Raw genomic sequence first — 55421 nt, forward strand, 5'->3', positions numbered from 1 at the left:
CATCCTGAAGGACGAGTTCCGTCGAGGCGGTTCGATGCAGCGGCTCTTGCTGCGCTACACGCAGGCGCTCATCACGCAGATGGCGCAGACTGCCGTCTGCAACCGGCATCACTCGATCGATCAGCAACTGTGCCGCTGGCTGCTGCTCAGTCTCGACCGGCTGCCATCGAGCGAACTGAAAATGACGCAGGAGTTGATCGCCAACATGCTCGGTGTCCGACGATCGGGCGTGACGGAAGCTGCACTGAAACTTCAGGATGCCGGACTGATCCGGTACAACTACGGGCACATCGAGGTACTGGATCGCTCCGGGCTCGAAAAGCGCGTGTGCGAATGCTACGGCGTGGTCAGGCGAGAATTCGACCGCTTGCTCCCTGATTTGAAGCGCCTTTAGAACCGCCACCGAGGTCGCGCACCGGTCCGTGCCATCGGTCCGTACGACAGCGTACCGACTGCCGAAGTCCGCACGCGCATAGTTCGATATGACGCACAGACTGCAGATCGGCCGCAGACCTCATGGAAGGCGTACGCCGTGATGGAAGTGGGCCGTTGCGATCCGTATCGCTTGGGCCGTTTTATCTCGACTCGGACGGTGCGAGCCAATCCATGACTAAACGCGGTTTCTTGACGGAGCCTGTTGATGAACGATTACGCTAAACGAGAAAAGAATTCGCAGGACGGGCAACAGGAACAGGCGGACGCACGCGCGACCGACGATGGAATGCCCGTCGTTCGTCCTGACTGGAAAAGACGCCATACCCTTTCGTGGAAAGCCGTCACACCCAAGCAACGCATTTCCGATGCAAGGAAACGTCTGGGCATGGGTTTTCTGTCGAACCATTGACATAGGCGTAGCACATCTCCTCGATCTCAAACAGAACGGGGAGCCGTCCCAGCAAGGCGGAAATCGAAGCCGGCCAAACGCCGGCTTTTTACATTGGCGCGTCAGCGGCATGGCGACGCAGACAGCGCACGGCGCCGAGCTGTACCGGGCCGAAGCGTGGAACGCGGAAACGCTACGCAAATATGAATTCGGCACGCCGGGCGGCTGGCTCGAACGTCACGCTCATGCCGGCGGCATCGAGATTGGCGACCATTCGACGAGCAGCAATGAAACTGCGCCTGCCCTCGAGCACGGCAGCGGTCGACGATGGCGCTGCAAGCGCTCACCCGCATCGCGCGAGTCATTTCCGGCCCGGTCGCCCGAGCGGTGTCGTTGTGCGGAGCAGTGCCGGCTCAAGGCCAGCGCCGAATTCTCGACCCGTCTGCGCCAATGTGCGTGATGCTGGAACGTCTGCGGTGCAGCCTGCGCGACGCGCGCACGACGACGCGAGGCGCGAACGTCAACCGCCGCTTGCGCCGGGAGCAGTGTCGCGTCATTTACTTCACCCGATGGTCGGGACGGAAGTAGCGCCACTTGCTCGCATTGGAGTCGATGCGGGCGTCGTTTTGCGTACGCCTGTCGGCCCGTTCGATGTCGGCGCGGGCGAGGTCGTCGCGCTGCTGTTGCCGGGTTGCCTGATCGCGTCGATCGATTGCCGTGCTTTCCTGGTATTTCATGGTTCCCTCGGAGCGAGGTGAGCGGGTTGCCGGCCGGTCGCGGCGGATTCGTACCGGTGAGGACGCATGGCCGCTCGTGCGAGTGCGGCCGCGATCAGACCTGCTCCCTGAGGTAGCGGATGCACTTCATCCGTAGACTCGATCGGCCCGCGAGCGCGTCTCGTGGCGGGAGCGCCGAGTCTTTCGTTACATCAGGAAGCGGTCCTGAAAATGCGGCGTTGTCGACCGGGCGGACCGACTTCGCTATCTGAAGCGATGCATGGCCGATCCACACACGATCGCGCCACTCGCATTTCGCGCGATGGACGATAAGCCATCCTTGCAGCGATTCGACGAGTTGAAACGGCGACAGCCACTCGCGACTCTGCCGTTGAGTGACGAGTTGCAGGACAACGAGGAAATAGAGCAAATCTACGTACTTGGTCCGGACGCGCATAGTCCATCTTCTGGTTGTCGATGCTCGCGAGCGTGCGAGTGTCGGCTCATCCTTGGATGCTGAGCGCTTTCTCGATCGCGGCAATCAGTTTGAACGCATCGTCCCGCCCGATCAGAAAACCGCGGCTGGTGTACTCGCATCCGAAGGCATAGAAGCTCGGCAGCAGCGTCACCATGTCTTTCTGCTGATCGAAATCGACTTCGCATTTCGTCAGCGGGAAAAACGGCGGCTCGTCGCCCGGCATCTTGTACACGATGTGCTCCCTAGTACATTTTGCGGGGCGGCAACATGCGCTTCGCCCGCAGGCGCTGCCTGGAAACGGCGCTGGCCTTTTTCCGCTTGCGTTCCGTCGTGGGTTTTTCGTAGCTGGTGCGACTGCGCAACTCGCGAATCAGCCCGGTTTTCTCGATAGTGCGTCGGAATCGCCGCAGCGCGACGTCGATCGGTTCGTTGACCTTGAGTGTGACTGTTGTCATGTAGATCCTGTTTGGGAGCGTTGGAATGGAAAAAACTAGCCGAGTCGTGTCATGACGGCGCTCGCTATCTCGTCGGACTCGAACTCCGAATATCCGGCTCCGATCGATAGTGCGCGTACCGCCACGAACATTTGCAGTTCTTGCTGGTGGCTTTGTGCCGAGTCGGCGATTCCGGCGGGCAGGACGGCGTCGGTCCGGGTGACCTCATGCCGTCCGATCAAGCCGAGTAGTTCATCGATGATCATTTTGTCCTCCAAATCGCCGACAGATTGCGTCGCGTTGACGAGTCGCGTCAGAGCGCGCCGGAAAAGAAGCCCTGCTTCTCGCGGTTGTCGTCGATCATGGTCTCGGCGTAGCGCAGCGAAGCGCGACGTGCGTCACCGGCGCTGTCAAACGGGGATTTGTCGTGCAATCTGAACGTCTGGCTTTGCGTCAGCGTGTCGGTGGTGCCGCGAAGGCAAATCTTGACTGCCGCGTCGAAACCGGCATCGTAGTTATGCGGGCAACCATTCGGCGCCGGTACGTGGGGGTAAATCAGCGGATAAATCTCGAATCCACGGTAGACATGCATGCTCATGGCAAACTCCTGGCGTTCGGCCACCACGAATTGCATGGGCGAACACAACCGGCCAGTATCGCCGTTGCAGGGCGTGCCGGTGGGGTGAAAGGGACAACGTTGCAGCGCGGGGGAGGGGCGATGCAGCAAGAGGGTAGATGGAGGGGTGAGCAGTCAGACGGCAAATGATCGCCCGAATGAACCCATCATACGCGCATCGTTTGTTGGGCGTTCAACTTATTCCGGATTGCGCGTTTCGACCCATCGCGCCGGGGTCGCGCTGCACGGCAGCGGTGGCCGCCTCTTTGCCGCTTTGTCACGCAGCGGCTGGCTCGATCCGCTATTACGGCGCAGGCGGGCGCTTCTTCGGGCGCGACTTCGTGACAGCGGGAGCCTTGGGCGGCACCCAGTTCAATGCCGTGCCGAGCTTGGGCAGGGTCATGGCAGGCTTGGCACGCGGAGGCGCCTTGTTACTGCGAGGTTGACTTCTGGTCATGCGGGTTCTCCTGCTGCGCGGCTTGAGTGATCCGCTGAGCGGGACTCGTCCGATCACGCACACGCGGCTGGACATGCGTGCTGCGAGGGGCGGCTGAGCATCTGCATACGCGCATGCTCGACGTTCGGATGCGAAACCGATGACCCGGTCGAGCATGCATCGAGACGCGTGGCGTCTGCGATGGAGGTGCGTATGCGCCGGAAGCGGCAGTTGCGTGCCGCTCCGTGAACGGGCTGACAGCTTGTGGGGACTACAGGGCGGTAATGTTCGACGCCTGCAGGCCTTTGGGGCCGCTCTTCGTTTCGTAGCTGACTTTCTGGCCTTCGGCGAGCGTCTTGAAGCCGTCGCCGCGAATTTCCGAGAAGTGCGCGAACAAATCGTCGCCGCCTGCGTCAGGCGTAATGAAGCCGAAGCCCTTGCTGTCGTTGAACCACTTGACGGTACCGGTATCCATATTAGATCTCCTGAAAATGGACGTGCGTATGCGCCCTGAATGGGTGCGGGAAAAAATAATCAAGGAGGGAGAGGACAACGAATACCGCAGGTCGCGGTTAATGATGGGCAGCAATCACGCTTCTTGAATACTTCAGCGACCGACAGTACGCCTCGGCAACGAAGGTGTCAAGCGCTTTCGGCCGAGGGGCAGAACAAGTGGCTGCCCGGAAAAATCAGCATTCCGTAAAAATGCACGGAAAATCCCCGCGCGCGGCCCTTGTTCGACGATGGCCGTATGCTGCGCTGCCTCTGTAGCAATGTCAGAGGGTTGCCAGCAAATGCAGCTGATGCTCGGTCTCGGTTCCGGTGATCAACGTGAAAAACCCTGTTTCCCGACGCTCGATTACTGAGAGGCCCTCTGCATCGGAGAAGATGTTCCACGCGACGTCATCGACATGTGCAAAGCTTCCGCGAGTTCGCGCGAACGCTCGCAACAGCGGGCTCGCTTCGCGGCGGAGCACCAGGCGGTCCGCATTCAACACATAGGGTGGCCAGCCGGCGCGAAGGACGAGGTAGTGGGGAATGGAACTGCGATCGATTTTCATCAGATGCTCCGAGAAACCCCGTCCTTCAGGGCGGGGAGGAAAGGAGCGCTCTTGACAGGCAGCTTCTTCCACGGATTAGGATGGCCGGCATGATCCTTGTCTATCGCTACCGAGTGAAATCGTTGAGCGGCCTGCTGAACAAGCAAAGCCGAGCAGTGAACTACGTGTGGAACTTCTGCAACGACACGCAGAAGCACGCGCTCAAGTGGAGCAAGAAGTGGCCGACGGGGTTCGACCTGAACGTGCTGACGACCGGCAGCAGCAAGGAACTCGGCGTCCACTCCGGCACGGTCAATGCAACGCGCGAGCAATACGCGAAGTCGCGCAGCCAGCACCGTCGCCCCTACCTGCGCTATCGCGGCAGGCAATCGCTTGGCTGGGTGTCGCTGAAGGGCCGCGATCTGAAGCGCGAGGGCGACGCATTCCGCTTCGCCGGCCACACCTTCCGCGTGTTCAGCAGTCGCCCGCTGCCCGACGGCAAGATCAAGGACGGCACCAACTTTGCGCAGGATGCGCGGGGCAACTGGTCCCTGAATATCGTGATCGAGATACCCGATGTTAAGGCGCGCCCGATCCGTTCCGGCGTCGGCCTCGATCTCGGTCTGAAAGACTTCGCCACACTTTCGACCGGCGAGAAGCTGCCTAACGACCGGTTCGGCCAGCGCGCGGCCGAAAAGCTGGCGAAAGCGCAGCGTGCGCGAAAGCACAAGCGGCACATCGCGAAGCTGCACGCCAAGGTGGCAAACGCTCGCGCGGACTTCCAGCACAAGCTCGCGCTCGATCTGGTGCGGCGCTTCGACTACATCGCGGTCGGCAACGTGTCGGCCGCCAAGCTCGCCAGAACCAGGATGGCGAAAAGCGTCTATGACGCGTCCTGGTCGTCCTTCCGAAATAGGCTCCGTTACAAAGCGATCGCGCACGGGGCCACGTTCGAGGAAGTCGACGAAAGCGGTTCTACCCAGTCCTGTTCGGCGTGCGGGTCGAAAGCCAGCACAACGCGGCCGAAAGGTATCGCGGGACTGAGAATAAGGGAGTGGAAGTGCAGCAACTGTGGTGTCGAGCATGATCGCGATATCAACGCTGCATTGAACATTCTCCGATGCGGACGTGCATCGCCAGGTGTGGGAATCACCTCCCTTTAGGGCGGTGTTCATATAAGGACGTCAAGGGTGGCGCTGTTTGTTCCAGGGGCTTACGTTAGCCGGTCCAGCTCGTGTCAACGCTCTCCTTCGAGCATGGCGTTCGATGTGGACGCAAAAGACCGTTGGTGACGTGCTTCTCGCCTATGCGTCGACGCTGCTCGATGCGCAGGACATCGTCGAATGCAGCTCCAGTATCGATATCCGCGGCTCGTGCAAGCCAGGCACGGCGTGCTTCGAATTCATCGATGCTTGATGATGCGAGTCATGAGCATCGGCTCCCATGCGTGAGCTGCGTCGTCAGTGCCGAAACTGTTATCCGGAGCCGGTGGCGCAGCTAGCCCCACTATACGCGCTGCCGCCGTGACTCACACCTCGCAACAGTACGAAGGCACGCTCCGGCGACAGGAATTCACCCGAAATTTCGCTATACAAAATTGTGGAACGGCGTAGCATCGAACCATCGGATGACCCATGACCGATTCTTGCGCATCGCGCTGCGTGCCTCTCTGAATGCGATCGGGCTGCTCACCGTGGCCGATCGTCCGGGCACCATTGACTAGCGATAACGCTCTCCTCTCGTCCCGTCGCTTGAGAGTGGCTTCGGAGGTATTCCGAAGCAACGAGCTTCCATCTCTGCCTGCGGGCGGCACTTCATTCGCCGGTCTATCCGCGACCATCGCTGCGAGGTCGATGCGGATGCGTTCCCGATGTTCGAATCGGGTTGTGCGCCACGCCGCAAAAGCGGGATGGCGAATCGTTAATCCTGCCGGGAGGCGGCCGGGCGATGGCACTTGTCGACGTCCGACGCTTTCTCGCGCTGCTCCCGCGACAGCCTGGCTCGCGGTAACCCAACAGGGAGGAGCCCATGCTCTTCAATTCGACACGGTTCCGAATCGACCCGACACCCCGCAGGGCGGACGGAGAGTACATCGCGCATGTGAGGATCACCACGACTCTTTTGGACGGCGGTGAGCGGGAAGTACACGCCAGCGGCGATCTGGCCGGCTTCGATGCGCGGGACGACGCGGTTGCATACGCGACGAAATGGGCCGAAGGATGGCTGACCGCCCAATTCGGTTGAACGCTGCGGGCACTTCGCCCGAAGCGTGCGCCGCCGGGATCGAACCGCAATGAGTCAGAAGCCGGTTTCGACAGAGGACGAAGCCGTAGCGCTCGCGCTGCGAGCGCTTCGTGCCCGGCGTGCTGGCGAGAACGGGTTCGGCCCGGCGGTCGACGGGCAGGTGCGGCAGGCCGGCTCGTCGATCCGAAAGCGCGAATCGCGCGTTCGAATCAATGATGGAGCAACGGGTAGGCCACCAGCCCGAAGAGCGCCGCAGCGGTGACGATCACCGGCTCCTGGAGCTTCTTGAAGCGCCACAACAGCAGACCGGTCGCGACGGCCAGGACGGCGGTCGGGATGTCGACGATCGAGCGTTTCGCGATGACAAGGACGGAGCCCGTGATTGCACCGACGGCCGCCGCCGTGATGCCGTCGACGAACGCCTTGACGTCGGCCCGGTGACCGTATTTCTTGACGTAGGGCGCCGGGATGATGGTGAACAGATAGCAGGGCAGGAACGTGCCGAGCGCGGCGACGAATGCGCCCGGGAAGCCTGCCACCAGGTAACCGATAAAGCCGACCGTGATCACGACCGGCCCCGGCGTGATCATGGGACCGCGACGGCGTCGACGAACTGCTTGTCGTTGAGCCAGTGATGCTCGGTCACGACACCGCCGTACAGAAACGGCACGATCGCGAGCCCCGACCCGAACACGAATGCGCCGGCTTTCGCGAAGAACACGCCGATCTGCGCGAGTTGCGGCAGATCGATGCCGCTCAGCAGGCCGCTGGCCGCCGGCAGGTTGGCGCCGGCAAGCGCGCTCAGCCCGCCCTTGTGCAGCCACTTGGGCGGGGCGCGCCAAAGCCAGCCGATCAGGCCGGCGACGATGAAGAGCCACGCGATTTCCGATTCCGTGATGAAGGTCACGGCAGCCAGAGTCATGAAGATCGCCCACAGCAGCTTGTCGTTGCAGACGGTCTTCATCGTGAGCTTGTACGCGCTCATCGCGATGATGCCGACCACGGCGGCCCCGACGCCGTAGAAAACCGCCTGGATCCATGACAGCCCGCCGAAGTGCGCATAGGCGAACCCGAGCGCGAGCACCATCAGGAACGACGGCAGCACGAACGCGAAACCGACGAGCGTCGCGCCGAGGATCCGGTAGTGGACGAAACCGAGATAGATCGCGAGCTGGGCGGCCATCGGACCCGGTGCGAGCTGGGCCAGCGTGAGCCCTTCCTTGTAGTCGGCCTCCATGATCCAGCCGCGCTTCTCGACGAGATCGCGACGCATATAGCCGGCGAGCGCCACCGGGCCTCCGAACCCCAACGCGCCGAGTCGCAACATGTATCCGACTAGTTGGCCCAGCGAGTAGCCGGGCGCGTTTGTCGCTACCGTCCTGGTCATGGCCCACCTCCGGTTTCGCTCTTTCCGTTGGACGCAAAGTGCGCATGGAGCGAGTCAAGCACCGCACTCATCTGTTCCAGCAACTGATCGTCGTTTTCCGTGCGTCGACGCGTGCCGGCCATCACGGCCTCGAAGCCGACCGCTTCGGGTGCGGCGGTGCCGCCGACGTCGAGCGCATGCACGAACTCGCCGAGCCGCATCGGCGCCGCAGTTCGAGCTCTACCGTTCGTCTCGCTGAATATACCCCTACCCCCTATATTGAAAGTCCTTTCCGGATATACTCCCCCCCGGTATATGAAAGGATCGCCATGAGCCACACCGTCAAGGAAAAGCAGAAGCTGCTGAATCGTGTCCGCCGGATCAAGGGACAGGTCGAAGCAATCGAACGCGCGCTGGAGGAAGAGCGCGGTTGCAACGAGATCCTCCAGCTCATCACGAGCGGCCGCGGTGCGATGAACGGCCTGCTCGCGGTCGTGCTCGAGGATCACATCCGCAGCCATCTCGTCGACGCCGAGGGGCACGAGGACGAGGGCAGCGCGACCGAACAGCTGATCGAAGTCGTTCACAGCTACTTCAAATAATCGAGGCAGGAATGAGCGACTTCAGGAACGACGCCTTCGGCGCAGGGCATGACCACATCTTTCTCGGCGCCGCGCACGAACAGAACGAACGCAGGACCTGGATGGTCATCGGGCTGTGCGCGGCAATGATGGTGGTCGAGATCGTCGGCGGGTCGATTTTCGGCTCGCTGGCGCTTATCGCGGACGGGTTGCACATGTCGACGCACGCGGGCGCGATGCTGATCGCCGCGCTCGCGTACACGTACGCGCGCCGGCATGCGAGCGATCCGCGATTCGTGTTCGGCACGGGCAAGCTCGGCGACCTGGCAGGCTTCACGAGCGCCATCGTGCTCGCGATGATCGCGCTGCTGATCGGCTATGAAGCGGTCGCGCGTTTGCTCGCGCCGGTTCCGATCCATTTCGGCGAGGCCATTCCGATCGCGGTTGTCGGCCTGCTCGTCAACATCGCGAGCGTCTGGCTGCTGAGCGGCGATCACCACGGGCACGGGCATGGGCATCACCACGGCCATCACCACGGGCATGGACATGACGATCACGGTCATGGCCACGGCCACGGCCACGGCCACGATGAGGCGACGCACACGGTCTTCGATCAAGGCGGCGCGTTTTCCGTGTCGATCTTCGAAGAGGGCGTGCCGCCGGTGTTCCGGATCGCGCCGGCGATTGCCGGCGCGACGCTCGGCGACATCACGGCAGCATCGATCACGACGATCCGTCCGGACGGTGCGCGGCAGGCGTTCGCGATGAGCGTGCGCGGCGCATGCCTGGAGTCGGTCGAGAACATTCCCGAGCCGCATGCATTCACGGCCATTGTCCGGTTGAACGGGCGCGAGCACGAACTGGCATTCGAGGAGCACGACCATGGCGCGTCCGCGGCGGCGGCGCGCGATCACAACATCCGGTCGGCCTACATCCACGTGATTGCCGACGCGGCGGTCTCCGTGCTGACGATCGTCGGGCTGCTGCTCGCGCGCGCGTTCGGCTGGCTGTGGATGGACCCGCTGGCCGGCATCATCGGTGCGGTGGTGATCGCGAACTGGTCATACGGATTGATGCGCGACACCGGCGCGATCCTGCTCGACATGAGCTCGGATCGTCGGTTGACGGATAACGTGCGCAGCGCAATCGAAAGCGGTGGCGACACGATCAACGACCTGCACGTCTGGCGTCTCGGGCCGGGCCACATGAGCGCGGTCGTGTCGGTGGCGACGGACGACCCGAAGCGGGATTCGCGCTTCTATCACGGCGTGCTGCAGCGGTTCAAGGATCTGTCGCATGTCACCGTCGAAGTCGTGCCGGCGACGCGAGGGCAATAAGCATGGCAGTCAAATCGCCTTGCATCGACGTGTGCTCGTTCGACGGCAGGACGGGCTACTGCGTGGCGTGCCTGCGAACGCGGGACGAAGCGCGCGCGTGGAAGAAGATGACGGACCATCGGCGCCACCAGATCGTGAACGACCGGGCCCGGCGGCAGGCAAAACTCGCGCGGGAAACCTCGGACTGATCGCGCACGCGCGGCGATCGCGGCGGCGACGGCCGCGATCCGGAAGACCTTGCCTCGGTAAAGGTATCGATCCGTGCACAGGCGTCGGGCCGATCGAATTCGGTGCCGACGCTTCACCATTTCGCCATGACACAAGCGCCGTTCCCGGCGCTACCCGCGCTTGCGCACACGCCAGCGCGCACACTTGAACAGCAACCGAAGCGCACCGACACCGCCCGCGACCGGAATCCGCGGCAGCAGAAACGGATCGTCGGACGCGTCGGCGCAACCGCGCCGGGTCGTCGTCGCATTGCCGTATCCGGCGGCGGCGACCTGGTCGCGGACGCGCGCGTCCAGATCGCCGTACGGATAGCAGAACGATTCGACGCGCCGGCCGCTCAGCGCTTCGAGCCGCCGCTTCGATTCGATTACCTGAAGGTCCGACACGTGCGCCGGCACGTGCGACAGCGCGACGTGATCGAGCGTATGCGAGCCGATTTCATGGCCGTGATCGCGCCACGCGAGCATGTCCTCGCACGTCATCAGCGGCGAGCGTGCGGTATCGGCATCCGCATCCCAGTCGTTCATGCCGCCGAACCGGCCGGCGACGAAATAGCAGGTCGCGGTGAACCCGAGCTCGTCCAGCACCGGCATCGCATGCGTGAGCACGTTGAGAAAGCCGTCGTCGAACGAAATGCCGAAAACCTTCCCGCTGCGCTCCCCGCGCAGATACGGCTGCAGTTCGCGCACGCTCAGGCCGCGGTAGCCGAGCCGCCCGAACAGCGTCATCTGGCGGCGGAACGCGTCGGGCGCAACGCTCAGGCTGCGCAGCCGGTCGGGCGGCGGCAGCGGGCGTATCTGGTGATACATCAGGATCGGATAACGCGTGGCGGACAGAAGCATCGGCGGATCGTGACAACGCAGGGTTACGCGGCCTTGCGGAAAATCCGCAGGGTCTTGAAGCTTCCGACCTCGGTGAAATCGGCGTTCGCCGCCCATTGCTCGATGATCGGTTCGGCCTTCCGGTAGGCCGACGAGCCCTTGTAGAACAGCAGGTGACCTTCGCGTGCGGTATGGCGGGCGAACAGGTCGAGCACGTCCGCGTCGGTCATCGCACCGTAGCGGCTGTTCGTCTCGTCGCGGAATTCGCACAGGTGGAACAGCGTGACGACGTCGAACGCCGGCAGCAGGTCCGAGTTGCTGGTATAGATGTCGCCGAAATATGCGAGGTAGGTCTTGCTCACCTCCGGTTGCCGCGTGACGAGATCGACATACGACTTGTATTCCTTCGGCGACGCCGTCACGCCGAAGACGGCGTTGTTCAGGTGCGGCCGCGCGCATTCGATGCCGACGTGGTGGTGGCCGCCGGTGCCGAAGTGATAGATGCGGATGCCGTTGAGGCGAACGGCTTCCAGCCACTCGACGAAGTGCACGTCGCCCGGGCACTCCTGCGTCCGCAGGTCCCAGTACTTCTTCCAGATGTTCATGGCCATTACATGGACCTCAAGGATGTCGCCCAGCGATGCGGGTTGTGTCGAATCGATTTTCGATAGACGGACAAGGTCGCGTCGACGAATCTGTCGAACGAGAACTCGCGCTTGCCTTTCAGCCGCGCGCTGCGTCCCATCGCGCGGACGCAGCCGGGCTCGCGCACGATCGCGCGCAGGATCTCCCCGATCGCTTCGGGCTCGCGCGGCGGGACGACCCATCCGTCCACGCCCGGCTCGACGTTCTCGGGCAACCCGCCCACGCGCGTCACGATCGCGGGGCAGCCCAGCGACATCGCTTCGCGGCACGCGTACGACAGGCTCTCGTGGTACGACAGCACGAACGACACGTCGATGATCGAGAACGGCGCGCATACGTCGTCGAGCCGTCCGGTGAACACGGTGCGCGACGTCATGCCGTGCCGCGCGATCTGCTCGCGCTGCGCGCAGGACGGCTCCGCACCGACCAGCAGCACGCGAAACCGCTCGCGCTCGTGTTCGGGCAGGCGGCCGAGCGCCGCGATCAGATCCATCCAGCCCTTCTCCGGTGCGGTGCCGGCGCTGCTGCCCAGCACGATCGCGTCCGCGCCCGACGACCCGAACAGCGCGACCTTGCGGCGGCGGATCTCGTCGCCCGCCGGTCGTTCCTCGGCCTGCCTGCGCACGCCGTGCTTGACGACCGTGACGTTCCCGTACGGCGAACGGAGCGCGAGCATGCTCCCGACGTAGTCGCTGACCGCGATGGTGTGGTCGGTTGCAAGCCGCGCACGCAGCAGGTTGCCGAAGCTGTCCGCGCGATACGTGTTGTGCTTGGTGAGCACGACCGCCGGCCGGTGCCGGCACCCGAGCAGCGCCAGCATCACCTGCCGGTGATCGGCGGACCCGTTGACGTGAACGACATCGAAGCGCTCGGCGACGATCCGCTGGCGCAGCCGCACAAGCTCCTGGCACAGCCGGTTCCAGCGCGGTTTGAATTCCATGTCGAAGATGGCCACGTCGGGGCTGTCCTTCAACAGTCGCGACAGGCGGCTTCCCTCCGGCGACGCGACGGTCACGCGGTGATGCGGGCTCATCGCGGCGGCGAGATCGCGGACGTAGGTATCCTGACCGCCGCCGTAGTCGCCGTGGAAGTTGGTGTACAGAATGTTCATCACGATGCCGATTTTTCCCGTTCATTCATTGGGAGGACTGCTTATCAAGCGAATGACTTGCCCTGTCTGGAGCAACGGCTCGAACGCAGTTCCGCATTCCCGACCCGAGATTGCGTAGTGCCGCTCGGGCGTTACGGCAACGCGAATCATTTCGAAATATTACATAGAGGTTACGCGCGGTAGTGTCGAGGTCTGCGCATCTTTGTGAGAATGTGTCGCGATGGTCTTCCCGTGTCGTCGCCGGTCGGCACTGGCGGCCTGTCCGTCGAGGTTGCAGCGCTCGATGGCCGCTCGCGCCGGTCGGCACGGATCGCGACAAAACCCGCCTTTCCGGCGCCGCATGGACGCAGATCAACCGACTTTTCTTTCAGATTTGAAAGCATGCGGACCGTTTGCGTTAGAATGCCCCCCCTGTCCGCCATGGCGACCGCCGGAAGCGGGCCTGTCGTACGCGTTGCGACGTGAGTTCCGATTCGCAGCCGGACGCGAATGATTTTCCAGCCGTTGGAAGCACACGCTCTGTAATTTGGATTGCTAATGAAGAAGAATCGCAACATTACCAAGTACATCGTCGTCGCGATGATTCTTGGTATCGCAGTGGGTTACGCGTGCCATAGCGCGTTTCCCGACCCGAAGATGGCCAAGGAAGTCGCCGGCTACGTGTCGTTGCTGTCCGACGTGTTCCTGCGATTGATCAAGATGATCATCGCGCCGCTGGTATTCGCGACGCTGACCGTCGGCATCGCGCAGATGGGCGACGGCGGCGCGGTGGGCCGCGTGGGCGTCAAGGCGTTCGGCTGGTTCTTCATCGCGTCGTTCACGTCGTTGCTGCTCGGCCTGCTGACCGCGACGCTCCTGCAACCGGGCAGCCACCTGAGCCTGCCGTTGCCGGCGTCCGATGCGACCCTCGGCCTGAAGACGGGCGCATTCACGCTGAAGGATTTCGTGGTCCACCTGGTGCCGAAATCGATCGCCGAGGCGATGGCGAACAACGAAATCCTGCAGATCGTCGTATTCTCGATCTTCTTCGGCACCGCGCTGTCCGCGCTCGGCGAAGCGGGCAAGCGTCTGACCGGCGTGATCGACGATCTCGCGCAGGTGATGCTGAAGGTGACGGGCGCGGTGATGTGGTTCGCGCCTGTTGCGGTATTCGCGGCGCTGGCGTCGACGATCACGACCGAAGGGCTCGGCATCCTGCTCACGTTCGCGAAGTTCATGGCGAGCTTCTATCTGGCGCTGGCGCTGCTGTGGGGCGTGCTGACGCTCGCCGGCGTGACGTTCCTCGGCAAGCGCGCGTTCACGCTGATCCGGCTGATCCGCGAGCCGTTCCTGCTGTCGTTCGCGACGGCAAGCTCCGAGGCCGCGTATCCGAAGCTGCTGGACGCGCTCGACCGCTTCGGCGTGAACCGCAAGATCTCGAGCTTCGTGCTGCCGATCGGGTATTCGTTCAACCTCGACGGCTCGATGATGTACTGCACGTTCGCGGTGCTGTTCATCGCGCAGGTGTACGGCATCCATCTGCCGCTGGGCACGCAGATCACGATGCTGCTGATGTTGATGGTGACGTCGAAGGGGATGGCGGGCGTGCCGCGCGCATCGCTGGTCGTGATCGCGGCGACGCTCAACCAGTTCAACATGCCCGAAGCGGGGTTGCTGCTGATCATGGGCGTCGACATGTTCCTCGACATGGGGCGTTCGGCCACCAACGCCGTCGGCAACTCGATCGCGGCTGCCGTGGTCGCGAAGTGGGAAGGGCAGCTCGACGCGCCGCGCGACGACGACGATCCGGACGCAGGGCGCGTCATGCAGGTGAAGGTGCCGGAAACGTCGGCATCGGCATGATGCGGTGCAACGCGGCGGCGACGGCGCGTTGCCTGTTCCACTGTGAATGACAAGCGCCGGCCTGGATTCGAAACGGATTCAGGCCTGCGATTTGTTTTGTGGCAATGATTCCGCATTGCATGCGGTAGCCTTTTTTTCGATTCGCCGGAAACGGTATTCGCGGTTTCAATTTGTCGTCGTCGAACCAGCGGCGATATTCCCGCAGGCGAACAGCCTGATTTCTCCGATTTCCCCCATTCCCGATCGAGCGCGCAAGTGAACATTCACTGCCGCACAGCCGCGCCTGCCGTCGGGATGCTTGATTGCCACGGGCAATGCGATCGAAGCCGATCCGATGAAAAGCGCAATGGCACGGACGGTCCGCAATTTTTTTCGATTTATATAGCGCTATTCTCGCCCTGCTCATTATCGAACGCATGCCGCACGTAATACCGACTGCGCCGGATGATTCAGCGGAACAATTTACGCATCGCGGATTTCAAGCCATCCGGCCGGCCGCCCCCTCATGTGAATGTTTGCCCCATTCAGGAGAGCATCAGTCATGGTCGCTGGAAAACGTATTCAGGCTGCGCTTCTTGCCGCAGCAATCGCCGCGATCGCGCCGGCCGCTCACGCAGGCAACACCACCGACTGGCTGGCGAACACGTACGGCACGCTCGCGGCCCACGTCGGCAACGTCGCGCGTTCGATGTGGGTCGCGCCCGAAGGCGTCATCTACACGGCGTCGATGTGGGACGAAGATGAAGGCGGCGTCGCGATCTACCAGAACGGCAAGAGCGTCGGCTCGATGGGCACGCATTCGGAATTCCAGGGCAGCGCGATCACGGGCAACGCGACGTCGCTATTCGTCGCGCTGCAGCCCGGCAAGACCTACGGCAGCGGCGCGGTCGGACGGTACAACCGCGCGACGAAGTATCGCGATCGCGTGATCCAGATCAGCGCGGCGACCAACCAGCCGCGCATCGACGTCGTCACCGGGCTCGCGACGGCCGGCTCGCTGCTCTATGCGAGCGACTTCTACGGCAATCGCGTGCGCGTGTTCACCGCCGACGGCGTGTGGCAGCGGGACATCAACGTGTCGGCGCCGGGCGCGCTCGCGGTGGATGGCGCGGGCAACGTGTGGGTCGCGCAGAAGAGCGCGGGCTCGGTCGTCGGCTTCAGCCCGGCCGGCGCGCTGCTGAACACGATCCGGCTGCCGGCCGGGTCGAAGCCGTCGGCGCTGTATTTCGATGCGGCGGCCGGGCAGTTGATGGTGGGCGACGAAGGCCCCGACATGAACATCAAGCGCTATACGGTGTCGGGCCGGCCCGCGCTGGCCGGCACGTTCGGCGTGCGCGGCGGTTATCTCGACACGACGACGGGCATCAAGGGGCAGGTCGGCGCGCAACGCTTCACGCGCATCGCGGGGATCGGCAAGGACAGCGCCGGCAATCTCTATGTGCTCAACAACCCGTGGGGCGGAAGCTGGGATCTCGGCCGCAACGGCGCCACCGACATTCATGCGTACAGCAGCGCCGGCAGCCTGCGCTGGACGCTGCAGTCGCTGAACTTCGAAGGCATCGCCGCGCCGGACCCGGTCACGGACGGCGCGCTGTTCTATGGCGGCACGCACGTGTACAGCGGCAGCGCGGGCGGCACGTTCGTCGCGAACACCGTCGATCCGTTCACGTACCCGTCGGATCCGCGCATCAACATGAGCGACACGCAGCGCGACGAGCATTTCGGGCTGCTCACGTCCGTCGGCGCGAACCGGATTCTCGTCGCGGCGGGCCAGAACCCGCCGGTCTTCTACTTCTTCCATTTCAACGCGGCGAACGGCTATGTCGCGATTCCGGACGGATCGATTCCGGGCCCCGCGTTCAACACGACGCAGCGCGTCACGAGCGGGTTCAGCCTCGACAGCAAGGGCGGCGTGTGGGCCGGCCTCGACAAGACCGGCGCGATCTACCACTACCCGCTGACCGGCTTCGACGCGAGCGGCAAGCCGTCGTGGGGGCCGGGCGTCGCGACCCGCGTTCCTGCCGGCATCCAGCCGCTGACGCGCATCGTCTACCTCGCGGACAGCGACACTATGGTGCTCGCGCAGGGCGCGGTCGGGACCAACGACTGGACGTCGATCGGCACGCGCATCGAGGTGTATCATGGCTGGAGCGCGGGCAACACGACGAAGCCCGACCCGGTGATCACGCTGCCTCACAGCGGCGCGAAATCGATCGACGCGGCCGGCAACCATCTGTTCGTCGGCTACTGGTTCAGCAGCAGCGGGCCGCTGTGGCCGAACGTCGACGCGTTCAACCTCACCACCGGCAATCTCGACACCACGCTGGTCAACGCGAGCCCCGCGACCGTCGATACCAGCAGCGCGATCGACGCGATGTACAGCATTCGCGCGTACCGCCGATCGAACGGCGAGTATGTGGTGATGAAGAACAACGTGAAGGGGAACAGCATCACCGTGTATCGATGGACGCCTTGACGGCGGTGCGGCCGGTTGCGGTGACGCATGCCTGTCGCCGCTTCGGTTGGCGGTCGTGCCCTCGAAGCAACGAGCGTATTCGACGTTTCCGATGAACGGCGCGCGTGACGCGCGCCTCGCCGCCTTCGGCGGCCGCCCCCAACCTCCCGACGCGCAAACGCGGTTCCGTGCACAATGACAGCGGCACGGGCGGGGGCTGCCTGTGCTCGCGATGATGAACCTGAACGACTGAACGGTTGCGCCGGCGTGCGGCAACGCCGGTGAACCTGCGCGGCATGCCCCGTGCCGCGTTTTCCAAGCACGAAGCGACAAAACGATGAAGATGAAAACGACACCGAACCGCCTGTTGCTGATTGCCGCGCTGGCCGGCGCGCTGAGCGGTCCCGTCCATGCACAGAAGGCGACTGAGTCGCAGCCGTCCGGCGCGACGGCAACCGTCGCGACCGTCAACGGCACGGCGATCACGCAGGCGGACGTCGATGCGGTGCTGCGCGCGTCGGGGCAGCCCGACTCGCCGCGGATCCGCGACGCGATCAAGCAGCAACTGATCACGCGCGTGCTGGTTCAGCAGGCCGCCGAGAAGGCGAATTACGCGGACAAGCCCGAGGTCAAGGCAGCGATCCAGCAGGCGAAGACGAATGCCGAGGTGCAACTGTACGTGCGCGACAACGTGAAGCCCGAGCCGGTGACCGACGAACAGATCAAGGCACGCTATGACGCGCTCGTCGCAGCGCTCGGCAAGAACGAGTACAAGCCGCGGCTGATCGTCGTCAAGGATCCTGCGACGGCGGCGACCGTGCTGAGCGAGCTGAAGTCGGGCAAGTCCTTCGACGGGCTGGCGCGCCAGTACAGCATGGCGCCGAGCCGCGATGCCGGCGGCGAGCTGCCGTGGGTGAGCTTCAATACGCCGGCGGCGGAAGGCAAGACGGCCGGATTGCCGCTGCCGATCGCGCAGGCGCTCGAGAAATTGACGGTCGGCGCCGTGACGAAGGATTCGATCCCGGTCGATGGCGTGCGGGCCATCGTTAAGCTGGATGCGAAGCGGCCGACGCAGGTGCCGGGCTTCGAGACTGCGAAGCCGGTGCTTCAGCAGCAACTGCAGGCGATCGCGGTCGAGAAGGCGAGTGCGCAGATGATCGGCAATTTGCTGAAGGGCGCGAAGATCACGCAATAACGCGGCTTCGACATCTGACGCGTCACGCGCGCCAGACGAGGCTCGCACTCGTTTCCGTTTCCGTTTCCGATGCGGGCCGGAAGCCGAGCCGTTCGTAGAGACGCCGCGCCGGATTGCCGTGCAGCACGCTGAGCGACACCGGCACGTTCGCGCGTGCCGCGTCGGCCAGCAATTCGCGCAGCACGGCCTCGCCGATGCCCTGGCCCTGGCGCGCGGGCAGGAGCTGGATCTGATGAACGTGCCATTCGCCGGCGGCGCGCGTCACCTTCAGCAAGCCGATTGCATCGGCGCCTTCGCAGATGATCATCGCGTCTTCGAAATTTGCCCGGATGCGCCGGTCGTGCGCTTCGTCGTCGGTGGGTGCGCCGACCCGTTGCAGGTGCTCGGTCATCGTGAGCCGGCGGAGGGTCAGCAGGAAGGGGAGATCCTCCAGGGAGGCAGGACGCAGATCGATCGCCGGTTTCATGATGGATGACGGGTTGGGTTGGGAGCGTGGCCTTCGACGCGGATCAAAGGCCGGGCAACTGAATCTGCAGGCCGGCCGGGCGATGTTCGAGGACATCCGTGACCTCGTATTCGGTTTTTGCGCCGTCCGAAGTTTGCCACTGCTGCATTCGGACATTGCAGACGAGCACGTCCCCCTTGCTGAAGCTGATCTGGCTGTTGTTCACGCGCGACAGGAAGCGGGTATCCGTGATCGCCGCGTGAATCGTCGATGAGCCGTCGTACAGTCGCCACTTGTTGTCGTCCTTGAACGCAAGCGACACGATCGAGAACGCCATCTTTCGATGCTCGTCGAGAAGGAGCGCATCGGCTTGTTCAGGCGGGTGAAACCACGCGATCTCGTTGCGGGTGACCGTCTCGATGATCTCCGTATCGGTACCGGCCGCGAACATCACGATGCCTTCGCGCGCGAGCGGCGCAAGGACTTGTGCGGTTGCGTTGCGAACGCGGAGGTCGCGCAGCAGGGTGAGGACGGGCAGGTCGATCTCGAGTTCGTCGCCGTCGACGTGCAGCACCGCGGTGTGGTCCTGCATCCGCACTTGCTGGATCTCGCGCCCGCGCAGCCATTTGAGGACGGCGAAGAGCCCCTTTCTTGCCCGGGGCGCGGCGATGCCGAGCGCGGTCAGGATCGTGACTGCATTGGCGAGCGCCGTGCCTTCGTTGCCGCTCAGCATGTCGCGCATGCGGCCGAGCAGCGATGTCGCGAGCGTGAAGTCGACGCCGAAGCTGCCGGTCTTGAAGCTGCCGCGCACGTTCACCTGCGGCCGAACCTGATCGCCGCACAGCGCGCGGGTCGACGCGTCGAGCAAATCGCCGATTGCAAGCAGCGCGGGTGCAAGTTCGCGCACGTCCATCTCGGACGATTCGAGTGCGGGCCCGTCGTACGTGACGCGAAATCGGCTCATTGCATCAAAGGGGCCGATTTCGGCCGGGCCGGTACTGTTTCCATTGCGTGTGGTCATACGGAAGGTTGGCTGGAGACGTGGACGATACCCGAAACGAACGCTTTCGGATGCCTTTCATGTCAGGCGGGATCGACCGGCCGCGCGCGATTTTGGCCGTCCGGCCAAGACGACTCGCTGACCTGTCCTGATAGCGCCCGGCAAACAACGAACTTTTCCGATACTTTCCCGGTCACACTCGCCAGCTTGCGGGCACGCCGGCGCCCCGAACGCGCTTCCGGCTCCCGGTATTCCACCGCCCAACCCGTCCGCATATCATTCGCACATCGCGCACCTGCCAGCCACGGGCGCGCCGCCGCTTCCGAGCGGCAGCGCGCTTGCCCGCACGGCGCAATACACAGGAATCCTCGATGGACACCAAACGATCGCAGCCGGGACTCGTCGCCGCGCTGCTCTGGGCGGCGCTGTATCTCGCGACCGGCTACATCTCGCACGAGTTCAACGGCCCCGTCCGGCTGACGGGCTATATCTGGCTGCCGGCCGGCGTGACGGTCGGTGCGTTCATGCTGCGGCCGCTGAGCGAATGGTTGACGCTGGCCGCTGCGTTCCTCGTCGCACAGCTCGTGCTGACCGGCATCGAACACGGCAGCCTGGTCAACGCGGCGCTGTTCACGGTCGACGAAGTCGGCGCGGCCGCGCTCGCGGTGTGGCTCGTGCGGCACATCCGCTTCTCGCTCGAAGGGCTGTACTTCCTGCGCTCGGTGATCCTCGCCGGGCTGATCGCGGGCGTCGTCGGCGCGATCGGCGGCGCGGCGTGGTACGCGACGCTCAAGGACGCGTCGTTCTTCGACGTGTGGTCCGTGTGGGCCGCGTCCGATTTCGTCGGCGTGCTGCTGGTCACGCCGGTGCTCGCGTCGTGGTCGCGCTTCCGCGCGCACCGTTCGGGCGATCACGAGCGCTTCGACTTGATGCTCGGCGTCGTCGCGTTCGTGCTGCTCGCGATCGTCGCGCTGGTGATCTTCGACGGCGACACGTCTCGGAAATTCGGCACGGGCGCCGGCTTCGCGTTCACGTATGTCCCGCTGTTCCTGACCGTCGCGGTGACGCTGCTGCTCGGCGGCCGCGCGGGTTCGTCGTCGGTGCTGATACTTGCGCTGATCGTGATCGAGCAGACCGCGCAGGGCGACGGCCCGTTCGCGTCGTTCCACGAGCACTACGGCAGTTCGCTGCTCGAGGCGCAGCTCTATCTGGCGGTCGCGTCGCTGCTGGTGCTGACGGTGAGCACGCTGAAGACGACGCGCGAACGCGTGCACGAGCACGCGGCGGTGCTGCAGAACAACATGGAGCTCGCGCTCGCGAGCGCCGGGCAGATCGCGTACGTGCTCGATCCGGCGTCGGGCCGGATCGAGTGGAGCGGCGACGTCGAGCGCGTGTTCGGCGTCGGCGTCGAACACGCAGAGATCGCGAGCGTGGCGCTCGTGCTCGAACGGGTGCAGCCGGGCGACCGCGCCGCGCTGAGCGATTACTGGAATGCGGAGATCGCGGGCGAGGATCGCGCGTCGCTGTCGCTGCGCATCGTGCAGCGCGACGGCGGCACGCAGACGATCACCGATCACGGCGCGCCGCTGCTCGATTCGAACGTCGACGTGACGGTGGTCGCGGGCGTCTGGCAGATCGAGCGCGTGTGGCCGGCGGACGAATGAGCGGACACGCGTCATGACAGGCCGCACGGGCGTGTTGCTGATCCACGGGCTCGGCGGCACGCAATACGATCTCGGTTCGCTGCACAAGGCGATGCAGCGCGCGGGCGGCGACACGCACATGATCACGCTGCCGGGGCACGGCACGCGCCCCGAGGATCTGGTCGGCGTGCGCGCGGAGGCGTGGCTCGACGCGGTGACCGAGCAGTATCGCGCGCTGGAACGCGAGTACGACACGCTGCATGTCGCGGGCATGTGCATGGGCGCGCTGGTCGCGCTGCTGCTGTGCCACCGCGTGCAGCATGCGCGCGGCCGGCTCGCGTTGCTGGCCACGCCGGTGTTCATCGACGGCTGGTCGACGCCGTGGTACCGGTCGCTGCGGCATTTGCTGTATCGCGTGCCGGGTGTGGCCGAGCGGATGCGCGTGGAGGAAGGCGAGCCGTTCGGCATCAAGAACGCGACGATCCGCGCGATCGTGAAGAAGAAGTTCGAGCGGCAGGACGGGTTCCACTATGCGTGGGTGCCGCTCGCGTGCGTGCGGCAGGTCGACCGGATGCGCGACTGGGCGCTGGAAGCCGCGGCCGATACGCGATGCCCGACGCTCGTGCTGCATGCGCGCGAGGACGAACTGACGAGCCTGCGCTCGGCCGATTTCCTGCTGGAGAAGATGCCCGACGCGCGCGGGATCGTGCTGGAGAACAGCTACCACATGATCTGCGCGGACAACGATCGCGACGACGTCGCGCGGCACGTGCTCGAATTCTTCGGCTTCGATCCGGGGCATGCGGTGAGCCCGGCGATGGCGCGCAGGATGGGGCGGCTGGAGTCGTGATGGTCGGTGCCGGCATGTTGCCGGCGCCGCGAACGGATGACGGCTTACGCCACTTCCGGTCGACGCGCGAGCCGCTCCCGTATCTCGGGCGGCGCAAGGCACGTGGCAACCGCTTCGTAGCCGGGCGCACCCGGGTAGGGCGCCACGCGCGAAGGCGGGCTGTGATTGGCCGGGCACAGGATGATGGTTTCGTTCGGGCCGACCGCCGCCAGATCGAGGATCGCCGACGAGCGCGTCAGCACGAACAGCGGCCGCATTCCGGCGGTCGCGCGTTCGCGCAGATGGGCGATCAACGCCAGTTGCGTGGGCCGGTCGAGATCCTGTTCGATCATGTCCACGACCAGCGCACGCGGGCCGTCCGCTTCGAGACTGGCGAGCAGCGCGGTGAGTGCTACCGACGGCGTTGCACCGTTGCCAACGAGCACGGCCGATGCGCGGTCGACGCGCGACTTCAGTTCCGGATCGACGCGCAACGCATCGCATGCGGCGGCGCCATCGTTTTCCAGCCGATCGAGACCGACGAACGCGGCGCCTGGCAGCGCGTCGGCCAGCCGACGCGCCAGCCGCGTCTTGCCGCTTCCCAGCGAGCCGATGATGTAGTTCAACGGCCGAATATCGCGACACTCGAACCACTCGCCGCCCCACGGCCACGGCAGGCTGAACGCGACGCCGGCGCCGGTATCGTCGAGCAGCCGCGTCAGTTCGCCGTCGGCGGGCATCCGGCCGCGCGCAAGGCCGGCGCGGATCGCGCGCACGCTGTCGACCTTGCGCACGAGATCCTGAATGCCGTGGTCGAGCGCCGCTTCGTGAGCAGCCAGCGCGTCGTCCAGGCTGCGTGCGTCGCCATCGAGCACGCTCGCCACCTGCGCGAGGCTGAGGCCGAGCGCACGCAGCGTCGCGATGTCGGCCGCGCGTGCGAGGTCGTCCGGGCCGTAGGCACGGTATCCGGCCGGCGTTCGTTCAGGCGTAACGAGGCCGTGCCGCTCGTAGAGCCGGAGCGCCTTGATCGATACGCCGAGCCGCGCGGCAGCTGCCGATGCGTTCAAACGGTGCGAGGATGTGCTCATCCGTCACCTCTCTCTGCTGTCGATTCGTTGCGCTCAGCATAAAGGCGACCCCAAGGGCCGGGTCAAGCACGATCTCGCCGCCGCTCAGTCGCCATACGCAAACTCGTCACGCAACGCCCGATACAACCGCCGATACCGCGCGAGCCGGCCGGCCAACAGATCGACTGCCGCCGAATCGGGCGCGACCGTCTCCGTAACGGGCGGCGCGACGCAGACCTCCGCAAGCGTGTCGTCCGTCGCGGCGAGCCGCGCGAGACGCGCGGCACCGAGTGCCGCGCCGACCGCGCCGTCCGCATGGCGCTGCATCGCGAGCCCGGTCGCATTCGCGCACAGCCGCGCCCAGAACGCACTCTTCGATCCGCCGCCGATGAACGACACCGCATCGAGCGTCGTACCCGCCGCACGCAGCGCGTCGTAGCCGTCGGCCATCGCGAACGCGACGCCTTCCATCACCGCATATGCGAGGTCGACCGCATCGTGCTCGTTGGACAGCCCGAAGAACACGCCGCGCGCATGCGCGTCGTTGTGCGGCGTGCGCTCGCCGCCGAGATACGGCAGGAACAGCGGCGCGCGGGCCGGATCGGCGCGTTCGGCGCGCACGGCCAGCACGCCGGCGGTCGTGCCGTGCGCGCGCGCGAGCCAGTCGAGGCTCGCGGCGGCGGACAGGATCACGCTCATCTGGTGCCAGCGCCCTTCGACGCAGTGGCAGAATGCATGCACGGCGGCGTCCGGGTTCGGCGCGAAGCGGTCGTTGCCGGCGAACAGCACGCCCGACGTGCCGAGCGACAGGAAGCCGCTGCCGGCGCCCGTGACGCCCATGCCGATCGCGGACGCCGCGTTGTCGCCGGCGCCGCCGGCGATCGTCACGGGCCCCGCGATGCCCCATTCGCGCCGCAGCGCGTCACGCAGCTGCGCGGCGGCTGCGTTGCCTTCGACGAGGCGCGGCATCTGCGCGCGCGACAGCTCGGTCGCGGCGAGCATCCGGTCGGACCAGTCGCGGCGCGCGCAGTCGAGCCACAGCGTGCCCGACGAGTCGGACAGGTCGGACACGAATTCGCCGGACAGGCGCCAGATCAGGTAGTCCTTCGGCAGCAGCACCTTGTGCACCGCGCGGAACACGGCGGGCTCGTATTTCGCGAGCCACAGCAGCTTCGGCGCGGTGAAGCCCGGCATCGCCATGTTGCCGGTGATCGCGCGCGATTCCGGCACCAGCGCCTCGAGCTCGACGCATTCGGTGCCGGCGCGCGTGTCGTTCCACAGGATCGCGGGGCGCAGCACCTGGTCCGCGCGATCGATCAGCGTCGCGCCGTGCATCTGCCCGGACAGCGCGATGCCGCGCAGCGCGGCGAAGCCGGCCGGATGCGCGGCGCGCACCGACGCGATCGCATCGAGCATCGCGTGCCACCACGCCTGCGGGCTCTGTTCCGACCAGTGCGGATGCGGCCGGCTGATCGACAGCGTGGCCGAGCCTGTCGCGAGTGGGACCGAACGGGAATCGGTGAGGAGAACCTTGACCTCGGACGTGCCGAGATCGATGCCGAGAAATGTCACGTATGAAGCATCCTGTCTGGGGCGCGCGGCGGCACACGCCGCGGGGGCGGCGCGTCGTCGCGGCCGTGCGGTTCGTTGAGCCGGTGCAGCGCGCGGAACCTCGACGGCGGCACCTGCTTCATCGCGAGAAACTGACGGTTGAAGTTCGACAGGTTGTTGAAACCAACCCGGTAGCAGATGTCGGTCACCGTCAGGTCGGAAAACATCAGCAGCTCGCACGCCTCGTTGATGCGCAGCCGGTTCAGGTAGCGCACGAACGACGAGCCGGTATGGCGGCGGAAAAACCGCGTGAAGGTGCTCACGCTCATGCCGGCGAACGCGGCGACGTCGCTCTCGCGCAGCATGCCGGGCAGGTTCTGCTGCAGGTACGACAGCACCTGGTTGATCGTCGACGACATGTAGTGCTGCGCATCGCTGCGGTAGCCGGGGCCCGCAAGCACGCGCCGCTCGCGGCACGACGACAGCCGGTCGAACAGCGACATCAGAATCTCGACGCGCCGGCAGCCATGCGCGTTCGCGAGTTCGAGCATCAGCGGCGCGACCTCGAGACCGATGCGGTCGGGAAACTGCACGCCGCGCGCCGCATCGTCGATCAGGTCGATCACCGGCTGCAGTTCGCTGAACGCGCCGACCATCTTCTCGATCGCGTCGCGCGAGAACTGCAGCACGACGTCGCGCGACGGCACGCGTTCGCCGTCGGCGAGTTCGCTGACCCAGTTGTGCGGCAGGTTCGGCCCGGTGACGATCAGGTTGCCGGGGCCGAAATCGCCGATGTGATCGCCGACGAACACCTTGCCGTGCGACGCCTGGATCAGATGAATCTCGTACTCGGGATGGAAGTGCCACTTCGCGACCGAATGCGGATAGTCGTGGACCCACGCGCGGAACGATTCGTCGCGGTGGGTGGGAACGATCTCGAGATCCGGGTTCATCGTGTGCTCCGTCGGGTCGTGCCGGCGCGCTACGAACGGGACATCGACCAGCCCGTCGCGGCAGGCGGCGTGGCGCGCGTCGCGGCTGCCGGCGCCGTGTGCGCGATCGGGTTCGCATCCGGCAGCGCGACGTTGCGTTCGGTGCCGGCGTCGAACAGATGCAGGGCTTCTTCGTCGAAGCGCAACGCTACCACGGCGCCCGGCGCCGGGGCCATCGGGGCCGGCACGAGGGCCGCGCACGGCTGGCCGTGCCAGTCCAGCGTGACGAGCGCCTCGGCGCCGAGCAGTTCGACGAGCTCGACCGTGCCGGTCAGCGCGAGCGTGCCGGGGGCCTGATCGGTTTCGGCGACGAGCCGCAGGTGGTTCGGGCGGATCGCGACCTTCACCTGCTGGCCGTGCTGCAGCCGTGCGAAGCGCGGCGACGCGAGCGGCCAGCGCGCGCCGTTGCAGGCGAGCAGCACGTTCGCGCCGATGTGCTCGATCGTGCCGGCCGCGAAGTTCATCGCGGGCGTGCCGACGAACCCGGCGGCGAATACGGTGTGCGGCTGGCCGTACAGCTCGGCCGGCGTGCCGATCTGCTCGATATGGCCGCCGCGCATCAGCACGACGCGATCCGCGAGCGTCATCGCCTCGAGCTGGTCGTGCGTGACGTACAGCGTCGTCGTCTTCAGCCGCCGGTGCAGCCGCTTGATGTCGCCGCGCAACTGCGTGCGCAGCTTCGCGTCGAGATTCGACAGCGGCTCGTCGAACAGGAACACGGCCGGCGTCTTGATCATCGCGCGCGCGATCGCCGCGCGCTGCTGCTGGCCGCCAGACATCGCGCGCGGGCGGCGCTCGAGCAGCGCGTCGAGGCTCAGGATGCGCGCGACGTCGCGCACGCGGCGGTCGATCTCGTCGGCCGGCACCTTCAGGCGCCGCAGGCCGAACGCGATGTTGTCGTACACCGTCATGTGCGGGTACAGCGCATAGTTCTGGAACACCATCGCGACATCGCGCTCGCGCGACGGCAGATCGTTGACGACCCTGTCGCCGATCGCGAGCTCGCCGCCGGTGATCGCCTCGAGGCCCGCGATCATCCGCAGCATCGTCGACTTGCCGCAGCCGGACGGGCCGAGCAGCACGATGAATTCGCCGTCGGCGATCTCGAGGTCGAGCGGGTGCAGCACGGCGGGGCCGCCGTCGTAGTGTTTCGACAATGCCTTGCAGGTGATCCGGGCCATGGCTCAATCCATTTCGATCTGAATCTTGATGTCGCGCGGCTGGCCGCTCGCCGCTTCCTCGAATGCGCGCACGCCTTCGGAGAACGGGAACGTGCGCGAGATGAACGGCTTCACGTCGATCGCGCCGGACGCGATCAGCGCGAGCGCGCGCGGAAAGATGTTCGCGTAGCGGAACACCGATTCGATGCGGCCTTCCTTCGCCTGCAGCGCGACCACGTCGAGCGGCACGGGGGCGACCGGCATCCCGATCAGCACCGCGCAGCCGCCCGGGCACATCAGGTCGACGAGGCCCGCATACGCGTTCGCGCTGCCGCTCGCCTCGAACACGACGTCCGCGCCCCAGCCGCTCGTCGCTTCCGCCACCGCATCGGCGAGCGGCCGCGCGCGTACGTCGACGGTCGTGACCGCCGGGTTGCCGTCGAACAGCGCGAGCTTGTCCGGCACGACGTCGGCGAGGATCACGCGCGCGGCGCCGCCCGCGAGCGCGGCGAGCGCCGTCATCGCGCCGATCGTGCCGGCGCCGATTACCACCGCGATGTCGCCCGGTTTCATCGTCGCCTTCTTCGCGGCCTGCAGGCCGATCGACAGCGGCTCGACGATCGCGCCTTCGGCGAACGACACGTTGTCGGGCAGCCGGTATGTGAACGCGGCCGGATGTACGACGAACGGCGTCAGGCAGCCGTGCACCGGCGGCGTCGCCCAGAAGCGCACGTCGGGATCGAGGTTGTAGAGGCCGCGCAGCGTCGCGGGCGAATCGAGGCGCGGCACGCCGGGCTCCATGCACACGCGGTCGCCGACGCGCAGGTGCGTGACGCCGGCGCCGGTCTCGACGACGATGCCGGACGCCTCGTGGCCGAGCACCATCGGCGCGTCGACGCGGAACGGGCCGATCCCGCCGTGGACGTAGTAATGCACGTCGCTGCCGCAGACACCGACCGTATGGATCTTGATCCGGACATCGCCGGGGCCGACCTGTAGCGGCAGGTCGATGTCGCGCAGCGCGAGCTCGCGCGTGCGTTCGAGTACGAGCGCTTTCAACGTATCCTCCTTATTTTCCCTTGACCATCGAATTGAGCAGTCGGCTCAGCATGCCGACGAACACCAGCGGCGGCAGCGCGAGCAGCACCGTCGACGCGTTGATGACGCCCCACGGCACTTCCTGGCCGAGCGACGTGAACGCGGACGCGACCACCGGCAGCGTCGCGCTGCGCGACGACGTGAGCGCGAGCGCGATCATCAGTTCGTTCCAGACCAGCACGAAGCTGAACACGATGCCGCCGAGCAGCGTGCTCGCGCACACCGGCAGCGCGATATGCCAGAACACCGCGTACGGGCCGTAACCGTCGAGCGCGGCGGCTTCCTCGATCTCGCGCGGCAGCCGGCGGAACACGGGAATCGACAGCCACGTGATGGTCGACAGCGTGACGAGCAGGTACGTGACGATCATCGACAGCTTCGTGTCGTAGAGCCCGAGATCGACCCAGATCGCGATCAGCGGCAGCGCGACCGCGACCGGCGGCAGGAAGCGCAGCGACAGCAGGAAGAACTGGATGTCGCGCTTGCCGCGCACCGGGTAGCGCGCGATCGCATACGCGGCCGGCACGCCGAGCACGGCGCCGATCACGACGGCCGCGCCGACGATCGCGATGCTGTTGCCGAGCCCGATCATCACCTCGGGGCTCGACAGCACCTGCTCGTAGTTCGCGAGCGTCGGCGTGAAGAGGAAGCGCGGCGTCGGCGTGACGATGTCGAGCAGGTGCTTGAGTGAATTGAGCACGGCCCAGAACAGCGGGAACGCGGCGACGAGCAGGATCGCGCCGGCGATCGCGACGGTGGAAACGGTGGCGGCGGTGCCGCGGCGGGCCATCAGTCGTCCCATTTGTTGACCCTCTTCCAGATGAGCGTGAAGACGAGCGTGGTCGCGACCATCATCAGCACGGCCATGCCCGACGCGTACGACACCTTGCCGGCGAGGCCGATGCCTTGCTGGTACGCATACAGGTCGAGCGTTTCCGTCGCGATGCCGGGGCCGCCCTTGGTCATCACGTAGATCAGGTCGAACGAGCGCAGCGACTCGACCATCTTGATGAACACGAGGCTCACGAGCGGCGCCTTCAGCATCGGCAGCGCGATGTACGCGTGCACCTGCCACGTCGTCGCGTAGTCGAGCCGCGCGGCCTCGAGCGGCTCGGGCGGCAGCGTCTCCAGCAGCTTCAGGATCACGACCGCGAAGAACAGCCCCCATTGCCACACGTCGACCAGCGCGACCGCGTACAGCGCGAGATGCGGATCGGCGAGGAACGCGGTGTTCTCGACGCCGAGCGTGCCGAGCAGCCAGCTCAGGATGCCGGTGAGCGGCGCGTACATGAACTTCCAGATGAACGCGGCCGACACGCGCGGCAGCAGCACCGGCATGATCAGCACCAGCGATGCGACGCGGCGCCAGCGGCCGTGCACGCGCTCGAACAGGAACACGGCGAGCGCGATCCCGACGATGACCGCGCCGGCGACCGTGACGATTTCCCACAGCACCGACACCTCGATCGCGTTCAGGAAACGCCGGTCGGATGCGAGCCGCACGAAGTTGCGCAGGCCGACGTATTCGCTGTCCGGGTAGCGCAGCACGCGGTTGCGCAGCGCGAGGTTGATCGCGGCGACCGTCGGGACGAGGCTCAGGACCGCGAGCAGCGCGAGCGTCGGCGCGAGGAACACCCACGGCAGGCTCGTGCGGTCGCGGCGCGCGCGGCCGTGCCGGGCCGAAGGTGGGGAAGGGGCCTGGCGGACGTCGAGCGCGCGTCCGCCGGCGCCGTCATTTGCGAGCGCCATGTTCGAGCGCATCCTTCGCGTACTGGGTCGCGTCGTCGAGCGTGCCGCGCACGTCCGTTTGCGTGCCGGTGAACACCTGTTCGAGCGCGATGCCGAGGTTGTCGCCGATATCCGGCCACTGCGGCGTGCGCCAGATCGTCACCTGCGTGACCGGGTTGGTGTCGTTCAGCCCGGCCTGGATCTGCGGCGCGACGTGCTGCTTGAAGTACGGGCTGCCGATCGTGCTGGCGCGGTTGTAGTCGCTGAACACGCCGTTGCGCAGCCGCGCCTGCTCCTGGTCCTTGCTGGTCGCCCACGCGATGAAGCGGCCGGCGGCCATCCGCGTGCAGTCGTCCTTCGCACCGACCGCAGAGATCGCGAAGCCGTGGCCGTACGCGGCCGACGGCAGCGGCGCGGGCGGGCGCGTGTAGCCGACCTTGCCGGCCACGCTCGATTTGCTCGAATCCTCCATCCAGTCCGCGAACGGCGTCGATTCGATCATGAACGCGACCTTGCCCGAGCGGAATGCTTCGAGCGCGTTGCTCCAGTCGTAGGTCGCGGCGCCCGGCGGCGCGTACTTGAACAGGTCGCTGTAGAGCTGCGTGGCCTTCGCGGCGGCCGGCGAGTCGAACGCCGGCTTGCCGCCCTTGTCGGTCCATGCGCCGCCCATCCCGAGCATGAACGGCGACCAGCGCCACACGTTCATCCCCGAGCCGCGCTGGCCGCGCGCGACCCAGCCGTACAGCTTCGGCGGCGCGTTGAGTTTCTTGATCGCGGCGACGAGCTGGTCGAGCGTCTTCGGCACCGGGATGTGCGCGGCATCGAGGATGTCGCGGCGGTAGAACAGGAAGTCGCCGCCGCCGATCAGCGGCGCGAAGTACGCGACGCCGTTGTAGCTCGCGACTGCGCGGCGGCCGGGCAGGAAGTCGTCGTAGTCGTATTCCTTCGGGTAGTACTTGAGCAGCGGCACGATCCAGTTGGCCGACGCGAATTCGGCGACGTTCGCCTCGTCGACGTAGTAGATCTGGTACGAGCCGGCGCCAGTCGACGCGTCGAGCCGCGATTTCGCGCGGCGGTCGTTTTCGCCGAAATAGCTGATCTCGACCTTGGTGCCGCTTTTCTTCTCGTAGTCGGCCAGCGATTTCTCCATCACCGACAGGCCGAGACTCTTCTGTGCGAGCACCCGAAGGGTCGGCACCTTGCAGACTTGCGCGGCCGCGACGCCCGGCAGACAGGCGTCGAGCAGCATGCCGGCTGCGACGATTCGCATCTTGTTCACCCGTGTCTCCTTGATTCTGCTTGTTCGAATGCCGTCGATGACGGCAGGAACAATGGTGTGACGGGGGCGATGCGTTCACCACATCAAAAGAACGGGTGGACCGATACTTTTTGCTCAGTGTCGGTCGTGCGATGCACAAAATGTGTCGGTCGGGCGGGGTGCGAGGCCCGATCGAAAGGGGGAGAAGGGACGGAAGGGCAGGTTATCCGCGAGCCGGCCGGGATGGCTCGTCGAGCGCAATCCGGTAAACGCGGATCGCGTTGTCATGCCAGATCGCGCGGCGTGCCGCGTCGTCGAGGTTCGCCATCGCGCGGGCGAACGTGCGCAGCAGCGCGGGATAGGACACGCGCAGGCCGGCCACCGGAAAGTTGCTGGCGAACAGGCAGCGTTCCCAGCCGAAGATCGCGATCGTGTCGCGGATGATCCGCGCGTTGTCCGCGTCGTTCCACATGGCGTCGCGCAAGCCGAGTTCGGAAATTTTCACGGCCACGCGCGGCGATGCCGCGAGCGCTTCCATGCCGCGGCGCCAGTATGCGAGCCCTGCGTCGGAGCGATCCCACGGCAGCCCGGCGTGTTCGAGCACGACGTCGACAGCGGGTGCATCGGCGAGCAGCGCGGCCGCGTCGCCGAGATGCCAGAACGGCACGCGCAGATCCCAGCACAGGCCGTGTGCGGCGACGCGTTCCAGCGCGGCCGGCCAGCGCGGATCGTGCAGCGTGCCGGGCCCGTCGACGCTCGCATCCGGCGACGACGCGGTGCGCGGCTTGAAGCGCACGCCGCGCACGCGCGGCCACGCGGCCTGTTCGGCGAGCCGTTCGTCCGCATCGCCGGCCAGCAGGTCGACCCACGCGACGACTGCCGACGGCAGCCCGTGTGTCGCCGCGACCTCGTGTAGCCAGCGCGTTTCCGCCAGCGCTTCGTCGCGTGCGCGTTCCGCCTCGACGTGCACGCTGGCGACGATCGGCGCGCGTTGCGCCGCGTGCCGGAAATCGTCCACGCTGAAGTCGCGGCACAGTGCCGCGTAATCGCCGAACATGAAGCGCGCCGGATCGTAGTGCGTCTGCAGCCACGGATAGTGCGCACCCGCATCGAGCCGCCACAGGTGGTGATGCGCATCGACGAGCGCGTCCGGCATGCCTTCGGGCGGCGATTCGTCGCGCATGTCAGCGCGCTCCCGCGAGCACGTACGATGCATCGGGCTCGCGCAGCGTCGCCAGCGCACCGACGAAACGCCAGGTATCGAGATCGAGTTCGCGCACGTAGTCGTCCTGGAACGACACGTAGGCGACGCGCCGCGACGGATGGAACGACAGCGCGGTCGGGTTCGCGGGCAGCGCGATGCGTTCGATTTCCTCGAGCTGGCGTGCATCGAACACGGAGATCGACCGTTCGCCCGAGTTGGTCAGCAGCAGCAGGTCGCGGCCGTCCGGCGCGCTGGTCCGGTAGATGCGGTTCGGATCGCTGCGCGTCTTCACGCGGCGGCCGCAGGTCATCGTCTCCGTGTCGATCTCGACCAGCGTGTCGTCGCCGCGATTCGCGACGAACAGCGTACGCTCGTCGGCCGACAGCGCATTGCCTTCGGGGCGCGGGCCGGGCATCACGGCGCGCGGCGCGACCGTCGCGTCGCGCGGATGGAATTGCGTGACCGTGTTCGACAGCAGGTGCACGCCGTACGCGCGGCTCGCGTCGCGCGTGAGCGTCACGAGGTGCGTCTTCACGCCGCCGGACGGCACGGCCATGTTCGGCACCGGCTGCCGGGTCGGCTCGTCGAACACGAGCAGCATGTCGTGCGCCTCGCTCATCGCGTACAACCGGCCGTCGCGGTCGCTCGCCATGCCGTGCGGCCGGTAGTACGGCCACAAGTCGAGCATGCGCGTGTGCGTGCGCTCGGCGAGGTCGATCTCGGCGATCCGGTGGTCGCCTTCATGGCCGCGCGACCACGCGGTCTCGATCCCGAAGATGCCGACGTACGCGTAGCGCTCGTTCACGTCGACGGTGAACTCGTGCGGGAAATTCGGCAGCACGATGTGCTTGAGCGCGGCTTTCGTGTCGAGGTCGTAGAAACTGAAGGTATGGGCGCATTTCTGCACCAGCAGCAGGACATCGTTCAAGGTGTGTCTCCGTAATTTCGTTCGCGGGCCTGCATATCGGGTATCGGGGTTCAGTCCTCGCAGCGCTTCGGCAGCGTCAGCGCGAGCAGGCCGGCCACCGCGAGCGTGACCGCGAGGCTGAGCACGCCGGCCGCCGCGCTCACGTGCTGGGTCAGCACGCCGACCGCATACGGGCCGCAGAATCCGCCGAGATTGCCGAGTGCATTGATCAGGCCGCGCGCGCTGCCGGCCGTCTCGACGCTGCAGAGCTTCGGCGGAATCGCCCAGAACACGCCGGCGGCCGCCTGCAGGAAGAAGCCGCAGCCGATCAGGAACGCGAACGACACGGCCATCGATGCGTGCGTGAGCACCGACAGCGCGAGGCACGCGGCGAAGCCGACGAGCGGCAGCAGCACGAACAGGCGGCGCTTGCCGGTTCGGTCAGACAAATACGACGTGACGAACATCCCGATCACCATCGCGACATACGGCAGCATCGCGAGCAGGCCGACCTTTCCCATCCCGCCGTGCGTGAGGTTCTTCAGCAGCGTCGGCAGCCACATCGTATAGCCGTAGATGCCGACCTGATAGCAGAAGTTGATCGCGATGAGCAGCCAGATCGTCGGGTTGCGCAGCATCTCGCCGAACGAGGCGGCGGCCGGCGCGCCGGCCGCGCGCTTGCGTTCCTGCTCGTCGCGCAGCGCGTCGAGGATGTACGCCTTTTCGCGCGGCGACACCCAGCGCGCGGTTTCCGGGCCGTCGTCGGCGAACAGCATCCACGCGACCAGGCACAGCAGCGACAGCGCACCCGCGCTGAAGAACAGGTGACGCCAGTCGTACGCGGCGAGGATGAGGCCGGACAGCGGCGCGGTGATCATGCCGGCGAGCGGCACGAACATGATGACCATCGCATTCGCGCGGCCGCGTTCGCGGTCGGGGAACCAGTGGCTGACCATCGTGAGCACGACGGGCAGCATGCCGCCCTCGGCCACCCCGAGCAGGAAGCGCAGCGCCAGCAACTGCCAGGTATGCGTGACGAGCCCGGTCAGCACCGACAGCACGGCCCAGCTCACGAGCGACCACCCGATGAATTTCTTGCCGCTGCCGAGCGCCGCGCGCCGGCCGCCGGGAATCTGCAGGAACAGGTAGCCGAAGAAGAAGATGCCGCCGGCGAGACCGGCCATCGTCGCGTCCATGCCGAGATCGGTATTCATCCCGCCGGGCATCGCGAACGCGATGTTCACGCGATCCATGTAGGAAATGATGCAGGCGAGCAGCAGCGGCGGAATCACGCGCAGCCAGCGGCGGCGCGGAATGGCTTCACCGGCTTCGTATGCCGGGGTGGCAGGGGTCAACAGGGTCATGGTGTCTCCATCCAGTTCGGGTAGTCGGCCGCGGCGGCCTTCTGATGGGCCGCAGTCTCGCCGTGGCGGCCGGCAGGTGCCGGCCGCCGATGCGCAACGCGTTTGCGTCGCGCGTGCTTTCGATCTCTAGCGTCCCCAGCGCAGCACGAGCGGGTCGAGCCGCCGCGCCGTATCGAGCAGCCCCGCACGCACCTGCGGATGCAGCTCGGGCCACGGCGCGCGCGGCCGGTCGCACGCAATCACGCCGCCTTCCAGCATCAGCGCCTTCGCGGTCAGGAAGCCCGACTGACGATTCTCGTAGTTGATCAGCGGCAGCCAGCGCGCGTACTGCTCGTACGCTTCATCGCGGCGCCCGGCGAAATACGCGTCGGTGATCCGGCGAATCCCGTCCGGATAACCGCCGCCCGTCATCGCGCCGGTCGCGCCGGCATCGAGATCGGCGAGCAGCGTGATGCCTTCCTCGCCGTCCCACGGCCCCTCGATCGCGTCGCCGCCGAGCGCGATCAGCTCGCGCAGCTTCGACGCGGCGCCGGCCGTCTCGATCTTGAAGTACGACACGGCATCGATCTCGCGCGCGAGCGTCGCGAGGAACGACGCGCTGAGCGCGACGCCGCTGGCCGGCGCGTCCTGGATCATCAGCGGAATGCGGAGCCCGTCGGCCGCCTCGGCGAAGAACGCGCGAACCTGCGCTTCGGGCACGCGGAACGTCGCGCCGTGGTACGGCGGCATCACCATCACCATCGCCGCGCCGAGCGCCTGTGCGTGCCGGTTGCGTTCCGCGCAGATCCGCGCGCTGAAGTGCGACGTCGTGACGATCACCGGCACGCGGCCCGCGACGTGCTCGAGCGTGGTGCGCGTGATCAGTTCGCGTTCGTCGTCGCCGAGCGCGAACTGCTCGGAGTAGTTCGCGTGGATGCAGAGGCCCTGCGAACCGGCATCGATCATGAAGTCGAGGCAGCGGCGCTGGCCGTCGAGATCGAGCGCGCCGTGCGCGTCGAAGATCGTCGGCGCGACCGGAAAGACGCCCTGGTAGCGTGCGTTCATGGCGGGCCTCACTCGACGATGTCGAACTGGTCGAGGAATTCGGTCTTCAGCGTGAGGCCGAGGCCCGGCACGTCGTCGCGCAGTTGCAGGAAGCCGTTTTCGGCTACCGGCTCGCCGTCGAAGATGTAATAGAACAGCTCGTTGCCGACCTCGACGTCGAACATCGGGAAGTATTCGCTCATCGGCGATGCGAGCGTGCTCATCGTCAGGTGATAGTTGTGCATCTGGCCCGCATGCGGAATCACCGGCACGCTGTACGCCTCGCACAGCGCGTTGATCTTGTGCGCCATCGTGATCCCGCCGACGCGGTTCGTGTCGTACTGGACGACCGACACGGCCTTGCGGTCGAGCAGCTGCTTGAAGCCGTACAGCGAGAACTCGTGCTCGCCGCCGGAGATCGGGATGCGCGTGAGCTGGTTCAGCTCCGCGTAGCCGTCGATGTCGTCGGCGATCACCGGTTCCTCGAGCCAGCGCGGCTGGTATTTCTCGAGCTTCGGCAGGATGCGCTTCGCGTACTCGAGATTCCAGCCCATGTAGCATTCGAGCATCAGGTCGTTGTCGTAGCCGATCACCTCGCGGATCGCCGCGACCGACTTCAGGTTCTCGACCACCCCCTGCTGCCCGTGCGCGGGGCCGTAGCCGAAGCGCATCTTGAACGCGCGGAAGCCTTCCTTCAGATACTGCTGCGCCTCGTCCTGCATCGCCTTCAGATCGGTGCGGTACAGCTTCGAGTAGTAGCAGGGGATCTTTTCCTTGGTGCGGCCGCCGAGCAGCTTGAACACCGGTTTGCCGACGCTCTTGCCGAGGATGTCCCAGATCGCGATGTCGACCGCCGAGATCGCCGCCATGCCGATGCCCTTGCGGCCCCACGCATGGGTGGCGCGATACATCCGCTGGTTCAGGTATTCGTAGTCCCACGGGTCCTGGCCGATCACGAGCGGCGCGAGGTACTGGTCGATGATGACCTTCGCGACGTGCGGCGCGAGCGCGACGTTGCCGAGGCCGACGATGCCGTCGTCGGTCTCGACTTCGACGACCGTCCACGAATGGAAGCGGAACGTGCTCATCGTTTCCTGCGGCGCGTACAGCAGATCCATCGCATTCGAGCAGAAGTTGCCCTGCGGCGGGACGGTCTTTCCTTTCCACTGGAATACGCGTGCGCGCACGGACCGGATTTTCATGGTGGTGTCTCCGAGAATCGATGTTGTCGTGTGTGAAAGGCGGGCGGCCGGCGTGGCCGTCACGCGGGAACAGCGGGGGTGCGGCGCGCGGCGCCCATCCGGCACGCGATCTGCAGCGCCTGCCAGGTGGCGCCGACATCGGCCGTGCCGCGGCCCGCGATGTCGTACGCGGTGCCGTGCGCGGGCGTCGTGATCGGCACGGGCAGCCCGCCCTGCACGGTCACGCCGCGCGAGAAGCCGAGCAGCTTGATCGCGATCTGCCCCTGGTCGTGGTACATCGTGACGATCGCCTGGTAGTCGCCGGCCTGCGCCTTCAGGAAGATCGTGTCCGCGGGGAACGGGCCGTGGAACGGCGTGTCGGTCGGCCAGCCGCGCGACTGCAGCTGGCGCACCGCGGGCTCGATGATGTCGACTTCCTCGCGGCCGCAACTGCCGCCGTCGCCGCCGTGCGGGTTGAACGCGGCGATCGCCACCTTCGGCGCGGCGACGCCGTTCGCGAGCAGCGACCGGTAGATCAGTTCGGATGCCTGTTCGATGCGCTCGATGCTCAGGCAGCCGGCTGCGTCCTTCAGCGGGATATGCGACGAGATGCGCGCGGTCCACAGTTCGCCGAGCGTGTTGAATTCGCAGAAATAGCCGGTCACGCCGAGCGCTTCGGCGAAGTGGTGTAGTTCGTCGTCGTGGCGGAGCCCGCCGAGCTTCATCGCGTACTTGTTCAGCGGAGCGAAGCAGATCGCGTCGATGTCGCCGGCGAGCGCGGCGTCGAGACACCGGTCGAGCACGATGAGCGTCGAGCGGCCGCCGTCCGCGCCGGCCTGGCCGACCGTGACCTGCGCGGCAGCGATCGTATCGACTTCGACGAACGCGGCGCGCGCGGTCGATGGCCGGTTGCGCACCGCGGCCAGCGAAGCGACGGGTTCGACATCGACCTGCACGCCGGCGACGCGCTGGCCGGCTTCCCACAGCCAGCGATCGCCGATCAGCACGAGATTCGCGTGAGCCGTGGCGTCGGGCCGCGCGAGCAGTTTCGCGATCAGTTCGGCGCCGATGCCGGCGGGGTCGCCGAGCGTCAGCGCGACGACGGGCAGGGGGGCGGCGGTCGAGGGGGTGTTCATGCTGCGTCTCCGGTGGCGGCGCGTGGCCGTTCGTGTATGGGGTTGATGCTAGGTAGACGGAATGAGTCGGTAAATTGAAAACTCTTGATGAATCGATAACCTGGAGTAATCAAAGATGGGCTCGATCGACAGACGAGACTCGACCCCGCAGTTGCTGAACCGGCTGCGCATGCGGCAGATCGCGCTGTTGCTCGCCGTGGACGAATGCCTGACGCTGCGCGCGGCGGCCGAGCAGATGGGCCTCACGCAGCCGGCCGCGACGAAGATGCTGGCCGAACTGGAGAGCGCGCTCGGCCAGCGGCTGTTCGATCGCATCGGGCGCGGGCTCGTGCTGAATCCGGCCGGCGAGCGCGTGCTCGGTTATTTCCGCGGAATCCGCGGCAGCATGGAGGCACTGAACCGCGAGCTCGGCGAACTGCAGCTCGGCAGCGCGGGGCGGCTGGCGATCGGCAGCATCATGGCGGCGTCGCCGGGGCGGCTCACCGAGGCGCTGGTGCAGCTGAAGGCGCGTTATCCGCTGCTCGCGATCGACATCGCGGTGGACACGAGCGACCGGCTGATGCCGCAGCTTCGCGAAGGCGTGCTCGAAGTGGTGATCGGCCGCAACGTCGGGGCCGATTGCGACTTTCGCGTGGTCGACGACGAGGCGCTCGCGATCATCGCGGGCCGCGACCATCCGCTCGCGGGCGCCGGGCCGGTCGGGTTCGACGCGCTGCTCGATTACACGTGGATCCTGCAGCCGGCGGGCAGCCCGGCGCGCGAGGTCGTCGAGCGCGAGTTCCATGCGCGTCACCAGCCGATGCCGCGCGGGCTGGTCGAAACGGGCTCGATCCTGACCACGATGAACCTCGTCGACCGTTCGACGATGCTCGGCGTGATTCCGCTGACGGTCGCGCAGCGCAACGCGGAGCACGGGCTCGTCGCGATCATCGACTACGCGCTCGATCAGAAGCTGCCGTCGTACGGCAGCATCGTGCGGCGCGACCGGCCGCTGAGCATCCCCGCGCAGCAGTTTCTCGCGCTGTTTCACCGGGAGGGTGGCGAGGAGGATGCTGCTTGACGGAGCGGTTCGCCGGCTGTGCCGATCATGCGTCGCGGAACGTGGCGATGCGTGATGGCGGTGCGGGCGGCACAGGTGAAGCCGTGGCGAGCCGGTTTAGTGCGCCGACGGCGCGACGGGTGCGTCAGCGAGCGTCGGCATCGATGCCGACAGCGTGCGGTCCGGGCGAATCCGCAGCGCGGCGACGATGCCGATCAGCAGCATCGCGACCGACCCGATGAACGGCACCGTCCAGCTGCCGGTGCGGTCGACGAGATAGCCGAACAGGATCGGCGACAGGATCCCCGCGATCGCGGAACCGGCGTTCATCATCCCGCTCGCGATGCCGGCGTGGGTCGGCGCGATGTCGCTCGGCACCGCCCAGATCGGCCCGATCGTCAGTTCGAGGCACAGGAACGACCCCGACAGGCACAGCGCGATGCCGGCCGTCGAGTGCACGAATGCGAGCGGCAGCAGGCAGACGAGCGCGCCGGCGAAGCTCGCGACGATCACGCTCTGGCGCGACAGCGCGAGGTTGCCGGTCTTCCGGTAGATCCGGTCGCAGAGCCAGCCGCCGAGCGTGTCGCCGACCACGCCCGCGAAGAACACGCCGGACGCGAACAGCGCGGTCGATTTCAGGTTCAGGCCCTGGCCGTTCAGGAAGAACGTCGGCAGCCACGTGAAGAACAGCCACGCCGTCCAGCCGTAGCAGAAGTAGACGAAGATCGTCGGCGCCATCCGGCGCAACAGCGGCCCCCACGGCGTCGGGCCGGACGGTGGCGCGGGCCGGGCGGCGGCGCGTGCGTGGCCGTCGTCGTCGCCGAGCGGATGCTCGCGGAAGCCGACGACCCACCATACGAGCCACACCAGCGTCACCGCGCCGATCACGAAGAACGCGGCGCGCCACGACAGCCACGTCATCAGCGCGGCGACGATCGGCGGCGTGACCGCGTTGCCGAGCCGCGAGAACGAATGCGTGAAGCCTTGCACGACGCCGCGCCGCTCGCGCGGGAACCAGTGCGTGATCGCGCGGGCCTGGGCGGGCAGCGTCGCGCCTTCGCCGATGCCGAGCAGCAGGCGCGCGGCGAACAGGAGCGTGAGACTGTGCACGAGCCCCGTCGCGAAGGTCGACACGACCCAGATCAGCCCGCAGCCGATCAGCGTGATGCGGGCGCCGAACTGGTCGGCGATCCAGCCGCCGCCGATCTGGCAGATGGCGTACGAATATGCGAACGCGGAGAATGCAATGCCGAGTTCGGTGTTCGACAGGCCGAGCTCGGCCTTGATCGCGCCGGCCGCGGTCGCGAGGTTGACGCGGTCGACGTAGAGGATGAACGAAAGCGCGCACAGCAGCCACAGTGTGTGGCGCCGTTGACGGTGGTCGTTAGGCATGTGTCTCGCTCCATGGTCGTGCGCGGCGTTACGATGACGCCGCGTTCACTGGCCGGGCCAGCATCGCGCGCCGGAGGAGGCACCGTCTAATGAATCTTTTGGATCAGCTGATAACCTGGGGTGTATAAGGCTGGGGTAGATCGAACAGACGGCGTTAGACCGTGTGACTCAGTTCGGCCACTTTGAGACTCCGATACGTTGCATGAAAAGGGCCGCTTAACCCCTCAGAGCGGACGCGCCCCGAAGGTCGCACTGAAACACGCGTTGGCCTGACACTAGACGGCGGTCGCAGTCTCGACGGCGAGACCGGCGGCCTTCCACTCGGGGAATCCATCCTCGAGACGCACGGCATGGAAGCCTTTTGCCCGCAGTGTGGCGACTGCCTCGAAGGCCAGTACGCAGTACGGCCCGCGACAGTATGCGACGATCTCGGTGTCAATCGGCAACTCGCTGAGGCGACGCTCCAGTTCGGCCAGCGGGATATTGCAGGCACCGGGCAGATGACCCTCGACAAACTCATCCTGTGGCCGCACGTCCAGTACCGTGACCAGGTCATCGGCGAGACGCCGCGCCAACTCCTCTCGTGACACGGCGTCCAACGAATCTCGCGAATAGAAGTAGCTATTCAGTGTTTGGTTGACTTCCGCGTCGTTTCGCTCGGCGATCAGGCCAAGGTATTTCATCAGACCGACAACCTCGCGATCGCCAGCAAGGCGATACACGATGTTCTTGCCTCGTCTCTCCGTGTCCACCAAGCGCACTCGCCGAAGGATTTGCAGATGGCGCGAGGTATTCGCGAAGCTCATGCCCGACAATGCAGTTAGATCCTCGACGGATCGCTCGCGCTGCGCGAGGTGCTCCAATAATTCAAGCCGGTACGGATGGCCAAACGCCTGCGCTATTTCTGCTAGGCGCTCAAAGATCGCTTGCTTCGGTCCCACGCTTGACACTCCACGCTCATTGGTCAATCATTCACGATAACAATTGAATGTTATCACCCTCACACATGAGGAGCAATCCGATGATCGTACGGCAATTCCTCCATTCCGATCCCGTTGGGATTTCGTACCTCCTGGGCTGCGGCGGCAAGGCGACGGGCGCTGTGATCGATCCCATGGCCGAGCCCGGCGTCTATCTTCAGGCGGCTGAGGCCACAGGGATGAAAATCAGCTACGTGATCGACACACATGTTCATGCTGACCATGTGTCTACCGGTCGAGCGCTTGCCGACGCGGCGGGCGCCGATTACGTGCTTTCGGCAAAGGCCGATATAGCTGTGCCCTTCAAAGGCGTTGAAGACGACGACGAGATCCAACTCGGCAACGTGGCTCTCAATGTGCTCCACACACCCGGCCATACGCCCGAGCATATCTGCCTGCTTGTGACCGACCGCACGCGCGCCGATGAGCCGTGGCTGATCGTGACCGGCCACACGCTCATGATTGGGGACCTCGGCCGAACCGAATTGGCCGTGAGCGCCGAAGCGGGCGCGAAAGACCTATTCCGCAGCGTGCAGAGGCTCAGGGTGCTTCCTGACTATCTGGAGGTTTTGCCCGGCGCCTACGCCGGCTCGGCTTGTGGGCGCAGCCTTAGCGCGAACCCCGCCTCAACGCTGGGCTTTGAGAAGCGGTACAACCGCGCGTTCCGTATCGAGAGTGAGGAGGAATTCGTCCGCTTCATGCTCAACGATGTACCGCCCGCACCGCCCGAAGCAGTCCGCCTGCGCGCGGTCAATGCGGGCCGCAGCGCCATTGGAGCATAGCGTGCCGGGAAATGCGGCCGTTACGCCTGCCAGGTCCCCGATCCGGCTGGGGCTTAAGGAAAACTGGCGACAGTTCTCTTTGCTCGTGCTGATCAATGCCTTTGTCGGAGGCATGGTCGGCATCGAGCGGACGGTCGTACCGCTGATCGGGGCGAAAGAATTCCATATTGAATCGACGACGCTGATTACGTCGTTCATCGTCAGCTTTGGGGTCGTCAAGGCACTCGCCAACCTCGTTTCTGGACAGTTAGCCGATACGTGGGGCCGTAAGCGTGTGTTAGTCGCCGGATGGCTGCTCGCGCTGCCAGTTCCATTCATGATCATCGCCGCTCCGCGCTGGGAGTGGGTGGTTGCAGCTAACGTCCTGCTTGGCGCCAGTCAGGGCTTTGCATGGTCCATGACCGTGATCATGAAGGTGGACTTGGTCGGCCCGAAAGGGCGAGGGCTGGCGGTGGGACTTAACGAGTTTGCGGGCTATTTCGCGGTCGGCCTGACCGCGTTTCTCACGGGCTATCTGGCGAGCAGGCACGGCCTTCGGCCGACACCGATCTACCTGGGAATCTTCTACGCGGCAGCTGGCCTGATCCTGTCGGTCCTCGTCGTGCGCGATACACGCGATCATGTTCGGCTGGAGGCGGCTGGCAAGCCGAAGGAGGCGTCATCACTCTCGTTTCGCGACGTGTTCCTGCTGACCTCCATCAAGGACCGCAGCCTGTTCGCAGCGTCGCAGGCCGGGCTGATCAATAACCTCAACGACGGCATGAGCTGGGGCATTTTCCCGCTGTTTTTCACGGGGCTTGGGCTCGGTGTCGAACGCATCGGGGTACTCAAGGCCGTTTATCCGATCGTGTGGGGAGTCTGTCAGGTTGTCACCGGTCCGTTGAGCGACAGGTGGGGCCGCAAGGGCCTTATCGTCGCTGGCATGTGGGTCCAGGCGGCCGGTCTCTTTCTGACTGCGCTCACTAGGCAGTTCGGGTGGTGGCTGTTTGCAAGCGTGCTGCTCGGACTTGGTACGGCAATGGTCTACCCAGCCCTGATCGCATCTGTGTCGGATGCTTCGGAGCCGCGCTGGCGGGCTCGATCACTGAGCGTGTATCGGTTCTGGCGAGACCTCGGATATGCGATCGGCGCGCTTTCGGCGGGTCTCATCGCCGACCGCTTCGGCTTTGCCGATGCCATCCTGGCGATCGCCGTGGTCACGTTCATTTCGGGCGTTGTCGTCGCCATTGCCATGCAAGAACGTCGTTGAGGAATTCAGCGGTTGGGGCGAGCACGCTGATCGCTGATACGCATGGGGCAGACAAAAATGAGGGGGCAACGGGAGCGATGGATGGCCGCTCCCAATTGCGTTTGAGTCATTCGTATTGGTCGATCGAGTGGCTGGTCAGGGTCGAACACGCCCCTTGATGACTTGACGCCCAAGCAGTCTCAAACCCGATCCGACGCTGCCAGAGAGATCAGATCCCGACTTACACACACCTGAGGCATTCGGTTTCGTCGCGGCCTGCAGGCCGCGCGCCACGCGTCCTCCACGGACGAAAGGCATCGGGCCGACGCCGCGTGCAAGCGGGTTTCGCCGCCCGCGCGGCTGCCTGATTCCCCTTCACGTTTACGCCGTGCATACAAGCCACGGCGACGGCTTCGGAACGCGCGTGCGCCTGGCACGCGCCGCCACACTCAGATGCGATCCAGCAGCACCAGTATCACGACAATGACGACGATCAGCCCGACGGTCCCTGATGGCCAATAGCCCCAGCTTCGGCTGTGCGGCCATGAAGGAAATGCACCGATGAGCAACAGAATCAGTATGACGATAAGGATCGTACCGAGCATCGCACCCCTCCGGAACCAGGTTCGACATGACGGCGTGTGCTGTCGCAATTCATGTGCCGCCACGCGGGGCGGCCGGCGAACCCGCATTGTCCGGGCACACGAAATTCATGCAATGAATATTCGTCGATTCAGGAAATAAATTTCAAAAATGCACCCACGCTCGCTATGCTGAATCCTTCTGATCTGGCGGGCATGCGATGGCTGAACTCTTTCTGGTACGGCACGGGCAGGCGTCGTTCGGCACCGACGACTACGACCGGCTTTCCGCGGCCGGCGAGCAGCAGGGCGTCTGGCTCGGCGAATACTTCGCGCGGCAGGGCCTGGCGTTCGACCGCGTGATCTGCGGCACGCTGCACCGCCATGCGCAGACGGTCGACGCGATCCTGCGCGGGATGGGCCGCGAAGGCGTGCCGTACGACCGTCATCCGGGCCTGAACGAATACGACTTCCACGGGCTGTTCGCGGCGGCCGCCGGCGACTATCCGGAGATCGCGCGGCTCGCGGCCGGATCGATGAAGGAATATTTCCGTGCGCTCCGGCAGGTGTTGCAGCTGTGGTCCGAGAACCAGCTCGGCGATGCGGCCCCCGAGACCTGGGCGCAGTTCCAGCAGCGCGTCGCCGATGCGCGCGCCGCGATCCGCCACGGCGGTGGCCAGCGCGTGCTCGCGGTGAGCTCCGGCGGCCCGATCGCGGTCACCGTGCAGCAGGTGCTCGCGGCGCCGCCGTCGAGCGCGATCGCGCTGAACCTGCAGATCCGCAACAGCAGTCTTTCGCAGTTTTTCTTCAACGCCGATGCGTTCCACCTCGCGTCGTTCAACGGCATCCCGCATCTGGAGGACCCCGAACGACACGCGCTGCGAACCTACGGCTGACCCACGAACGATCGCGACGATGACGAACCCTTCCCAGCAACTCGACACAGCCCGCCTCACGCGCTATCTGGAAGCGCACGTGCCGGGCTTCGAAGGCCCGGTCGACACGGAGAAATTTGCCGGCGGCCAGTCGAATCCGACTTTCCTGCTGCACGCGAAGAGCGGCCGCTACGTGCTGCGCCGCCAGCCGCCGGGCGAACTGCTGAAATCCGCGCATGCGGTCGACCGAGAATTCCGCGTGCTGACCGCGCTGTCGGGCACCGCGGTGCCGGTCGCGCGTCCGTATCACCTGTGCGTCGACCGCGACGTGATCGGCAGCATGTTCTACGTGATGAGCTTCGAGGACGGCCGGATCTTCTGGGATCCCGCGCTGCCGGAACTGCCGAAGGCCGATCGCGCGGCGTGCTACGACGCGCTGCTGCAGACGATGGCCGCGTTGCACGACATCGATGTCGACGCGGTGGGCCTCGCCGACTACGGCCGCCCCGGCAACTACTTCGAGCGCCAGATCGGCGTGTGGACGAAGCAGTATCGCGCGGCCGAAACCGGGCGCCTCGACGCGATGGAGACGCTGATCGACTGGTTGCCGAAGGCGTGCCCCGAGGACACGGGCCGGCCGGCGCTGGTGCACGGCGATTTCCGGATCGACAACCTGATGTTCGCGCGCGACAGCTATCGCGTGCAGGCCGTGCTCGACTGGGAACTGTCGACGCTCGGCAACCCGCTCGCCGATCTCGCGTATTTCTGCATGTGCCTGCGGCTGCCGTCCGGCGGGCAGGTGCGCGGGATCGCGGGCCTGGATCGCGCCGAACTCGGCGTACCGGACGAAGCGGCGATCGTCGCGCGCTATTGCGAATTGCGCGGGATCGAGCCGATCCGCGACTGGCATTTCTACCTCGCATTCAGTTTCTTCCGCCTCGCGGCGATCGCGCAGGGCGTGAAGGCGCGCGCGCTGCAGGGCAACGCGTCGAGCGAGCAAGCGCTGCGTGTCGGCGAAATGGCCGGCCGGCTCGCCGAACTGGCCGTGAGCGTGATCGACGCGCATCGCTGAAATCGCTGACATCGCCGGTATCGCAGAGCGGCGACACGACAAACCATCAATGGAGGAGCACAACGACATGGCAACGAATCTGTTCGACCTGACCGGCAAGATCGCGCTGGTGACGGGCGCGAGCCGCGGCATCGGCGAGGAAATCGCGAAGCTGCTTGCGGAGCAGGGCGCACACGTGATCGTGTCGAGCCGCAAGCTCGACGATTGCCAGGCCGTGGCCGACGCGATCGTCGCGGCAGGCGGCCGCGCCGAGGCGCTGGCCTGCCACGTCGGGCGGCTGGAAGATATCGCGGCGACGTTCGAGCATATCCGCGGCAAGCACGGGCGGCTCGACATCCTCGTGAACAACGCGGCCGCGAACCCGTATTTCGGGCACATCCTCGATACCGATCTCGCGGCCTACGAGAAGACCGTCGACGTGAACATCCGCGGCTACTTCTTCATGTCGGTCGAGGCCGGCAAGCTGATGAAGACGCACGGCGGCGGCGCGATCGTCAACACGGCGTCGGTGAACGCGCTGCAGCCGGGCGACCGCCAGGGCATCTACTCGATTACGAAGGCGGCCGTCGTCAACATGACGAAGGCGTTTGCGAAGGAATGCGGGCCGCTCAGCATCCGCGTGAACGCGCTGCTGCCGGGGCTGACGAAGACCAAGTTCGCGGGCGCGCTGTTCGCCGACAAGGACATCTACGAGAACTGGATGGCGAAGATTCCGCTGCGCCGCCACGCGGAGCCGCGCGAGATGGCCGGCACCGTGCTGTATCTCGTGTCGGATGCGGCGAGCTACACGAACGGCGAATGCATCGTCGTCGACGGCGGCCTGACGATCTGAGCGCGCGATGAAAATCGACAGCTACGCCGGACAGGCCGTGATGATCACCGGCGCCGCAAGCGGCTTCGGCGCGTTGCTCGCGAGAGAACTGGCCGCGATGGGCGCGCGGCTGGCACTCGGCGACCTGAACGGCGACGCGCTCGAACGCGTCGCCGCGCCGCTGCGCGCGGCCGGCGCCGACGTGATCGCGCAGCGCTGCGACGTGCGTGTCGAAGCGGACGTCGCGGCGCTGGTGCACGCAGCCGCCGCGCGCTTCGGGCGGCTCGACGTCGGCATCAACAACGCGGGCATCGCACCGCCGATGAAGGCGCTGATCGACACCGACGAAGCCGATCTCGACCTGAGCTTCGCGGTGAACGCGAAGGGCGTGTTCTTCGGGATGAAGCACCAGATCCGCCAGATGCTCGCGCAGCGCGAAGGCGTGATCCTGAACGTCGCGTCGATGGCCGGGCTCGGCGGCGCGCCGAAGCTGGCCGCATACGCGGCGTCGAAGCATGCGGTGGTCGGGCTCACGAAGACGGCCGCGCTCGAATACGCGCGGCACGGCATTCGCGTGAACGCGGTGTGCCCGTTCTATAGCACGACGCCGATGGTCACCGACAGCGAGATCGGCGACCGCCAGGATTTTCTCGCGCAGGGCTCGCCGATGAAGCGGCTCGGCCGGCCCGCTGAAATCGTCGCGACGATGCTGATGCTGTGCGCGAAGGAAAACACTTACGTGACCGGGCAGGCCGTCGCCGTCGACGGCGGTGTCTCGGCCTTCTGACCGAACCGAACACGGAATCTCGAGGAGTCGATCATGGACTTTGGCTACACCCCGAAAGTGGAAGAACTGCGCGAGCGCGTGCGTGCGTTCATGGACGCGCACATCGTGCCGCGCATTCGCCAGTGGAACGAGGAAGTGCAGGCGGGCCGGTATCCCGTGTCGTTCATGGAGGAGCTGAAGGAACGCGCGAAGGCGGAAGGGCTGTGGAACCTGTTCCTGCCGCACCTGAAGGGCGACGAGCCCGGCACGGGCCTGACGAACCTCGAATACGCACCGCTCGCCGAGATCATGGGGCGCGTGAGCTGGGCGTCTGAGGTGTTCAACTGCAACGCGCCGGACACGGGCAACATGGAGCTGCTGCACATGTTCGCGACGCCCGAGCAGCGCGAGCAGTGGCTGCTGCCGCTGCTGCGCGGCGAGATCCGCTCGGCGTTCGCGATGACGGAGCCCGACGTGGCGTCGTCGGATGCGACGAACATCACGACGCGCATCGAGCGCGCGGGCGACGAGTACGTGATCAACGGCCGCAAGTGGTTCATCACGAACGCCGCGCATCCGAACTGCAAGATCTTCATCGTGATGGGCAAGACCGATCCCGACGCCGAGTCGCACCAGCAGCAGAGCATGATCCTCGTGCCGCGCGACACGCCGGGCGTGACGATCGTGCGCAACATCACGGTGGTCAATCACCATGCACCGGAAGGGCACTGCGAGATCACGTTCGACAACGTGCGCGTGCCGGCGCGCAACCTGCTCGGCGACGAAGGCAGCGGCTTCGCGCTCGCGCAGGCACGCCTCGGGCCGGGCCGCATCCATCACTGCATGCGTTCGATCGGCGCGGCCGAGCTCGCGCTGGAGCTGATGGTCGACCGCGCGCAGTCGCGCGTCGCGTTCGGCAAGCCGCTGAACCGGCACGGCACGGTCGGCGAATGGATCGCGCGCTCGCGCATCGAGATCGACCAGGCGCGCCTGCTGGTGCTGAAGGCCGCGTGGATGATCGACAAGGTCGGCGCAAAGGCCGCGCGCAAGGAAATCTCGATGATCAAGGCGCTGGTGCCGACCGTGTACACGGACGTCTGCGACCGCGCGATGCAGGTGTTCGGCGCGGCGGGGTTGAGCCCCGATACGCCGCTTGCCGACCTGTGGACCTGGGGCCGCGCGCTGCGCTTCGCCGACGGCCCGGACGAGGTGCACCTGCAGGCGATCGCGCGGATGGAGATCAAGGACGGCGAGCCCGGCTCGACCGCGCCTTACCTGACGCCTCCGCCGCGCGGTTGAGCGGCGCACCGGGATGCGCAACGCGCCCGGTGCCGCTCGCGGGGCCGGCGTGGACGAACGAATGGCGCACGCCTTAAGATGCCGGCAAGGAGATTCGGCGATGCGCCTTTCGAAGATTGATCTGAACCTGTTCGTCGTATTCGAGGCGATCTACAACAAGCGCAACCTGACGCGAGCGGCCGAGGTGCTGAACCTCACGCAGCCGGCCGTCAGCAACGCGCTGGCACGGCTGCGCAAGACGCTGAACGATCCGCTGTTCGTCAGCACGCCGGCCGGGATGATGCCGACGCCGATGGCCGAGAACATCGTCGGCCGCGTGCGCGAGGCGCTGCAGCTGCTCGATTCGAGCGCGCACGAAGGCGACGTGTTCGATCCCGCTTCGTCGGCGCGCGTGTTCCGGCTCAGCATGAGCGACCTGACCGAAGCGCTGCTGCTGCCGGCGCTCGGCGAACTGCTGCAAACGCATGCGCCCGGCATGCACGTGCGCAGCTATACGATGGACCGCCGCGAAGTGGCCACCGCGCTCGCGAACGGCTCGGTCGACATCGCGATCGACGCGCCGCTGATCGGCGATCCGCATCTGCACCAGGCGCTGCTCGTGCGCGACCGCTACGCGTGCATGATCCGCGACGACCACCCGTTCAAGGGCGACACGCTGACCATGGACGACTACCTGTCGATGGGGCACATCCACGTGTCGAGCCGCCGCAAGGGCAGCGGGCACGTCGACGCGGAACTGACGCGACTCGGGCTGCGCCGCAACATCCAGATGCGCGTGCAGCACTACATGGTCGCGCCGCTGATCGCGATGCGCGGCGATCTCGCGCTGACGGCGCCGCTGCGGCTGCTGCAGCGCTATCCGGCGCGCATCCTCGAACTGCCGTTCGAGATGCCGGGCCTCGATTACTTCTGCTACTGGCATCGCAGCGCCGATCAGGACCAGGGCAGCCAGTGGCTGCGCGAGCAGTTGATGACGCTGATGGGCGGGATGGGCGAGCCGCGGTGACGCTCGACGTTGCTCGTGTGGATCGACGGCGTGTTCAACCTGACCGGCGAAGCGGGGCCGATCTCCGGCCACCACGTGTAAATCGGTTCGCGTGAACGGGTGACGGCGGCGCGGCGTGCCGCCGTTGCGTCAGGCCGGATACGCGCTCGACGTTCCGCGGGCAGGGCGCGTGCGCGCTTAAAACGGATCGTCGTCGAAGCGGGAGGATGCCTGCCGGCGCTTCATGTCTTTCAGCCAGTCCCTGACCTTTTCCGGATCGTCGAACTCGCGCAACGCCATGGTCAGGTCGTGGTTGCTGCGCTGCATGCCGGCAATGTCGCGCGTGAGCATGCGCATCACGGTATCGGGTGCCACCTTGACCGACGACGCGATTCCGTACGTCCGCCGGAAACCGGTCTCGACGTGCTGGATCTCCTGATCCAGCTCGCGGAGCTGTTCCTCCAGGATGCCGTTGTAGCGCGTCAGCCGATCTTCACCGAGGCCGTCGATCGCGCGCCGGTCGATCTGCTCGATCTCCAGTTGCAGTTCCAGCAGTTGCAGGAGTTTGCCCTTCGCATAAGCGTGGTTGACCCGCTGCATCAGCACGGTCTTGCGTTGCTGCTCCCGCGGATCGGTTTCGCGATCGGGGTGCAGCGCGCTCGCGAGCTTGCGATAGACCTCGCGGATCGACTTGCTCGATTCGGCCTGCTCGGCTTCGCGTTTGGCCGCCGCGGCCGATTGCCGGGGTGCTTTCTTGCGCTTCGCGCGCTGTGCCTCGCGGGCCTCGTGGTCGGCCATGTCGCGCTTGAACTGCTCGTCCAGTTCGGCTTGCATGCGCTCGGCAAGTTCGTCGGGAGACAGCGTGTCGAGATCGTCCGCCGGTTCAGCGGCGGGTGTCGGCTCCGATGCCTGCTTCGTCGGTGCGCGATCGGTCGCTGCGCGGTCGTCGTCGCCGGATGCGGCGTGCCGGTTGTAGATGACTTTCAACTGCGCGTCGTCGCTGACGTCGAGCAGGTTGCGCGCCATATCGGCGATCAGCGCGGACAGCGTGCGCTGCTCGGCCTTGCTCAAACCCTTCTGCAGGAACGCGTCGTCGAGCAGATTGAGCAATCTGATCCGCAACGCCGTCGACGCTTGTTCGAGCGGCAACAGCCCGTCGACGAATTTTTTCTGGAAGACCGGCATGACGGCTTCCCACGCACCGAGACGTTCGCGCCGTTTTTCGATTTGCTCGACGAGCGTATTGAACGTCTTCTGGGCTTTCGACAGGCTGGCTGTCTCGTGGCTGGGCGCGATGACGACCGCGGCTCCGCGACGTGCGGTCATGATTGATGTCCTCCGGCCGCGGCGGGAGGCGCAGCAGGCCGGTATTTTAGCCGGACGGGCGCTCCTCCGGCTTCCGGTTCCGTGCGCGCGTCGTATCGGGTGCCTGGCCGTCCGGGTGACAGCGAGCAACGCCATGCGCCATGGAGGTCTCGGTCGCGGGCGGCCCGGAAGGGCCTGCTCCCCGGAAACGACCGGCAGCGCGTTATTGCCTTACCGGCGCAACCGCCGGCGCGCCCGAATCCGTGCCCGGTGCGCCGTTCGCCCCGTAGGCGGCTTCCGCGCTCTTGCGTTCGGCGAGGCGCTTGGCGGCCAGGCGTTCCTGCGCGGCGACGATGTCGCCCGGATAGTTGTCGCCGTCGCCGGCGATCGGCTCGTAGCCGACCGATTCGAGGTCGAGCAGTTCCTGGCGTACTTGCGCGCGCGTGAGCGTCGAGTGCGACGACTGCGCGTACGACGCGGCCGGTGCGGCGAGAAGGGCGGTGGCGGTAGCGGCGACAGCGGCGATGGTGACGATGATGGATTTCACGGTTTCCTCAGACGATTTCGTTGCGGTTCGGCATCAATTCGCTTGGCTGAACCGACGAGACAAGTTTAGGAACCCGGACCGGCCGGATAAATGGCGATTCCTGACCAACTGTGTTCCTGAATGAGTCAGAGTGAGCGATGCGTGCGCAACACGACGAAGATCGACGTCACGCGGAGGAGCGGTTGCGGTGGCGTGCGCAGCGCCGTTGCGTCAGTCGCCGAACAACTGCCCCTGCCCGGAAATCACGCGTTCGAAATCGTCGCGCAGGAACGGCAGGATCGCATCGGCGACGGGCTGCAACTGGCGGCTCAGGTAGAACGCGTAGTCGATCGGCGAGCGCATCGTCTCGAGCGGCTCGGGGCCGGCCGTCGTCATCACGTAGCTGATCCAGCCGCCGCGCTGGTACTGCATCGGCCGGCCTTGCGCCTGGTTGAACTCGTCGGCGATCCGCGCCGCGCGCACATGCGGCGGCACGTTGCGCTCGTACTCGCGCAGCGGCCGGCGTACGCGCTTGCGGTAAACGAGCTGGTCGTCGAATTCGCCGGCGAGCGTGCGTTGCACGTAATCGCGAATGAAATCCTGGTACGGCTCGCGCCTGAACACGCGGCGGTACAGCTCGCGCTGGAACTGCTGCGCGAGCGGCGTCCAGTCGGTGCGCACCGTTTCGAGCCCCTTGAAGACGAGGTCCTCGCCTCCGTCGGCCGTCGCCGCCAGGCCCGCGTAGCGCTTCTTGCTGCCTTCTTCCGCACCGCGCACGGTCGGCATCAGGAACCGGCGGTAATGCCGCTCGTACTGAAGCTCCAGCGCGCTTTCGAGGCCGAAGCGGTCGCGCAGGTGCGCGTGCCACCAGCGGTTCACGTGCTCGACGAGCGCGCGGCCCTTGGCGCCGGCTTCGTCGTCGTCGTGCGCGCGACCGAGCCACACGAACGTCGAATCGGTATCGCCGTAGATTACTTCGTAACCCTGAGCTTCGATCAGCTCGCGCGTGCGGTGCATGATCTCGTGGCCGCGCATCGTGATCGACGACGCGAGGCGCGGGTCGAAGAAGCGGCAGCCCGTCGAGCCGAGCACGCCGTAGAACGAATTCATGATGATCTTCAGCGCCTGCGACAGCGGCGCGTTGCGCTGGCGCTTCGCGTCGTCGCGGCCTTCCCATACGCGGCGCACGATATCGGGCAGGCAGTGCGCGTTGCGCGAGAAGCGCGCGCCGAGAAAACCGGGCACCGATGCGTCGTCGCCGGGGTTCGCGAGCCCTTCGATCAGCCCGACGGGATCGATCAGGAACGTGCGGATGATCGACGGATAGAGGCTCTTGTAGTCGAACACGAGCACCGAGTCGTACAGCCCGGGGCGCGAATCCATCACGAAGCCGCCGGGGCTGTTTTGTCCCGTCACGTCACCGAGGTTCGGCGCGACATAGCCGAGCCGGTGCATGCGCGGCAGGTACAGGTGCGTGAACGCCGCGACCGAGCCGCCGGTGCGATCGGCGGCGAGCCCGGTGACGCTCGCGCGTTCGAGCGCGAAGGACAGCAGGTCGGCCTTGTCGAAGATGCGCGTGACGAGCTCGCAGTCCTTCAGGTTGTAGCGCGCGAGTGCGGGCTTGTCGTGATCGAAGCGGCGCTGGATCTCGTCCATCCGCTGGTACGGATTGTCGATCGACTTGCCTTCGCCGAGCAGCGCCTGCGACACGTATTCGAGGCTGAACGACGGGAACGTCCACGTCGCGGATTTCAGCATGTCGATGCCGTCGAGGATCAGCCGGCCGGCCGCACCCGCGAAGAAGTGGTCGGGTTGCTGGCCGTGCGCGCGCCAGTCGAGCACGCTGCCGTCGCGCCCGAGCTTCAGCGGCACGCCGTATTGCTCCGCGTGCGTGTGCAGGATGCGCAGGTCGAACTGCACGAGGTTCCAGCCGATCACCGCATCGGGATCGTGTTCGTCGAACCAGTCGTTCAGCCGCGCGAGCATCGCGGGCCGGCTGTCGCAGTAGTCGAGGCGGAAGTCGATGGCGCTCGTGTCGGCATCGCCGTTCGGCGGGCCGAGCATGTAGACCTGCCGTTGTCCGCAGCCTTCGAGCGCGATCGAATACAGCTCGCCGTGCACGCTGGTTTCGATGTCGAGCGACACGCAGCGCAGCGCCGGGCGGTAGCCGGTCGCGGGTTTCAGTTCGCCGCCGGTCAGTGTGCCGTCGCGGCCGGGCAGGCCGCGAAACTGCACGCACGCCGTGATGAAGCGTTCCATCGCGTAGCGGTCGGGCGGCTGCACGTCGGCTTCGTAGACGTCGACGCCGGCCGCCGCGAGGCGCTTCTGGAGCCCGGACAGGTGGCGATAGCGCTTGCAATAAAGGCCGACGACCGGGCGCCGGCTGAAATCGCGCAGCGCGAGCGGGCGCAGTTCCGCATCGCGCTCGCCGGCCAGCGCGCGTTCTGCGAGCGCCTGCTGTTCGGCCGGAATGAATGCGACGGCTTCCTGCGGGCGCAACCGGACGCGGCGCGGACCGTGCCCGGTTGCCAGCCAGAACTCGATCTCGATACCGGTCGCGGTGTCCCGCCAGTGGCGGGTGAGGATGAAACCCTGCTCGAACGCAGTCAAAACGCTTGCTCGTCGTGGATGCCCAGGCGGCGGATTTTAGCGCTTGAATCGCGGTCGTGCCGACGGGCGAGCGTGGCAACAGGTGGCAGGAAGCCGTCGGGCGATGCGCGATCTTGTGCGTGTCGACTCGCGTCCCGGTTTATCAAAGCGGTTGATGGCAGGCGTGCAACGGAAAGAAGGAGACTACTCGCGATGCAACGTTTCGAGCACGGCCGATGACGGCCGCCGGCAAGCGCCATCGCTCTTCGACTGCAGCGCGGGCATCATGCCGACGACAAAGTCGATGAACGCTCTAACCTTGGCCGGAACGTGATTTCTACTGGGATAGTAGACATAAAGAGGGAACGTCTCGTCGCGCCAGTCCGTCAGAATCGGCTCCAGCGTGCCTGCACGCAGGTGCGCGTCGATTCCGAGGTCGATCAGCTGAGCGATCCCGAAGCCTGCAAGGCAGGCGCCAATTTTGGTTCCCGCATCCGTGACGGTCAGATTCCCGTTTACCGCCACTTTCACTTTCTCGTTGTCGCGCCAGAACTCCCAGTCGAAGGGCCGACCGGTAGCCGGATCGATGGCCAGGATGCATTCGTGGCCATCATCGACCAGATCGTGCGGCGACCTCGGCCGGCCGCGGTGCTCCAGGTAGGAGGGCGCGGCCACAGTCAGCACCCGCGGACTGTATAGCCTGCGACAGACCAAAGTGGAAACGGATGGCATCCCGAATCGTATGGCGAGATCGAATCCGTCGCTGACCAGGTCCGAGAGGTCGTTCCTGGTCTCCAGCTTCAGGTGAAGCGCGGGGTGGTCCTTCATGAACTGGGCCAGCTCCGGCGCCAGCACGAGGCGGGCGAATACGGCATCGCACGCCACACGGAGCGTTCCGCTGACAACCGAGGTCCGGTCGGAAGCGCCGGCGGTCGCCTCTTCGATTCCCTGGAGCAACGGCAGCACCTTTGATAACAGCTCATGGCCAGCGTCCGTCACTTCGACGTGCCGGCTGGTGCGATGCACGAGCTTCGCGTGCAGGCGGTCCTCCAGTCGCTGAATAGCGCGACTTACCGCGGGCTGGGTCTTGCCCAGACGAGATGCGGCACGGCCAAAGCTCCCGGATTCGGCAACGGCCGCAAGGACAAGCAAGCCGCTTACAAGTCCTCCGTCGAGGTCTTCCATGATCCATGTGTTCCTGTAATGGCAGCGATAACCGGGCCGCCGTAGCCGAGGC

Annotated in this window: 57 protein-coding genes and 2 pseudogenes (1 of these 59 running past the window's edge); 23 read left to right on the top strand and 36 right to left on the bottom strand. The window is 66.0% G+C overall.

The features are described 5' to 3' along the window. The 3 genes from GD429_RS04740 to GD429_RS04750 form a co-directional block, all read left to right on the top strand. Positions 1-394 carry the 3' portion of a Crp/Fnr family transcriptional regulator gene (locus GD429_RS04740; protein WP_152855896.1) on the top strand. Its footprint begins 326 nt before the window's first position, so the window shows 394 of its 720 coding nt (coding positions 327-720); its start codon lies beyond the left edge, outside the window; it ends in the stop codon at positions 392-394. Between the two features lie 246 nt (positions 395-640). Further along, on the top strand, positions 641-844 hold the full coding sequence (locus GD429_RS04745; protein WP_152855897.1) for a hypothetical protein: 204 nt from the start codon (positions 641-643) through the stop codon (positions 842-844). Continuing rightward, positions 801-1283, top strand: a complete 483-nt coding sequence (locus GD429_RS04750; RefSeq protein WP_152855898.1) for a hypothetical protein — start codon at positions 801-803, stop codon at positions 1281-1283. The genes GD429_RS04745 and GD429_RS04750 overlap by 44 nt, the downstream gene beginning before the upstream one ends. A 97-nt stretch (positions 1284-1380) precedes the next feature. Here the strand turns inward: GD429_RS04750 and GD429_RS04755 are convergent, their stop codons facing one another. From GD429_RS04755 to GD429_RS04785, 7 genes are all read right to left on the bottom strand, one after another. Then, positions 1381-1560: a hypothetical protein gene (locus tag GD429_RS04755; protein WP_152855899.1), complete on the bottom strand. Its 180-nt coding sequence runs from the start codon at positions 1558-1560 to the stop codon at positions 1381-1383. Positions 1561-2042: 482 nt separating this feature from the next. Then, positions 2043-2240, bottom strand: coding sequence for a hypothetical protein (locus tag GD429_RS04760; protein ID WP_034181799.1), 198 nt, complete (start codon positions 2238-2240; stop codon positions 2043-2045). Between the two features lie 19 nt (positions 2241-2259). Further along, positions 2260-2472 (bottom strand): 30S ribosomal protein S21, encoded by a 213-nt coding sequence (gene rpsU / locus GD429_RS04765; RefSeq protein ID WP_034181433.1) that lies wholly within the window; start codon positions 2470-2472, stop codon positions 2260-2262. A gap of 35 nt (positions 2473-2507) precedes the next feature. Then, positions 2508-2717 carry a hypothetical protein gene (locus tag GD429_RS04770; protein ID WP_152855900.1) on the bottom strand — a complete coding sequence of 70 codons (210 nt, stop codon included), beginning with the start codon at positions 2715-2717 and terminating at the stop codon, positions 2508-2510. Positions 2718-2764: 47 nt separating this feature from the next. After that, a complete protein-coding gene (locus tag GD429_RS04775; protein WP_152856000.1) occupies positions 2765-3049 on the bottom strand; it encodes a hypothetical protein in 285 nt (94 codons plus the stop codon). 725 nt (positions 3050-3774) lie between these two features. Then, positions 3775-3978, bottom strand: a complete 204-nt coding sequence (locus tag GD429_RS04780; RefSeq protein WP_047902004.1) for a cold-shock protein — start codon at positions 3976-3978, stop codon at positions 3775-3777. Between the two features lie 301 nt (positions 3979-4279). Then, positions 4280-4564 carry a hypothetical protein gene (locus tag GD429_RS04785; RefSeq protein ID WP_131948223.1) on the bottom strand — a complete coding sequence of 95 codons (285 nt, stop codon included), beginning with the start codon at positions 4562-4564 and terminating at the stop codon, positions 4280-4282. Between the two features lie 89 nt (positions 4565-4653). Here GD429_RS04785 and GD429_RS04790 point away from each other — a divergent pair, with 89 nt between their 5' ends. From GD429_RS04790 to GD429_RS04795, 3 genes are all read left to right on the top strand, one after another. Continuing rightward, entirely contained in the window at positions 4654-5706 is a 1053-nt protein-coding gene (locus tag GD429_RS04790; RefSeq protein WP_152856001.1) for an RNA-guided endonuclease InsQ/TnpB family protein, read from the top strand. 103 nt (positions 5707-5809) lie between these two features. Next, positions 5810-5959: a hypothetical protein gene (locus GD429_RS40290; RefSeq protein WP_193727055.1), complete on the top strand. Its 150-nt coding sequence runs from the start codon at positions 5810-5812 to the stop codon at positions 5957-5959. Between the two features lie 612 nt (positions 5960-6571). Further along, the gene (locus GD429_RS04795; RefSeq protein ID WP_152855901.1) at positions 6572-6787 is read left to right on the top strand and encodes a hypothetical protein; all 216 of its coding nucleotides are present in this window, start codon (positions 6572-6574) and stop codon (positions 6785-6787) included. Between the two features lie 209 nt (positions 6788-6996). On the opposite strand, the pseudogene GD429_RS04800 reads toward GD429_RS04795, so the two are convergent. Further along, positions 6997-8174, bottom strand: a pseudogene (locus tag GD429_RS04800) (chromate transporter). Beyond that, a pseudogene (locus GD429_RS04805) lies at positions 8171-8380 on the bottom strand (chromate resistance protein ChrB domain-containing protein); the annotation flags it as partial. The pseudogenes GD429_RS04800 and GD429_RS04805, both read right to left, overlap by 4 nt. Before the next feature lie 102 nt (positions 8381-8482). Between GD429_RS04805 and GD429_RS04810 the strand changes: the two are divergent. From GD429_RS04810 to GD429_RS04820, 3 genes are read left to right on the top strand one after another with little or no spacing between them, the layout of a single operon-like run. Further along, the gene (locus GD429_RS04810; RefSeq protein ID WP_072438025.1) at positions 8483-8755 is read left to right on the top strand and encodes a metal/formaldehyde-sensitive transcriptional repressor; all 273 of its coding nucleotides are present in this window, start codon (positions 8483-8485) and stop codon (positions 8753-8755) included. Between the two features lie 11 nt (positions 8756-8766). Next, positions 8767-10071, top strand: a complete 1305-nt coding sequence (gene dmeF, locus GD429_RS04815) for a CDF family Co(II)/Ni(II) efflux transporter DmeF (RefSeq protein ID WP_152855902.1) — start codon at positions 8767-8769, stop codon at positions 10069-10071. A gap of 2 nt (positions 10072-10073) precedes the next feature. Beyond that, positions 10074-10259 (top strand): DUF1289 domain-containing protein, encoded by a 186-nt coding sequence (locus GD429_RS04820; RefSeq protein WP_152855903.1) that lies wholly within the window; start codon positions 10074-10076, stop codon positions 10257-10259. A gap of 150 nt (positions 10260-10409) precedes the next feature. On the opposite strand, the gene GD429_RS04825 is transcribed toward GD429_RS04820, so the two are convergent. The 3 genes from GD429_RS04825 to GD429_RS04835 are packed head-to-tail and all read right to left on the bottom strand — an operon-like array spanning position 10410 to position 12876. Continuing rightward, positions 10410-11141, bottom strand: coding sequence for a polysaccharide deacetylase family protein (locus GD429_RS04825; protein WP_227791535.1), 732 nt, complete (start codon positions 11139-11141; stop codon positions 10410-10412). A 23-nt stretch (positions 11142-11164) separates the two neighbouring features. Further along, a complete protein-coding gene (locus GD429_RS04830) occupies positions 11165-11725 on the bottom strand; it encodes a hypothetical protein (protein ID WP_152855905.1) in 561 nt (186 codons plus the stop codon). 5 nt (positions 11726-11730) lie between these two features. After that, positions 11731-12876, bottom strand: coding sequence for a glycosyltransferase (locus GD429_RS04835; RefSeq protein ID WP_152855906.1), 1146 nt, complete (start codon positions 12874-12876; stop codon positions 11731-11733). Positions 12877-13413: 537 nt separating this feature from the next. On the opposite strand from GD429_RS04835, the gene GD429_RS04840 reads away from it, so the two are divergent. Further along, entirely contained in the window at positions 13414-14718 is a 1305-nt protein-coding gene (locus GD429_RS04840; RefSeq protein WP_152855907.1) for a dicarboxylate/amino acid:cation symporter, read from the top strand. Here the strand turns inward: GD429_RS04840 and GD429_RS04845 are convergent. Further along, positions 14678-15124 carry a hypothetical protein gene (locus GD429_RS04845; RefSeq protein ID WP_152855908.1) on the bottom strand — a complete coding sequence of 149 codons (447 nt, stop codon included), beginning with the start codon at positions 15122-15124 and terminating at the stop codon, positions 14678-14680. The genes GD429_RS04840 and GD429_RS04845 overlap by 41 nt on opposite strands. 135 nt (positions 15125-15259) lie before the next feature. On the opposite strand from GD429_RS04845, the gene GD429_RS04850 reads away from it, so the two are divergent. Continuing rightward, positions 15260-17194, top strand: a complete 1935-nt coding sequence (locus GD429_RS04850) for an SMP-30/gluconolactonase/LRE family protein (protein WP_152855909.1) — start codon at positions 15260-15262, stop codon at positions 17192-17194. 316 nt (positions 17195-17510) lie between these two features. Continuing rightward, positions 17511-18368, top strand: coding sequence for a peptidyl-prolyl cis-trans isomerase (locus tag GD429_RS04855; protein WP_152855910.1), 858 nt, complete (start codon positions 17511-17513; stop codon positions 18366-18368). 22 nt (positions 18369-18390) lie between these two features. On the opposite strand, the gene GD429_RS04860 is transcribed toward GD429_RS04855, so the two are convergent. After that, on the bottom strand, positions 18391-18834 hold the full coding sequence (locus tag GD429_RS04860) for a GNAT family N-acetyltransferase (RefSeq protein ID WP_152856002.1): 444 nt from the start codon (positions 18832-18834) through the stop codon (positions 18391-18393). Between the two features lie 43 nt (positions 18835-18877). Next, complete coding sequence (locus GD429_RS04865; RefSeq protein WP_152855911.1) at positions 18878-19834, bottom strand: hypothetical protein; 957 nt, start codon at positions 19832-19834, stop codon at positions 18878-18880. A gap of 350 nt (positions 19835-20184) precedes the next feature. Between GD429_RS04865 and GD429_RS04870 the strand changes: the two genes are divergently transcribed. Both GD429_RS04870 and GD429_RS04875 read left to right on the top strand, forming a co-directional pair. Continuing rightward, positions 20185-21477, top strand: a complete 1293-nt coding sequence (locus tag GD429_RS04870) for an MASE1 domain-containing protein (protein WP_152855912.1) — start codon at positions 20185-20187, stop codon at positions 21475-21477. A 13-nt stretch (positions 21478-21490) separates the two neighbouring features. Next, a complete protein-coding gene (locus GD429_RS04875) occupies positions 21491-22306 on the top strand; it encodes an alpha/beta hydrolase (protein ID WP_152855913.1) in 816 nt (271 codons plus the stop codon). 44 nt (positions 22307-22350) lie between these two features. Here GD429_RS04875 and GD429_RS04880 read toward each other — a convergent pair whose 3' ends face one another. From GD429_RS04880 to GD429_RS04945, 14 genes are all read right to left on the bottom strand, one after another. Next, entirely contained in the window at positions 22351-23373 is a 1023-nt protein-coding gene (locus GD429_RS04880; RefSeq protein ID WP_152855914.1) for a MerR family transcriptional regulator, read from the bottom strand. Positions 23374-23457: 84 nt separating this feature from the next. Beyond that, positions 23458-24924, bottom strand: a complete 1467-nt coding sequence (gene xylB / locus GD429_RS04885; RefSeq protein ID WP_321574408.1) for a xylulokinase — start codon at positions 24922-24924, stop codon at positions 23458-23460. Further along, complete coding sequence (locus GD429_RS04890; RefSeq protein WP_152855915.1) at positions 24921-25856, bottom strand: AraC family transcriptional regulator; 936 nt, start codon at positions 25854-25856, stop codon at positions 24921-24923. The genes xylB and GD429_RS04890 overlap by 4 nt, the downstream gene beginning before the upstream one ends. A 29-nt stretch (positions 25857-25885) precedes the next feature. Beyond that, positions 25886-27076, bottom strand: coding sequence for an ABC transporter ATP-binding protein (locus GD429_RS04895; RefSeq protein WP_152855916.1), 1191 nt, complete (start codon positions 27074-27076; stop codon positions 25886-25888). Positions 27077-27079: 3 nt separating this feature from the next. After that, positions 27080-28114 carry an NAD(P)-dependent alcohol dehydrogenase gene (locus tag GD429_RS04900; protein ID WP_152855917.1) on the bottom strand — a complete coding sequence of 345 codons (1035 nt, stop codon included), beginning with the start codon at positions 28112-28114 and terminating at the stop codon, positions 27080-27082. 10 nt (positions 28115-28124) lie between these two features. Continuing rightward, a complete protein-coding gene (locus GD429_RS04905; protein ID WP_152855918.1) occupies positions 28125-28955 on the bottom strand; it encodes a carbohydrate ABC transporter permease in 831 nt (276 codons plus the stop codon). Next, positions 28943-29902 carry a carbohydrate ABC transporter permease gene (locus GD429_RS04910; protein ID WP_227791537.1) on the bottom strand — a complete coding sequence of 320 codons (960 nt, stop codon included), beginning with the start codon at positions 29900-29902 and terminating at the stop codon, positions 28943-28945. Before GD429_RS04910 ends, GD429_RS04905 begins: the two co-directional genes overlap by 13 nt. After that, positions 29886-31151: an ABC transporter substrate-binding protein gene (locus tag GD429_RS04915; RefSeq protein ID WP_152856003.1), complete on the bottom strand. Its 1266-nt coding sequence runs from the start codon at positions 31149-31151 to the stop codon at positions 29886-29888. Before GD429_RS04915 ends, GD429_RS04910 begins: the two co-directional genes overlap by 17 nt. Before the next feature lie 211 nt (positions 31152-31362). Then, positions 31363-32322 carry an amidohydrolase family protein gene (locus tag GD429_RS04920; RefSeq protein WP_152855919.1) on the bottom strand — a complete coding sequence of 320 codons (960 nt, stop codon included), beginning with the start codon at positions 32320-32322 and terminating at the stop codon, positions 31363-31365. A 1-nt stretch (position 32323) separates the two neighbouring features. Further along, positions 32324-33271 (bottom strand): YncE family protein, encoded by a 948-nt coding sequence (locus tag GD429_RS04925; RefSeq protein ID WP_152855920.1) that lies wholly within the window; start codon positions 33269-33271, stop codon positions 32324-32326. Between the two features lie 50 nt (positions 33272-33321). After that, positions 33322-34614: an MFS transporter gene (locus GD429_RS04930; protein ID WP_152855921.1), complete on the bottom strand. Its 1293-nt coding sequence runs from the start codon at positions 34612-34614 to the stop codon at positions 33322-33324. A 126-nt stretch (positions 34615-34740) separates the two neighbouring features. After that, a complete protein-coding gene (locus GD429_RS04935) occupies positions 34741-35658 on the bottom strand; it encodes a dihydrodipicolinate synthase family protein (RefSeq protein ID WP_152855922.1) in 918 nt (305 codons plus the stop codon). A gap of 8 nt (positions 35659-35666) precedes the next feature. After that, positions 35667-36839, bottom strand: coding sequence for an L-rhamnonate dehydratase (locus GD429_RS04940; RefSeq protein ID WP_152855923.1), 1173 nt, complete (start codon positions 36837-36839; stop codon positions 35667-35669). A 59-nt stretch (positions 36840-36898) separates the two neighbouring features. Next, positions 36899-37954 (bottom strand): 4-hydroxythreonine-4-phosphate dehydrogenase PdxA, encoded by a 1056-nt coding sequence (locus GD429_RS04945; protein WP_152855924.1) that lies wholly within the window; start codon positions 37952-37954, stop codon positions 36899-36901. 115 nt (positions 37955-38069) lie between these two features. On the opposite strand from GD429_RS04945, the gene GD429_RS04950 reads away from it, so the two are divergent. Next, positions 38070-39014, top strand: a complete 945-nt coding sequence (locus GD429_RS04950) for a LysR family transcriptional regulator (protein ID WP_152855925.1) — start codon at positions 38070-38072, stop codon at positions 39012-39014. Positions 39015-39110: 96 nt separating this feature from the next. Here the strand turns inward: GD429_RS04950 and GD429_RS04955 are convergent, their stop codons facing one another. Together GD429_RS04955 and GD429_RS04960 are read right to left on the bottom strand one after the other, a co-directional pair. Continuing rightward, positions 39111-40385, bottom strand: a complete 1275-nt coding sequence (locus tag GD429_RS04955) for an MFS transporter (RefSeq protein WP_152855926.1) — start codon at positions 40383-40385, stop codon at positions 39111-39113. 275 nt (positions 40386-40660) lie between these two features. Then, positions 40661-41335 carry a metalloregulator ArsR/SmtB family transcription factor gene (locus tag GD429_RS04960; protein WP_321574410.1) on the bottom strand — a complete coding sequence of 225 codons (675 nt, stop codon included), beginning with the start codon at positions 41333-41335 and terminating at the stop codon, positions 40661-40663. Between the two features lie 71 nt (positions 41336-41406). On the opposite strand from GD429_RS04960, the gene GD429_RS04965 reads away from it, so the two are divergent. Both GD429_RS04965 and GD429_RS04970 read left to right on the top strand, forming a co-directional pair. After that, entirely contained in the window at positions 41407-42147 is a 741-nt protein-coding gene (locus GD429_RS04965) for an MBL fold metallo-hydrolase (protein WP_152855928.1), read from the top strand. Between the two features lie 79 nt (positions 42148-42226). Beyond that, positions 42227-43396, top strand: a complete 1170-nt coding sequence (locus GD429_RS04970; protein ID WP_227791538.1) for an MFS transporter — start codon at positions 42227-42229, stop codon at positions 43394-43396. A gap of 428 nt (positions 43397-43824) precedes the next feature. Here the strand turns inward: GD429_RS04970 and GD429_RS04975 are convergent, their stop codons facing one another. Next, positions 43825-43980: a DUF3309 family protein gene (locus GD429_RS04975; protein ID WP_105391802.1), complete on the bottom strand. Its 156-nt coding sequence runs from the start codon at positions 43978-43980 to the stop codon at positions 43825-43827. A gap of 197 nt (positions 43981-44177) precedes the next feature. On the opposite strand from GD429_RS04975, the gene GD429_RS04980 reads away from it, so the two are divergent. The 6 genes from GD429_RS04980 (at position 44178) to GD429_RS05005 (ending at position 49785) form a co-directional block, all read left to right on the top strand. Then, the gene (locus GD429_RS04980; RefSeq protein ID WP_152855930.1) at positions 44178-44852 is read left to right on the top strand and encodes a histidine phosphatase family protein; all 675 of its coding nucleotides are present in this window, start codon (positions 44178-44180) and stop codon (positions 44850-44852) included. A 19-nt stretch (positions 44853-44871) separates the two neighbouring features. Continuing rightward, positions 44872-45903: a phosphotransferase gene (locus tag GD429_RS04985; protein ID WP_152855931.1), complete on the top strand. Its 1032-nt coding sequence runs from the start codon at positions 44872-44874 to the stop codon at positions 45901-45903. 67 nt (positions 45904-45970) lie between these two features. After that, complete coding sequence (locus GD429_RS04990) at positions 45971-46735, top strand: SDR family oxidoreductase (protein ID WP_152855932.1); 765 nt, start codon at positions 45971-45973, stop codon at positions 46733-46735. A 7-nt stretch (positions 46736-46742) separates the two neighbouring features. Then, positions 46743-47501 carry an SDR family NAD(P)-dependent oxidoreductase gene (locus GD429_RS04995; protein ID WP_152855933.1) on the top strand — a complete coding sequence of 253 codons (759 nt, stop codon included), beginning with the start codon at positions 46743-46745 and terminating at the stop codon, positions 47499-47501. Positions 47502-47534: 33 nt separating this feature from the next. Further along, positions 47535-48779: an acyl-CoA dehydrogenase family protein gene (locus tag GD429_RS05000; RefSeq protein ID WP_152855934.1), complete on the top strand. Its 1245-nt coding sequence runs from the start codon at positions 47535-47537 to the stop codon at positions 48777-48779. A 100-nt stretch (positions 48780-48879) separates the two neighbouring features. Next, on the top strand, positions 48880-49785 hold the full coding sequence (locus GD429_RS05005) for a LysR family transcriptional regulator (protein WP_152855935.1): 906 nt from the start codon (positions 48880-48882) through the stop codon (positions 49783-49785). A 177-nt stretch (positions 49786-49962) separates the two neighbouring features. Here the strand turns inward: GD429_RS05005 and GD429_RS05010 are convergent, their stop codons facing one another. The 4 genes from GD429_RS05010 to GD429_RS05025 form a co-directional block, all read right to left on the bottom strand. Continuing rightward, entirely contained in the window at positions 49963-51090 is a 1128-nt protein-coding gene (locus GD429_RS05010) for a J domain-containing protein (protein ID WP_152856005.1), read from the bottom strand. 202 nt (positions 51091-51292) lie between these two features. Then, positions 51293-51616, bottom strand: coding sequence for a DUF4148 domain-containing protein (locus GD429_RS05015; RefSeq protein WP_321574412.1), 324 nt, complete (start codon positions 51614-51616; stop codon positions 51293-51295). A 210-nt stretch (positions 51617-51826) separates the two neighbouring features. Then, entirely contained in the window at positions 51827-54205 is a 2379-nt protein-coding gene (locus GD429_RS05020) for a DNA polymerase II (RefSeq protein ID WP_152855936.1), read from the bottom strand. Between the two features lie 183 nt (positions 54206-54388). Beyond that, positions 54389-55369 carry a LysR family transcriptional regulator gene (locus GD429_RS05025; RefSeq protein ID WP_152855937.1) on the bottom strand — a complete coding sequence of 327 codons (981 nt, stop codon included), beginning with the start codon at positions 55367-55369 and terminating at the stop codon, positions 54389-54391. Positions 55370-55421: the final 52 nt, after the last annotated feature.

This window comes from Burkholderia sp. BE17 (genome assembly GCF_009362305.1).
GTDB lineage: Bacteria > Pseudomonadota > Gammaproteobacteria > Burkholderiales > Burkholderiaceae > Burkholderia > Burkholderia pyrrocinia_C.

Bases quoted from the DNA above. Each gene is read 5' to 3' on its own strand.
- GD429_RS04840 (WP_152855907.1), top strand. From the start codon at position 13,414: ATGAAGAAGAATCGCAACATTACCAAGTACATCGTCGTCGCGATGATT.
- GD429_RS04935 (WP_152855922.1), bottom strand. From the start codon at position 35,658: ATGAACGCACGCTACCAGGGCGTCTTTCCGGTCGCGCCGACGATCTTC.
- GD429_RS04945 (WP_152855924.1), bottom strand. From the start codon at position 37,954: ATGAACACCCCCTCGACCGCCGCCCCCCTGCCCGTCGTCGCGCTGACG.
- GD429_RS04860 (WP_152856002.1), bottom strand. From the start codon at position 18,834: ATGAAACCGGCGATCGATCTGCGTCCTGCCTCCCTGGAGGATCTCCCC.
- GD429_RS05000 (WP_152855934.1), top strand. From the start codon at position 47,535: ATGGACTTTGGCTACACCCCGAAAGTGGAAGAACTGCGCGAGCGCGTG.
- GD429_RS04895 (WP_152855916.1), bottom strand. From the start codon at position 27,076: ATGGCCCGGATCACCTGCAAGGCATTGTCGAAACACTACGACGGCGGC.
- GD429_RS04875 (WP_152855913.1), top strand. From the start codon at position 21,491: ATGACAGGCCGCACGGGCGTGTTGCTGATCCACGGGCTCGGCGGCACG.
- GD429_RS04910 (WP_227791537.1), bottom strand. From the start codon at position 29,902: ATGGCGCTCGCAAATGACGGCGCCGGCGGACGCGCGCTCGACGTCCGC.
- GD429_RS04760 (WP_034181799.1), bottom strand. From the start codon at position 2,240: ATGCCGGGCGACGAGCCGCCGTTTTTCCCGCTGACGAAATGCGAAGTC.
- GD429_RS05005 (WP_152855935.1), top strand. From the start codon at position 48,880: ATGCGCCTTTCGAAGATTGATCTGAACCTGTTCGTCGTATTCGAGGCG.
- GD429_RS04770 (WP_152855900.1), bottom strand. From the start codon at position 2,717: ATGATCATCGATGAACTACTCGGCTTGATCGGACGGCATGAGGTCACC.
- GD429_RS04965 (WP_152855928.1), top strand. From the start codon at position 41,407: ATGATCGTACGGCAATTCCTCCATTCCGATCCCGTTGGGATTTCGTAC.
- GD429_RS04920 (WP_152855919.1), bottom strand. From the start codon at position 32,322: ATGCGCGACGAATCGCCGCCCGAAGGCATGCCGGACGCGCTCGTCGAT.
- GD429_RS04980 (WP_152855930.1), top strand. From the start codon at position 44,178: ATGGCTGAACTCTTTCTGGTACGGCACGGGCAGGCGTCGTTCGGCACC.
- GD429_RS40290 (WP_193727055.1), top strand. From the start codon at position 5,810: ATGTGGACGCAAAAGACCGTTGGTGACGTGCTTCTCGCCTATGCGTCG.
- GD429_RS04830 (WP_152855905.1), bottom strand. From the start codon at position 11,725: ATGAACATCTGGAAGAAGTACTGGGACCTGCGGACGCAGGAGTGCCCG.
- GD429_RS04845 (WP_152855908.1), bottom strand. From the start codon at position 15,124: ATGAGCAGGGCGAGAATAGCGCTATATAAATCGAAAAAAATTGCGGAC.
- GD429_RS04780 (WP_047902004.1), bottom strand. From the start codon at position 3,978: ATGGATACCGGTACCGTCAAGTGGTTCAACGACAGCAAGGGCTTCGGC.
- GD429_RS04940 (WP_152855923.1), bottom strand. From the start codon at position 36,839: ATGAAAATCCGGTCCGTGCGCGCACGCGTATTCCAGTGGAAAGGAAAG.
- dmeF (WP_152855902.1), top strand. From the start codon at position 8,767: ATGAGCGACTTCAGGAACGACGCCTTCGGCGCAGGGCATGACCACATC.
- GD429_RS04810 (WP_072438025.1), top strand. From the start codon at position 8,483: ATGAGCCACACCGTCAAGGAAAAGCAGAAGCTGCTGAATCGTGTCCGC.
- GD429_RS04790 (WP_152856001.1), top strand. From the start codon at position 4,654: ATGATCCTTGTCTATCGCTACCGAGTGAAATCGTTGAGCGGCCTGCTG.
- GD429_RS04745 (WP_152855897.1), top strand. From the start codon at position 641: ATGAACGATTACGCTAAACGAGAAAAGAATTCGCAGGACGGGCAACAG.
- GD429_RS04890 (WP_152855915.1), bottom strand. From the start codon at position 25,856: ATGAACCCGGATCTCGAGATCGTTCCCACCCACCGCGACGAATCGTTC.
- GD429_RS04850 (WP_152855909.1), top strand. From the start codon at position 15,260: ATGGTCGCTGGAAAACGTATTCAGGCTGCGCTTCTTGCCGCAGCAATC.
- GD429_RS04820 (WP_152855903.1), top strand. From the start codon at position 10,074: ATGGCAGTCAAATCGCCTTGCATCGACGTGTGCTCGTTCGACGGCAGG.
- GD429_RS04930 (WP_152855921.1), bottom strand. From the start codon at position 34,614: ATGACCCTGTTGACCCCTGCCACCCCGGCATACGAAGCCGGTGAAGCC.
- GD429_RS04915 (WP_152856003.1), bottom strand. From the start codon at position 31,151: ATGCGAATCGTCGCAGCCGGCATGCTGCTCGACGCCTGTCTGCCGGGC.
- GD429_RS04750 (WP_152855898.1), top strand. From the start codon at position 801: ATGCAAGGAAACGTCTGGGCATGGGTTTTCTGTCGAACCATTGACATA.
- GD429_RS04905 (WP_152855918.1), bottom strand. From the start codon at position 28,955: ATGGGACGACTGATGGCCCGCCGCGGCACCGCCGCCACCGTTTCCACC.
- GD429_RS04950 (WP_152855925.1), top strand. From the start codon at position 38,070: ATGGGCTCGATCGACAGACGAGACTCGACCCCGCAGTTGCTGAACCGG.
- GD429_RS04990 (WP_152855932.1), top strand. From the start codon at position 45,971: ATGGCAACGAATCTGTTCGACCTGACCGGCAAGATCGCGCTGGTGACG.
- GD429_RS04855 (WP_152855910.1), top strand. From the start codon at position 17,511: ATGAAGATGAAAACGACACCGAACCGCCTGTTGCTGATTGCCGCGCTG.
- GD429_RS04865 (WP_152855911.1), bottom strand. From the start codon at position 19,834: ATGACCACACGCAATGGAAACAGTACCGGCCCGGCCGAAATCGGCCCC.
- GD429_RS04825 (WP_227791535.1), bottom strand. From the start codon at position 11,141: ATGCTTCTGTCCGCCACGCGTTATCCGATCCTGATGTATCACCAGATA.
- GD429_RS04755 (WP_152855899.1), bottom strand. From the start codon at position 1,560: ATGAAATACCAGGAAAGCACGGCAATCGATCGACGCGATCAGGCAACC.
- GD429_RS04775 (WP_152856000.1), bottom strand. From the start codon at position 3,049: ATGAGCATGCATGTCTACCGTGGATTCGAGATTTATCCGCTGATTTAC.
- GD429_RS04985 (WP_152855931.1), top strand. From the start codon at position 44,872: ATGACGAACCCTTCCCAGCAACTCGACACAGCCCGCCTCACGCGCTAT.
- GD429_RS04835 (WP_152855906.1), bottom strand. From the start codon at position 12,876: ATGAACATTCTGTACACCAACTTCCACGGCGACTACGGCGGCGGTCAG.
- GD429_RS04785 (WP_131948223.1), bottom strand. From the start codon at position 4,564: ATGAAAATCGATCGCAGTTCCATTCCCCACTACCTCGTCCTTCGCGCC.
- GD429_RS05025 (WP_152855937.1), bottom strand. From the start codon at position 55,369: ATGGAAGACCTCGACGGAGGACTTGTAAGCGGCTTGCTTGTCCTTGCG.
- rpsU (WP_034181433.1), bottom strand. From the start codon at position 2,472: ATGACAACAGTCACACTCAAGGTCAACGAACCGATCGACGTCGCGCTG.
- GD429_RS04795 (WP_152855901.1), top strand. From the start codon at position 6,572: ATGCTCTTCAATTCGACACGGTTCCGAATCGACCCGACACCCCGCAGG.
- GD429_RS04870 (WP_152855912.1), top strand. From the start codon at position 20,185: ATGGACACCAAACGATCGCAGCCGGGACTCGTCGCCGCGCTGCTCTGG.
- GD429_RS05010 (WP_152856005.1), bottom strand. From the start codon at position 51,090: ATGACCGCACGTCGCGGAGCCGCGGTCGTCATCGCGCCCAGCCACGAG.
- GD429_RS04955 (WP_152855926.1), bottom strand. From the start codon at position 40,385: ATGCCTAACGACCACCGTCAACGGCGCCACACACTGTGGCTGCTGTGC.
- GD429_RS04995 (WP_152855933.1), top strand. From the start codon at position 46,743: ATGAAAATCGACAGCTACGCCGGACAGGCCGTGATGATCACCGGCGCC.
- GD429_RS04880 (WP_152855914.1), bottom strand. From the start codon at position 23,373: ATGAGCACATCCTCGCACCGTTTGAACGCATCGGCAGCTGCCGCGCGG.
- GD429_RS04975 (WP_105391802.1), bottom strand. From the start codon at position 43,980: ATGCTCGGTACGATCCTTATCGTCATACTGATTCTGTTGCTCATCGGT.